Below are 57,110 nucleotides of genomic sequence, written 5' to 3' on the forward strand. Positions count from 1 at the left end.
GGTGTGAGCAAATCCTGCTCGAAATGGACGCCTTGCTTTGATGGTAGTGGCACGGATGTGACAAACGGGCACTTATTGTGCCCGCTTGCTATCCCTGCGCTGACTTCTGCTATGTTACTTCCATAATCGGAAGGAATCTTGAGAGCCGCCTCCAGCCGTAGTAGCGCAGCTCGATATCGCTTCGGTGTTCAGTTCGCTGCCTGTTGATGCAGAATCTTTCTGCCCAGCAAAACGTTGCGGGGAAGCCACTTGGTACCAATCCAGCCGCCGTGTCAGTAACATTACTGCGGCCAGAATAATAAACAGTAAACCCGCGCCTAATAACAGGGCATTGTCTTCTGATTGCAGCAAACCAAACAATACGCCGTACAGCAACAATAACCCTCCAGCAAATAATGCGCCGCGTAGCCACCCACCTAATACGGCACTTAAATATATAGCAATCAATAAGCTACAACTCATACTGGCGATAATATAAGCCCACGTAAAACCAAAGTGTTCCGAGAACGCCAGCAACATTAAGTAGAACAAAACCAATGCCGCACCCACCAGCAGATATTGGATCGGGTGGACTCGCAGTGACGTCAGGCTCTCGAACAGGAAGAAGCTAAAGAATGTTAAGCCAATAAACAGAATGGCATATTTAATGGCCCGCGCGGTGAGTTGATAGTGATCGACCGGCTCAATCAAGCTGGTGGTAAAAGCCGGTAATTCGTCAAAATCAAAGCGCACATTGTCACCGGCAAAATTGATATTCATGTTGTTAGCCAGCCAGTTACTGCTCCAATGCGCGCGGAAACCTTTTTCATCCACCTTGCGTTGTAAGGGCAAAAACTCACCGACAAAATTAGGATGCGGCCAATTGCTTTGTAAAGTCAGTTCGCTGCTGCGCCCGACAGGCACCACCGCCAGACTATTCGTGCCCGCGAGAGTGAGTGTAAAGTTAATATCAAATTTACTCTGGCGAACCTGCTCGATAGTCAGCGGCGCATGTACCCCCTGCGCTTTGCGCCCCAAGAAAGACCCCGGTTCGAAATTAATTTTTGTATCGCCCAGACTTAACGGCGAAATCTGCTGAATACCCCGCGAATCACTCAGCGCCAACACCAGTGACGGTGTGCCGATGGTGATATCTTCACGGTCTAAATCATCTAGCGAGGATGATTCAAATTGCCCATGGAAATTGAGCTTCCCCTGATAGACCTGAGCTTGGTAAATACCCAATTGGCGGACTTCTACATCCGGTGCGCCGGTGACTGTCATCACCTCTGGCAATAAGTAGCGATGACGGCTCACCCGCTGCCCCTGCTTCTTGCCGTCAACTTCAGTTTCAATCCATTCGCTGTAAGGCACCACAATCAGCGGGCCAAGGATCTTTTGTGCGCGGCTGGTGCTGTCACTGACTTTTTCGACCACACTTTGGCGATAGCCACTGCGCTCATTAATAACATTCAAAAGCATTTCTTTCGGAATCATCATCAAAAGAATGAGTCCCAATAACGCGGCTATTTTCCAAAACAGTACAGATTTGAACATGACTTGCGCTCCTTTTAAGGTCAGGAGAGCAGCTTAAGTGAGTGAAGTGAAAGGAAAATGAGGCTATGTGAAGTGAAAGTGAAGTTAGCGGTTTAAGTGATATCTAGCGGCAGGGTCAAACGAGCACAAACCCCGTGCGGCTGGCGGTTTTCAAGGGAGATATTGCCCTGGTGAATGGCTGCCACTTCACGCACAAAATTCAGCCCCAGTCCGGTACTTTTTGGGCTATTGGCCCGCGGTAATGAATAAAAACGGTCAAAAATCTTCTCCTGCGCATAATCTGGGATACCGCTGCCGGTATCTTCAATTGTCATCAGATATTTATCATTTTGCCGGTCACCACTGACTGTCACCTCGCCCCCCGCTGGAGTAAAATCCAGTGCATTATCAATAAGATTAGTCAGCGCCTGACTGAGTAACAAGCTATCGCCGGTTAACATTGCACTATCGGCACGGATGAGCCGCAAGGCAATTCCCCGGCTGGCTGCCTGAGCTTCTTTGGCGCTAATGGCTTGTTTGATAATATGGCTTATTTCTACTGGGGAGAGTTGCAAATCAACCCGACTTTCCAGCCGAGCCTGTACCAGCATTTTGTCCACTAATTGCTGAATACGCGCACTTTGTTGTTCAATATTGAGTAAAAAACGCTGAGCCGTGGCCGGCGGTGGGGATTCCCGTAATAATTCAGCCGCGCCAGTAATCGCCGCCAACGGGCTTTTCAACTCATGAGTCAGCGTATGGACATATTGCTCAATATAGGCTTTGCCATCCAATTTGAGCCGCATACTTTCCAATGCTCGCGCCAAATCATTCAGTTCACTGCTGCCCATCGCGGGTAGTGCAACGCGCTGCCCCTCAGAAACCCGTTCGGCATAATCCACCAACTTGCCAATCGCCCGGTTAATCCACCAGACAAATCCCAAACCAATCAGCAACGCAATCCCCAGCAACACCCCGCCCGCCAGCAAGATTTTGCGCTCACTGCGCTTGATAACCGGGGCCATAGAGATATTGGGTTTGCCTACACTGAGCACGCCAATAATTTTATTATCAACAATAACTGGTGCTGCCACATACATCACCGAACTTTGTTCGTCTGTGGGGTCGCTGCGGGTGCTGCGTGCGCCATAGTCGCCACGCAGAGTCAACCAAACATCATTCCAGCGTGAATAGTCTTGCCCGACAGCTTTACCGGATGAATCAAAAATCACCCGCCCATCAGCATCGGTTAAATAAACCCGATATTCGTTGCGATCCTTGCGGATACCTTCAATATTCGCGCCGATTGGACGCAGATTTAATGAAGCAAAAGCTTGCGCCAACTGACCACCGGCGACTTTATCTTGCAACATATCTTGGCGGGCGAATTGTGCCAGCAAAGTGGCAGTATCAACCAATGTCCCTTCGGTGGCGCGCCGCACGCCAGGTTTTACTTCCTGCACGAAAATACGAATGACAAAGTAACCGGCAATGGCGACTATCAGAAAATAGCCCAGCAACAAACGCACACCTATTTTCATGGGTGATGGCTCATATTCGATACATCAAGCTGTAACCCAGCCCACGGTGGGTGCGGATCGGTGATTCTTCATCACAGGTCATACGCAGCTTTGAGCGCAGGGTTTTAATGTGAGTATCAACGGTGCGGTCTTGGCTCTCTTCCGCCTGCGCCCAGACAATATCCATCAATTGCTGGCGTGAAAATACGCGCTCAGGGGCCAGTAATAATGTTTTCAGCAACAGATATTCATAGCGGGTGAGCCATAAAACCTGCTGATGATAAGTAACTCGCCCCCCTGCTTCGTCCAGAGTGAAAGGGCCGAATTGATGCAGTGTGGCAGAGACAGTTCGTGTTTGTGATTTTTGCAGCCGCCGCAACACGGTGCGAACTCTGGCGCTCACCTCACGCGGTGAAAAAGGTTTGGCAATATAGTCATCAGCGCCGATTTCCAGACCGACAATCCGATCTAATTCTTCGCTACGAGCGGTTAAAAACACCACAGGTAGCTCCGGCACCAGAGCCAATATGCGGCGGCACAGATCAAAACCATTGATATCAGGTAAGCCCACGTCAACTATCGCCAACGCAGGCGGGCCATCAGCAAGGGCGTCAAGAGCGGGTTGCCCCCGGTCAAACCACCGGAGGGTAAAACCTTCGCTTTCCAAGGTATAAATTAAGGTGTCGGCGATACTCGGCTCATCTTCCACCAGCCAGATTAAGGGCTTCACTAATTAATGCCCTCATCCGAGCCAAACGAATGACGCAACAGCAGACATAATTGCCGCCATTCCTCTTCTGGCATACTGTCAGCAGCCAACCATAAACGCTTACGGGTTGAGCGGTTGCTTGTCTGTTGTAAACTCAATAACACGCCATAGCGAGTGATCCAAGGCTGTTTAACGACCACCCATTCATGCCTTTTCCAGAGCACCACATTACCGGGTTTCAGCCTGATCTCGCCCTGACAAGACTTAATGTTTTTCTGGCTGCGGATACACTCAAACACCACCAGCGTCAGTAATACTAACCACAGTGCGGTATAGCCCTGAGGCCAAGGCGCAACCAATGTAAGTATCACCAAAACGCCATGCGCTAATAAGGAGAAGAGTTGAGTGTGCCAGGATACCCGCAGGTCACATCGCCACTGGGCCACGGGCTTTATTTCGTATTTGAATCAGTTTGACCATTTGGCGCAGCTCGCTATCCTGCGGCTCCCCGTGATTCATCAGCCAGTTAAATAAGTCTGGATCATCACATTCAAGTAAACGAATAAAAACCTGCTTTTCGTTGTCACTCAAGCCATCATATTCATGTTCGAAAAATGGCATGATAGAGATATCCAGTTCACGCATACCCCGACGGCATGCCCAGTGAATGCGGGCTTTATTATCGATTTCCATGTCCTGATTGACTCCTCAATGAAGGATGCTGATAGGAAAATGGCGGTTTTTTGCTGTTTTTTTAATCATATTCAGCACTCCGCCATAAAATCTGTGGTTATTGTACCTCAGATATCGTCGAATTTAGATATTGAATAATAATCCTCAATCCGTGGAATTACTGCTTGCAAAGCAACCCGGCTATTTTACCATTGGGGTATCGGTTCACTGTATTTTGCGGGCAGAGGTTATTTATCCGCAGGTACTCTTTCTTTTCAGGTAAACCATGGCTTATAACACTCCATTTACTGCACGACCACCGGTCGCCTCTTCCGAACTGCCACTAACATTGATTTCACTTGATGACTGGGCGCTGGTGACATTAACTGGTGCGGACCGCGTAAAGTATCTGCAAGGGCAAGTCACGGCGGATATTGATGCTTTGCCCACTGACCAACATGTTCTGTGCGCCCATTGTGATGCTAAAGGGAAAATGTGGAGCAACCTGCGGTTATTTTATCGTGGTGAAGGGCTGGCCTTTATCGAACGTCGCAGTGTGCTTGATAACCAGTTAAGAGAATTGAAGAAATATGCGGTGTTCTCCAAAGTGGTGATTGCCGCGCAACCTGATGCCGCTTTATTAGGAGTGGCGGGCGCACAGGCAAAAACCGCGCTGGCGAGTATTTTCGCCGAATTGCCTGATGCTGAACACCCAGTGGTACAGCAAGGTAATAGCACGCTGTTGCATTTTTCACTGCCCGCCGAGCGTTTCTTGCTGGTGACGGATGCCGAGCAAGCGCAGCAGTTAGTCGAAAAGCTGTCTGACCAAGCACAGCTTAATGACAGTAAACAATGGCTGGCATTGGATATAGAAGCGGGCTTTCCTATCATTGATACCGATAACAGTGCGCAATTTATTCCGCAAGCAACAAACATTCAGGCGTTGAATGGCATTAGCTTCAGTAAAGGCTGTTATACCGGGCAGGAAATGGTCGCCAGAGCAAAATACCGGGGTGCCAACAAACGCGCACTTTACTGGTTAGCGGGCAGCGCCAGTCGCGTGCCAACAGCCGGTGAAGATTTAGAATGGCAATTAGGTGATAACTGGCGGCGTACCGGTAGCGTATTGGCCGCCATAGCGCTCAATGATGGCACGGTGTGGGTTCAAGCGGTGCTGAATAATGATTTGGCCGCCGACAGTGTGCTGCGTGTACGTGATGATGTAGAAAGCGTGCTTAGTATTCAGCAGTTACCCTATTCATTGGCTGAAGATAAATAATATTTAATACTGGGAGGCTGGCTTCTCCAGCCTCCTAAAAATCAACGATTAAACGTACAAATAAATCGCCATAAAGTGGCAAACACTGCCGCCCAGCACAAAACCGTGCCAAATAGCATGGCCGAAGCGAATGCGCTTAGAGGCGTAGAAAATCACCCCCAATGTGTATAACAAGCCGCCAATCGCCAATAATGCTAACCCGCCAATCTCAAGCTTTACCGCCAGTTGATAAATCACAATCAATGACAGCCAACCCATCGTCAGGTAAGTCACTAATGACAACACTTCAAACCGATGCGCAAAGGCCAATTTGAAAATGACGCCCACCAGTGCCAGCCCCCATATCACGGCCATCAAACCGCGAGCCAGGGGAGAATCCAGCCCCACCAATAGAAACGGTGTATATGTCCCGGCGATTAATATGTAAATGGCGCAATGGTCAAATTTTTGTAGCCAGAGCTTTGCCCTGCGATGTGGGATGGCGTGATACAAAGTTGAGGCCAAAAACAGCAAAATAATACTGCCGCCATACAGGCTATAGCTGGTCAGCGCCTTGGTATCGGCCCCATTATCTAGCGCCTGCACTAACAGCAAAACCAAACCGATAATCCCGAACACCACGCCAATACCATGGCTGATGCTATTGGCTATTTCTTCCGCCCATGGGTAAGACGGTGTTGTTGCTACCCCTGGAGCGGCTGGGGCCGTGGGTATAACTGATTTATTCTTCAATACTGATTATCCTGAAAATGAATCGTTATCTCATCTGCTGATCACAATGACTGTATGAAATCCGTACGAAATCGGTACAGAAAAACTGCCAACAGATTAACTGAGAATAATTCCAGTGTACACGTGTACGCTTAAATATTCTGTCAATACATGTAACCCGTCATGTCTGTGGTTCAAAGTATTCAGGTGACAAATCTATTGGGAACAGCAATTATTACTCAGCGCCAAAAACAGCCAAAAACGAAGGGTAATTTATGTCATTAGCAACACTAGATTTCGGCCCACTAACCGAAACCATTCAGTTTCTGATGGAAATCGATAAGCTGAAAGATATCCAGCGCCGAACCAAAGTGATTGCCAGTTTGCGTCAGGAAAACTCAGCCGAGCACAGTTGGCATTTCGCGGTGGCGGCTATGAGTTTGGCTCCTTACGCTGGCTCAGATATTGATATTAATCGCGTGATTAAAATGGCGCTGCTGCACGATATTGTCGAAATAGATGCCGGTGATGTCATCGTTTATGATCTGGCGGCCAGAGCGGCTATTCATGAGCAAGAAGTGGCTGCCGCCAAGCGCTTATTTGGCATGCTGCCCCCCGCATTAGGGGCACAATTTATGGCGCTGTGGGATGAGTATGAAGCGGAAGAAACTGCCGAGGCGCGCTTTGCGACGGTGCTGGATCGCATTTTACCCATGCTGATTAATCTGCATACTGAGGGTCAAAGTTGGATAGAAAATGGCATTCGGTTGCAGCAAGTGCTGGATCGCAACCAATTAGTTGCCGAATACTATCCTGAAATTTGGCAGTATTTGCTGCCACAGTTGCAGGTAGCACAGCAAAAAGGCTGGTTGAAGTAACCAAATACCCGCTTATTTCCCACCAGCTAAATCCAGCACACTGCCAGTGACATAAGAGGCATTTTCTGAGAGCAGCCAGACGATGGCTTCTGCCACTTCTTGTGGATGTCCGCCGCGTTTCATTGGCAGTGAATTTTTCACCCGGTCAACTCGGCCCGGCTCACCGCCGCTAGCATGTATATCGGTATAGATTAAACCCGGCCGAACCCCATTAACTCGGATGCCCTCTGCGGCCACTTCCAATGATAAACCGGTCGTCAGCGTATCAATAGCCCCTTTGGAGGCGGCATAATCCAAATACTCCCCCGGTGCGCCCAAGCGGGCTGCGGCAGAAGAGACATTAACAATCGCGCCGCCATTGCCACCATGGCGCAATGCCATGCGCTTGACGGCTTCGCGGCTACATAAAAAATAGCCCGTCACATTGGTGCTCAACACTCGATTAATGCGCTCGGCAGTTAACCCCTCGATGGTGGTTTGCGGGAATAAAATACCGGCATTATTGACCAGCGCGGTGATCGGCCCTAGCTGGGCTTCAAGCTTTTCAAATAGCGCAACCACTTGATATTCATCGGCAATATCTGCCTGTATTGCCACCGCCAGCCCACCCGAGGCGGCAATTTCGGCAACCACTTGCCGAGCGGCTTGTTCATCATTGATATAATTTACTGCGACCCGATAACCATGCTTTGCCAGCAACAATGCCGTAGCACGGCCAATCCCCCGGCTGCCCCCTGTCACTAACACGACTTTTTTATGCATCTCCCTGCCCCTTATTCAGCCGTATGTATTTCTCTTAATTTGAAGAGTAAGCGTAGCCATTAGCCAGGTAAATACCAATAAAACAAAAGGGCCGCTTGCGCGACCCTTTTTCATTTACAACACGTATTATTCATAGTCGGAAATCGGCACACACGAGCAGAACAAATTACGGTCGCCGTACACATCATCCAGACGTTTTACGGTCGGCCAGTATTTATTCTCCATCACACCCGCGACCGGGAACACCGCCAGCTCTCGGCTGTAAGGATGCTGCCAGTCACCTACCAGCTCGCCCTGAGTATGCGGCGCATTCACTAACGGGTTGTCTTCCAGTGGCCATTCACCGCGGGCAACTTTCTCGATTTCCGCGCGGATAGCCAGCATGGCATCAATAAAGCGGTCTAACTCGACTTTACTTTCAGATTCTGTCGGCTCCACCATCAGTGTGCCCGCCACCGGGAAGGACATGGTGGGCGCATGGAAACCGAAGTCAATCAAGCGCTTGGCGATATCCATCTCGCTGATTCCCGTCGCTTCTTTCAGCGGGCGAATATCCAGAATACATTCATGCGCCACCCGGCCATCGTGACCGGTATACAGCACCGGATAAGCTTCTTTCAGACGAGTTGCAATGTAGTTGGCATTCAGAATCGCCACCTGACTGGCTTGCTTCAGCCCATCGGCCCCCATCATGCGGATGTACATCCAACTGATAGGTAAAATTGATGCACTGCCAAAGGGTGCCGCCGAAACCGCACCTTGTTGGGTGGTCATGCCGTCAATTTGCACCACACTATGGCCGGGAACAAACGGCGCTAAGTGTGCTTTAACACCAATTGGCCCCATACCTGGGCCGCCACCGCCGTGTGGAATACAGAAAGTTTTATGCAAGTTTAAGTGGGAAACATCCGCGCCAATATAGCCCGGTGTAGTAATCCCAACCTGCGCATTCATGTTCGCGCCATCAAGATAAACCTGGCCACCAAATTGATGAACAATCTGACAAACTTCGCGGATGGTTTCTTCATATACACCGTGAGTCGACGGGTAAGTCACCATAATACAAGAGAGTTCATCGCCCGCTTCGCCCGCTTTTTGGCGCAAATCGTGCAAATCAATATTGCCTTGCTTATCACAGGCCACCACCACTACGGACATCCCGGCCATTTGTGCCGATGCCGGGTTCGTGCCGTGAGCAGAGCTTGGGATTAAACAGATATGGCGGCTCGCCTGATTGCGGCTTTCGTGATAGCGGCGGATAGCCAACAGACCCGCATATTCGCCCTGCGCACCCGAGTTTGGCTGCATGCAAACTGCATCATAGCCGGTCAATTGCACCAGCCATTGTGACAATTGGCCAATCATTTGCTGATAACCGGCAGCTTGCTCAGGCGGGCAGAATGGGTGCAATTCAGCGAATTCCGGCCAGGTGATCGGGATCATCTCGGCTGCGGCATTCAACTTCATGGTGCAAGATCCCAGCGGGATCATCGCCTGATTCAGTGCCAAATCTTTGCGCTCTAAACGATGCATATAGCGCATCATTTCAGTTTCGCTGTGATAACGGTTAAATACCGGATGAGTCAAAATAGGATCTTGGCGCAACATAGTCGATTGAATTGACTGGCTATTATGACTGATTTGGGCATCAAGTTGATCAATATCCAAACCATGATTATCACCGACTAACAAGGTGAACAAGGTTTGAAGATCTTCGCGAGAAGTGGTTTCATCCAGCGTGATGCCCACAGCGCCGTGAATATCAGTGCGCAGATTGATACCGAAGCTCAATGCACGGGCCAGTACAGTGGCTTTATCTTTGACTTCAATCGTTAATGTGTCGAACCAATGTTGGAAACGCAGAGTCAGACCGGCTTGTTGCAAGCCCGCAGCCAGAATATCGGTCATGCGGTGAATGCGGCCAGCAATACGCTGCAAGCCTTGTGGGCCATGATAAACCGCGTACAAACTGGCGATATTGGCCAGTAACACCTGAGAAGTACAGATATTGGAGTTAGCTTTTTCGCGGCGGATATGTTGCTCACGGGTTTGCATCGCCATACGCAGCGCGGTATTACCGGCAGCATCGCGCGATACGCCAATAATCCGGCCCGGCATTGAGCGTTTAAACTCATCGCGACAAGCAAAGAAAGCAGCATGCGGGCCACCATAACCCATCGGCACACCAAAGCGCTGAGCCGAGCCAAATACCACGTCAGCGCCTTGTTTACCCGGTGCGGTCAACAGAACCAACGCCATAATATCAGCGGCAACACTGGTAATGATTTTGCGTTTTTTCAGCTCAGACAGCAGCGCTGAGTAGTCATGCAGCTCGCCAGTGGTACCGACTTGTTGCAGCAGCACCCCGAATACGCCCTCTAGCTCCAGCACTTTTTCTGCGCGGTCAACAATCACTTCAAACCCAAAGGTTTCAGCACGAGTTCGCACCACATCAAGGGTCTGCGGGTGGACATCATCAGCAACAAAGAAACGATTTGCGTCTTTGAGCTTACTGGCACGTTTTGCCAACGCCATAGATTCTGCGGCTGCGGTGGCTTCATCCAGCAAAGAAGCAGAAGCCAGATCCAGACCGGTCAAGTCCTGAGTCAATTGCTGGAAATTCAGCAATGCTTCAAGACGGCCCTGTGAAACCTCTGGCTGATAAGGAGTATAGGCGGTGTACCAGCCGGGGTTTTCCAGCATATTACGCAAGATAACTGGCGGGGTCAGAACCGGGCTGTAGCCCATGCCAATATAGGATTTATAACGCTGATTCTGGCTGGCAATCCCTTTAAGTTCCGCCAGCGCCTGATGTTCGGTCGCGGCATCGCCCACTGGTGGTGGGCTTGGCAATTGGATATCTGCCGGAACAATCTGCTGGATCAAACTGCTTAACGAGCTGGCACCAACAGCGGCCAACATTTGCTGTTGTTGTTCAGCTGAGGAGCCGATATGGCGCTGAATAAAAGCATCGTTATGTTCAAGCTGGCTGAGATTCTGAGTCATTTGCTACACATTCCTGAATAGGGCATGGGACGGGAGATATTTGAAATTAACCGCGCCTTGGAGAGGTTTTAGAAATACTCACAAAGCCGAACTAAGGGGAAGCACGTCGTTCGGGTCGTAGTGGCGTAAGCCACCGGAGCACCCGTAGACGTGGTCAACCCTTAGCTCATTGCACTTCACTCACCTCAGGCTTTTTTCATTTATTCTTCAATGGTCGCCAGATAAGCCTCGGCATCTAACAAATTCGCCAACTCACCCTCATCAGAAGCTTTGATGCTGAACAGCCAGCCATCAGTATAAGGCGCGCTATTCACCAATTCTGGGGAGCTTTCCAGCTCAGTATTCACGGCGATAATTTCACCACTGATTGGGGCATAAATGTCAGAAGCGGCTTTAACTGACTCGGCAACAGCGCAGTCGCTGCCCGCAGAAACTTCACTGCCCACTTCCGGCAAATCAACAAACACCATGTCGCCCAGTAACTCTTGCGCATGCTCAGTGATCCCGACGCTATACACACCATCGCCATCGGCACGAACCCACTCATGGGATGACGCATATTTTAAATCTGCTGGTACATTGCTCATTGCTGCTCCTTAAAAAGGTAGAGCCAAAAAGTGTGGCTCGTAGAATGCGGAATACTCTAAATAATTACAGCACGACCGGCTTACCCGCCCGCACAAAACCCGGTTTTGTGACGCGCACCGGCATTTCACGGTTACGAATTTGCACCACCGCACTTTCACCTATCCCCGCAGGGACACGAGCCAGAGCAATACTGAAGCCCAGTGTCGGCGAGAATGATCCGCTGGTTATCACACCAACATGCTGGTTACCTAAAGCATCAGAAAAATGCACCGGTAACTCATTACGCAATACGCCTTTTTCAGTCATGATCAAGCCGACCAGTTGCTCAGTGCCGTTCGCACGCTGCTTTTCCAGGGCTTCGCGACCAATAAACTGGCGGTCTTCTGGCAACCAGGCCACTGTCCACCCCATATTGGCGGCGAGTGGCGAAATGCTTTCGTCCATTTCCTGGCCATAGAGATTCATCCCCGCTTCCAGGCGCAAAGTATCACGCGCACCAAGGCCGGCGGGCTTCACGCCAGCGGCTAGCAATTGTTGCCAAAATTCAACCACCTGTTCTTTCGGTAGCGCGATTTCATAGCCTGCTTCGCCGGTATAACCGGTGGTGGCGATAAACAAATCACCAGCTTGAATACCAAAGAATGGTTTCATTCCTGTAATCGCTTGTTGCTGCTCAGGAGTCAGTAAGGTCGCCACTTTCTGTTGCGCTGTCGGGCCTTGCACCGCCACCAGCGCTAAATCGTCACGCACCGTCACGCCCACCTGATAAGGCTCAGCGTGCTGAATGATCCATTCCAGATCTTTCTCTCGGGTGGAGGAGTTCACCACTAAACGGAAATAGTCTTCGCGCAGGAAGTAGACAATTAAATCATCGATAACACCGCCGGAAGCATTCAGCATCGCGGTGTACAGGGCTTTGCCCGGTTGGGTCAGTTTGGCAACATCATTGGCTAACAGATAACGCAAGAATTCACGGGTTTGGGCACCGTGCAGATCGACAATTGTCATGTGCGAGACATCAAACATACCGGCATCTTGGCGCACGATATGATGCTCATCAATTTGAGAGCCATAATGCAATGGCATCATCCAACCATGAAAATCTACCATGCGCGCACCGCACGCCACGTGTTGGTCATACAGCGGGGTCTGCTTAGACATCTACTCTCCCTCAAACAGTTTCATGCAATGAGTGTTAGAGACTCTAACTCACCATAAACAGGCCTATACCCTAGATAGTTCGGGTTGCAGGAAGGCGGCAATTAAGCGAATCCCCAGGAGCTTACTCAAGTAAGTGACTGGGGTGAACGAAAGCAGCCAACACACCTGCAACGTGAAGTATGACGGGTCTACGCAAACGATACCTTTTGCCCAACGTTATCACCGAATTCATCAGGTAACCATAAGGTAAAATAGGCAATAGCACAGATTAAAACGATAAAAGGCAGGGGTATTGTGCAGAATTTTCCACTGCAAAACTGCGCACGAAGGCACATAATTAACAATTAAAGCGTAAAAATTGCGATGTTATATAACGAAAAAACCAAAACCCTGTCAGAATCAACTTATCAGGTTTTGGTTATGTGTGAGAAAAACTAATGTGAAAAACAGATTGAAATTAGATTATTTCAACTGAGAGGAATAACTTGGCTATTCAGCCAACCAATCGGGCAAATCATTTAACCCCATCGCCTGGCGCACTAGCTGCGGTTTTACACCCGGCAAATTATCCGCCAATGTCAAACCAATATCGCGTAACAGTTTTTTAGCCGGATTATCACCCGCAAACAGTGAGCGGAAACCCTGCATGCTGGCAAGCATCATTGCGGCGCTGTGCTTACGGCGGCGTTCATAGCGGCGCAGATAAAGGTGCTGGCCGATATCTTTACCCTGACGCTGCAAGCGCCGGAGTTCAGACACCAGTTCGGCGGCATCCATAAAGCCCAGATTCACGCCCTGCCCGGCCAACGGATGCACGGTATGAGCGGCGTCGCCCACCAGAGCCAGCCGGTGTGCCGCGAAACTACGCGCATAACGCCCCATTAGCGGGAAGGTTTGGCGCTCACTTTCAAGCTGGCACGGCCCCAACCGCATATCAAATGCCATTCCCAGCTCGCGATTAAACTGCTCTGCGGGCAGTGTGGCTAACTCGGCAGCGCGTTCAGGGGGTAATGACCAAACAATCGAGCTAAGGTGCGGGTCACTAAATGGCAGGAATGCCAGAATGCCGTCGCCGTGAAATACCTGCCGTGCCGTGGCCAGATGCGCTTCTTCAGTGCGGATAGTGGCCACCAGCGCGTGATGGGCATAATCCCAAAATGTCAGTGGGATATCAGCATGTTGGCGTAACCAAGAGTTCGCACCATCAGCCCCAATCACCAACCGGGCGCTGAGCATCCGGTCATCCGTCAGAGTGATAAATGCTTCACTTTCGCCCCAAGCCACCTGTTTGATACTGGCGGGCGCCAGCAAAGTCACATCAACCAATTGGCTGGCTCGCTGCCATAGCGCCTGCTGAATCACTTGGTTTTCAATGATATGCCCGAGATGGCTAAAACCATATTCATCGGCGTGGAAAGCAATTTTCCCAAAACTGTCCTGGTCCCACACTTCCATGCCGCTATAAGGGCTGGCGCGCAGCGCTAAGATGTCTTCCCACACACCAATTTTTTGCAGTAATCGCTCACTGGCCGCATTGATCGCCGAAACCCGAAGCGCCAACTCACCGGTCACCGGCGCAGGTAGCGGCTCAGGCGCGGGTTGGTGTTCCAGAACGGCAATGCGCAGGCCACTGCCTTGTAAACCACAGGCCAGTGCCAAGCCGACCATTCCACCACCGGCGATTACTACGTCATATGATTGCATACCGAGATATATCCTATGAAAATATGAACTTTATTTACCCTATGGATTTTTAGCGCTCAACCCATCCCAATGTCCGCCGGGCGAAAGTATCACGGATTGCAGGTATCTGTTCCATCGACATCAAAGCCAGATTACGCCCCACCACCAACGGCCCATAGCGGTTGGCAAACAGGCGGATTAATCCATCGGTGACGCCGATGGTTGCCTGTTGATCATGTTGCCGCCGCTGTTGGTATTGACTGAGTACCGCATAATCGCCGGGATCTCTTCCTGCAAGGGCGGCTTGTGCAACAGTTTCCGCCAGTGACATCACATCGCGCAGCCCTAAATTAAAGCCCTGACCGGCAATCGGATGCAAGGTTTGAGCTGCATTGCCGACTAATGCCAGCCGATGACTGACATGGCGCGAGGCGGTGAGCAATTGCAGGGGGTAACTGTGGCGCTTGCCGGCATGCAGCATTTTCCCTAGCCGCCAGCCGAAAGCCTGCTGTAGCTCGGCCAGAAAACGGATGTCATCCCAGCTATCCACCTGCTGTCTATCTTGTTTGGCATGGCACCAAACTAATGAACTGCGCCCTTGAGACATTGGCAGTAGCGCCAATGGCCCATTGCGGGTAAAGCGCTCAAAAGCACGCCCATTGGGCAGTTCGGAGGTCGTGACATTGGCGATCACCGCGATTTGTTGGTAATCCTGCTGCTGCCACTGAATGTTACAAGCTTGAGCCAGTGCGGAATGGGAGCCATCCGCCGCCACCAATAATTTAGCGCTAAGTTGTTGGCCATTATCCAATGTCACCGTGGCAGATTCTGTCGTGCGCACCACATCAACCACTTTTGCCGGGCAATGTAAGGTCACACCCGGCGCTTTCTGTAACAAGGCGAATAGCCGATTACCGGCATCAAACAGCTCAATGACCTGACCCAGAGCCGGAACACGATAATCTTGCGCCCGAAGATTCACAAAGCCGGAATGTCCACTATCACTGACGTGAACATGTTCAATGGCGGTGGCACAGTCTGCCAATGCTGACCAGAGGCCAATGCTATCCAATTGCTGACAGGTTCCCTGCGCCAATGCAATGGCTCTGGCATCAAAACCTGGATGTTGGCGGCTGTCAGGAAGATGCGCTTCAATCAGCGCCACCGGTGCCGCCCCTTTAGTGAGGGATGAAATAGCCAGCGCCAGTGTCGCGCCAGCCATACCGCCACCAACAATTATCACACTCATCAGTTATCTCGCTGCCGCCATCAGGGCTTCAATGTCATCGGGATCTTTTACCACACTGGCGGTCAGATTTTCATTACCATCCGCAGTAATCACAATGTCATCTTCAATCCGAATACCAATACCGCGATATTGTGGCGGAACATCGGCATCTGGCGCGATATACAAGCCCGGCTCGATGGTCAGCACCATACCCGGCTCAAGAGGGCGCTCGCGGTCACTGTTGCTGTAATCGCCGACATCATGCACATCCAACCCCAGCCAGTGGCTCAAGCCGTGCATAAAGAAGGGACGGTGCGCTTGTTCAATAATCAGTTGCTCGACATCCCCTTTGAGGATGCCCAAACTCACCAAACCGGTAATCATAATCCGCACCACCTTCCCCGTGACCTCACGGATACTGGTTCCTGGCCGGTACAATTCCAAAGATTTGTTGATGGAGGCCAGCACGATGTCATAAATCTCCCGCTGGGCTGGGGTAAATTTACCGTTTACCGGGAAAGTTCGGGTGATATCACCGGCATAGCCCTGATATTCACAACCGGCGTCAATCAGCACTAAATCGCCATCTCGCAGTTCGCACTCATTTTCGGTGTAATGCAAAATGCAGCCATTTTCACCGCCACCAACAATTGTGTTATACGCCGGATAACGCGCACCATGGCGAGTAAATTCATGCAGAATCTCCCCTTCCAATTGGTACTCAAACATCCCTGCACGGCATCTTTCCATCGCGCGGGTATGGGCCAATGCGCTAATTTCACCGGCGCGGCGCATCACAGCAAGTTCTTCTTCTGACTTAAACAGGCGCATTTCATGCAACCATGGCCGCCAGTCAGTTAAGGTCGCGGGTGCACGCAAATTTTTACGAAAACCGTTACGCAATTTTTCCAGCGCGGCAAACACAATCTTATCCGCATAATCATATTGCCCCTGCGCGTGATAAATCACATCAAGGCGATTAAGCAGCAAATAGAGCTGCTCGTCGATTTCATCAAAAGGTAATGCGCGATCGATACCCAACTTCTCAGGCGCGGCCTCTTGCCCTAAACGGCGGCCAAACCAGATTTCAGCGGTTAAATCGCGCACTCGGTTAAACAGCACGCTGTGGTTGTGAGTCTCATCGCTTTTCACCAGAATCAGCACCGCTTCCGGCTCATTAAAGCCGGTCAGATAACTAAAATCGCTATTCTGCCGATAAGGATATTCAGAATCTGCACTGCGCGTAGCCTCTGGTGCGGCAAAAATAATGGCAGCACTGCCCGGGGCCATCTTCGCCAACAGTGCCTGACGGCGATTCTGGTATTCTTGCTGAGTCATTACACCCTCCTGAAATATCCGATTTCCATCATTCAACACACGACACAGGCCAGCTTAGTGTAATGTCGGTTTGCGTACTTCCGGGGCCGTCGGTTTTTCTTGAGTAAATTCAATATGACACAAGATAGCCGCGACACGGACATACTCGATGACTTCTTCCAATGATTGGGCCAGTTCTTCCTGATCTTCATCGTCGTCATATCCTAACTGAGCAATATTACGCAAATCATCAATGGCTTCACCCACTTCATCTTTCACTTGCGCCAACTTTGGTTGCAGCATCCCAAGACCTAGCAGAAAATGATTTACCCAGCCGGATAATGCATCAGCACGATCAAAAACAGTGATCTCTTCCCCTTCAGGAATCAACAACTGGAACATAAAACCTTCGTTTTCCAGCGCTTCTTGTGTTGCTTGATGTAACTGTTGTAACGGCAAACCAAGGGCTTGCGAAAAGGCGACGCCCTCGTTGGTCAAGTCATGCACCAGTGCACGCCAACCATCGTCTTTACTGCCTCCGCACAGCATGCCACTGATCAGACCATGCATTTCAGCAGGGGTTAATGCCACTGCTTGCTGGTTCAATGCCAGGGCAAGTGATTGGTAAGTCGGTAATGTATTCTCTATAGACATGCGTATTGGTCATCGTTGGCAGGATAAGTTCGTGTTATGCTACCACCAAGAAAGGTCGCTATACCAGAAAACGCAACACCCAAAAGGGGTTGAATCTTGGTATCGAGGTATATATAGTGACGCCCGCTTTGCCGCTACGAGCATTTTGCCTCTGGTTTTCAGGGCTGGCGCGAAATTAGTCAGGAAGGTCGCATGTCTGCACAACCGGTAGATATTCAAATTTTTGGTCGATCGTTAAGAGTGAACTGCCCGCCAGAACAACAAGATGCGTTGAACATGGCAGCAGAAGATCTTAACCAACGGTTGCAAGATCTGAAAGTTCGCACTAGAGTCACCAATACTGAGCAGTTAGTTTTCATCGCGGCGTTGAACGTATGTCACGAATTAGCTCAGGAAAGGTTGAAAACCCGTGACTATGCATCCAATATGGAGCAACGTATTCGGATGTTACAACAGACCATTGAACAAGCATTGCTTGAACAGGGTCGCATCTCTGAACGTCAGGATGCACAGTTTGAATAAATCTCTGTTGAATGATAGATTCAGCAGTGAGTAAAGAATTTCTCTGAGATGTTTGCCAGCGGGCCCGTCCCCTGAGCCGATAATTAATACCAACAGAATGTAGCGACTCCGTAACTGGTGCGCATGCTCGGTTCGCCGAGAAGCCTTAAGGTTGCGACGCTGCGTTCACCTTGAACCATGGGTTCAAGGGTTACAGCCTGCGGCGGCATCTCGGAGATCCCTTTCTTATCGTGTAACACGCATTTCGGTTATCACGCTCGTTTTGATACAGACAACTTTCTATTCATTTACCTCAATCGTATGTTTTTTAAGTCAATAATATGCTTTCAAATCAACTGCATGCCATTGAGCGAAAAAAAATCCGCAGTGAAATTCGTGAACGTCGGCGTCTTTTGACTCCCGAACAACAGCAGCAATCCGCCAATCTCGCAGCTCAACAAATCGCTTCCCACGACAAAATCCAACAAGCCCATACTATTGCCCTATTTCTGTCTTTTGATGGCGAGTTAGATACCGCCCCAGTTATCGAACTATTGTGGCAGCAGAAAAAACAAGTTTATCTCCCAGTTCTTCATCCTTTCAGCCCCGGTCATTTACTGTTTCTCCACTATCACCCTGATAGCCAGCTCATTCGTAATCGTTTGAAAATCTTGGAACCCCAATTAGATGTACGCGATGTGCTGCCCTTAAACCAATTAGACGTGGTGATAACCCCGCTGGTGGCATTTGATAGCCACGGGCAGCGTTTAGGTATGGGTGGTGGCTTCTATGACCGAACACTGCAAAACTGGCAGCAGGGTGGCCCCTATCCTATTGGTCTGGCTCATGATTGCCAGCGAGTCGAGCATTTGCCGAATGAACATTGGGATGTGCCGTTGCCAGAGATTGTGACACCGACAAAAATATGGCGCTGGTGAGCCAGGGCGTTCAACATAAAAAAACACCCGATATTATACATAGCGGGTGTTTAGTCATATCAGTACCACATTGACTAGTAAAGCAAACGCGAACGGATAGTCCCTGGAATCGCCTTCATAGCCTGCAATGCATTCTCTGCATTCTCTGCATCATCAGTTTCAACATCAATAACGACATAACCGATATCAGCGCTGGTTTGCAAATACTGCGCCGCAATGTTGACATTCTGCTCAGCAAAAATTTTGTTAATGCTGGTCAGAATACCAGGGCGGTTCTCATGAATATGCAGCAGACGGCGAGTGTTATCACCATGGGCTGGCAGAGAAACCTCTGGGAAGTTAACCGCAGACAGCGTTGAGCCGTTATCGGAATACTTCGCCAGTTTACCGGCCACTTCATCACCAATATTTTCCTGTGCTTCCTGAGTGGAACCACCAATATGCGGAGTCAATAACACATTATCAAACTCGCACAATGGTGAATTGAACGGGTCTTTATTGGTTGCTGGCTCTTCAGGGAAAACGTCGATTGCCGCCCCTGCCAGATGATTGCTCGCCAGCGCATCACAGAGTGCCGGGATATCAACTACCGTCCCACGAGAAGCATTAATCAGCATCGCGCCCGGTTTCATCAGAGCCAACTGCTCAGGGCCAATCATATTTTTGGTGGAGTGATTTTCTGGCACATGCAAACTAATCACATCACTCATATTCAGCAAATCAGACAGATGGCGAACCTGCTGCGCATTTCCCAACGACAGTTTATTTTCAATATCGTAGAAGAACACTTTCATCCCGACACTTTCAGCCAGAATACCGAGCTGAGTCCCGATATGACCATAGCCGATAATCCCCAGTTTTTTGCCACGGGCTTCATAGGAACCGACAGCCAGCTTATTCCACTCGCCACGGTGTGCTTTAGCGTTAGCAGATGGAATACCGCGGAACATTAGCAGTAACTCGCCCAGTACCATTTCAGCGACCGAACGGGTATTGGAGAAAGGCGCATTGAATACCGGCACACCACGTTTAGTCGCCGCTTTTAAATCAACCTGATTAGTACCGATACAGAAACAACCTACTGCAACCAACTTTTCTGCTGCAGCAAAGACTTCTTCGGACAGATGTGTACGCGATCGAATCCCAACGAAGTGAGCATCACGAATAGATTCTTTCAGTGATTCGGTGTCTAAGGCACCTTTATGATATTCAATATTGCTATAACCGGCTGCACGCAGATTATCAACCGTGCTCTGGTGCACCCCTTCCACTAACAGAAACTTAATTCTGTCTTTCTCCAGTGATACTTTTGCCATGTCCCCGACCCTATTTTCAGACTTCAGATGTGGCTGACGATATCGAATGAATCCGGTCAGCACCCCGTCAACATAACAAATATTTCGCGGGCGGCAATACAAACGATTGCCCACCCGTCAGCATAACAAGCAGTGCAAATGTTAATTTATGGAATAAAAAACTGGCAGAGAGTGAGTTAATGGCAGGTTAAGAAAATGAAATGATTAAATGTGATATATATCACCAAATTTAATGATTTTAAGAAAAGATATTTAAAGGCACAATTTATCAGGGTGAAGCCAAAAACCTCACCCTAAATAATATTCATTCAACTACTTGAGCACGACCGTCTTAACACCATCGGCAGTACCAATCAGCGCCACATCAGCACCTCGGTTGGCAAATAACCCCACGGTGACAACACCGGCAATGCCATTAATTTTATTTTCGAGCGCAATGGCATCCAATATAGTCAGGTTGTGCACATCCAAAATAACATTGCCATTATCCGTCAGAACATTTTGGCGATATTCAGGTAACCCGCCCAATTTCACCAGCTCGCGGGCGACATAAGAACGCGCCATCGGGATAACTTCGACCGGCAGTGGAAACTTACCCAAAACATCAACCTGCTTGGAAGCATCTGCAATACAGATGAATTTACGGGAAATGGCCGCAATGATTTTCTCGCGGGTCAGTGCTGCGCCACCGCCTTTAATCATCTGCATTTGGCTGTTAATTTCATCAGCGCCATCAACATAAATATCCAGCACATCGACTTCATTGCAATCAAACACCTGAATGCCATAGCTTTTCAGCTTGGCGGTAGAGGCATCAGAGCTGGAAACCGCTCCTTCAATCTGGCCTTTGATGGAGGCAAGGGCATCAATAAAATGTGCCGCCGTAGAGCCGGTGCCGACCCCAACGATAGTGCCGGGTTTGACATAATCTAATGCTGCCCAGCCCACTGCTTTTTTAAGTTCATCCTGAGTCATGGTAAGTTCACGCCTTGATGTGAAAGAAAACCTGACGTCATTATAGAGCATATATATGATAAAACATCGCAATAAAGCCGGCTCATATAGGCGGTAATTCTAGCTAGATCACAGTTACGTCGGTTTATTTATGGCGAGCCATCCGGTATTCCAACATAGAAAAATGAACAAAATGTGGCATAGTGCGGTATTAACTTAAATATTTGGAGAGATGACTCCGATGAAACGCCCAGACTACCGTACGCTACAAGCGCTGGACGCGGTGATCCGTGAACGCGGTTTTGAACGCGCGGCACAAAAACTCTGCATCACCCAATCGGCGGTATCTCAACGCATTAAGCAGTTGGAAAACCTGTTCGGTCAGCCGCTATTGGTGCGCACCGTGCCCCCGCGTCCAACTGAACAAGGGCAGAAATTGCTTGCCTTACTGCATCAGGTTGAACTGCTGGAAGAAGAGTGGCTCGGCAATGATAACGGCGGCGATACCCCGCTATTGCTGTCATTGGCGGTTAATGCCGACAGTCTGGCAACCTGGCTGCTACCGGCGCTAAAACCGGTGTTGGCGGACTCTCCTATCCGGCTGAATTTACAAGTCGAAGATGAAACCCGCACTCAAGAGCGGTTACGCCGTGGCGAGGTGGTGGGCGCGGTCAGTATCCAGCCTCAACCGCTGCCAAGCTGTCTGGTTGATCAGCTCGGCGCACTGGATTATCTGTTTGTGGCGTCAAAACCCTTTGCCGACCGCTACTTTCCCAATGGCGTGACCCGCTCGGCATTGCTGAAAGCCCCCGCCGTGGCCTTTGACCATTTGGATGATATGCATCAGGCATTTTTACAGCAGAATTTCGATTTGTCACCCGGCAGTGTGCCGTGCCATATCGTTAACTCGTCGGAAGCCTTTGTACAGTTAGCAAGGCAAGGTACTACCTGCTGTATGATCCCGCATTTACAAATCGAAAAAGAGTTGGCATCCGGTGAATTAATTGATCTAACCCCGGGGTTATTGCAACGACGGATGCTGTACTGGCATCGATTTGCACCAGAAAGCCGGACAATGAGAAAGGTAACTGATGCCCTGTTATCTCACGGGCATCAGGTATTACGGCAAGATTAGCTTATTTGGCGGCAGCTGCGGGCGTGTTGGTGCTGGTTTTCAGCTCAAACACGACATCAACTTGATCATCAAAATGGATGGTTTGTTGCTCATAAGTTTGGGCTGCACCATTGGCTGGTGCGGCGTCAGCACTCTTGAACATACGCGCTACCGGCATAGGCTGGTAGTTAGCAGCACGGTAACGAATGCTGTATACCGGCCCTAATTTAACCTTAAATCCGTCAGCCAAAGCGCCAGCTTGACTAATGGCATTCTCGATGGCTTTTTGACGAACCTGTTCACGATAAGTGTCCGGGTTGGCAACACCCAGCTCGACGGAGTGAATTTCATTAAGACCCGACTTGAGTGCGCCATCCAGTAACTCATTCAACTTATCCAACTGGCGCAGTGTCACTTGAACCTGGCGTACCGCACGGTAGCCTTTCAATACCGCTTCACCGGTCTTCTGATAATCATATTCAGCTTGAGTCCGGATATTAGCCGCATTGATATCTTTTTTCTCAATGCCACTCTTACGCAGGAAATCAAAATATTGTGCGACTCGGGTATCTGCCTGTTTCTTAGCATCGGCGGCATCTTTGGCAGAGACACTCACTTCGATGGTAATGGTGGCAATATCCGGAGCCGCATCAACACTGGCGGTGCCCGATGTGACAACATGCGGCCCTTCTGGTAGCTCGGCCGCCTGAACTTGCAGCGCCAAAGGTAACGTCCCTAAACCCATCATTGCGGCCAAAGCCAATGTCTTCAACTTCACGGAGCCTCCTAAGATAATCATAATAAAACTAAGACAACCGTAGCATATCTAACTCAATTAGGGATTCGGATTAATGATAAAAATTCACAGGCTTAATCCCTGCCGCGCTAACTGAAAAGCAATAAACCACATCACGCTCCCCACCAGCAGATTGATGACTCGCTGTGAAGTTGGACGGTTGAGCCACGGTGATAACCACGCAGCCAGCAACGCCAGAGAAAAAAACCAAGCTACAGAGGCGCTTACGGCACCAAAAGCAAACCACGGCCGAACATCCGGTAATAACTGGCCCCCTAAGCTTCCCAGCACCACAAAAGTATCCAGATAAACATGCGGGTTAAGCCAGGTTACCGCCAATAGCGTAACCAGAATGCGCCAGCGCCCTTGCGCACCTGCAGCAACAGTTGATGACGAGCTATCGCCACGCCATGCAGCCGTTAATGCCCCCCAGCCATACCACAACAGAAATGCCACGCCACCCCAAGTCACCAGAGCCAGTAACAATGGAGAACTATTCAGCAGAGCACTGCCACCAAAAATACCTGCACAAATCAATATGATGTCACTGAGGGCGCACAACGCGGCACTCATCAAATGGTGCTGCCGCTTAATGCCCTGATTCATCACAAAGGCATTTTGTGGCCCAAGGGGAAGGATCATGGCCGCACTCAGGGCAAAGCCTTGCAAATAGACAGCTAACATACTGTTACCTTTAAATAATACTCAAAACAAACTGAGAGAATTGTTGAAGAATTAGCAGCATATTACGGGGAGAGAATCATCAGAGGAAATTGATATTTCTTATCTACTATAAGTAAAACTAATAATGAATATATCTGTCATACTTAAAGCTGCATGTGTGTTAGCTGCTTTCCTGCAATTTGAATTATTTAGGGTATAAACAGAAACTCGCGAGTGAGAAAAACGGAAGAAAAACGGAAGAAAAACGGAAGAAAAACGGAAGAAAAACGGAAGAAAAACGGACTAATAATAGCCCGTTTTGACTGAGTTTATTGCTATCAGGTTTTATGCTGTTGGAGCAGATTCTGCTTTATCCACCTGATGCAAATGCACATCCATCTGCGGGTAAGGAATGCCAATTTTGTGGGCATCCAGCGCGCGTTTGAAGTTCTCCATCAGATCCCAATAAACCTCCATGGCATCGCCGTTGGTGGTCCAGACGCGCACGGTAAAGTTTAATGACGAAGCCGCCATCTCATTCAAACGCACGGTAACCCCTTTGTCATGCATAATGCGGGGGTCGGCTGCAATGATGTCACCCAGCACTTTCTTCACCACATCAATATCAGCATCATAGGCCACGCCAATAACCATATCAGTACGGCGATTGGGTTCACGGCTGGTGTTGATGATGTTGTTGGCGATAATTTTACCATTTGGCACAACAATAATTTTGTCGTCGACGGTGCGCAATGTGGTTGAGAAAATCTGCACCTGCACCACGGTACCGGCTATGCCACCCAGATCGACATATTCACCCGCTTTAAATGGTCGGAAGGCCACCAGTAACACGCCAGCGGCAAAGTTGGACAGTGAGCCTTGCAGCGCCAAACCGATCGCTAAACCGGCAGCACCAATAACCGCAATCACCGATGCTGTTTGTACTCCAAGGCGGCCCAACACCGCGACGATAGTAAAAGCCAGAATACTGTAGCGCGCCATTGCCGCCAGAAAATCTGCTACGGTGAGATCAATACCCCGTAACTTCATGACCCGGCTGAGCATGCCGGAAACCACTTTGGCAATAATCGAACCGATAATTAGGGTCAGTAACGCCGCGACAATATTGACCGCGTATTGAATCAGTAGCTCCTGATTATTCACCAACCAAGTGCTCGCTTCATTGATACCATCAACTACGTTTAACTCTTCCATTTAAACCATCCTACAAAAAGCTCCCTGCGGGAGAGATTACGCAAAAAAATCACCTCAAAATGATAGCTGACATAGCAGACAGCTTGTTTAGGGTAACCAACAATGGAGAATGTTGCCAATTTTGATAGTAATGGAGTGAAAAGCAGCGAGCGAGTACCTAATCGCTAGGTTTAAAATAATAGAAATAACTGTTTACTTATAATAGTACGAATTTAATGGCGAGATTTATATTGAGACCATTACAAATATTGATTAAACAATCGCAAGGGAAAAACACAGTTAGAATTGGCAGATATTTTGCCCACCCTCTTACTCTAAAAATAAAAAACTCACCCTTTAACTGAGATTGGTACATTCAAAAAAATGTTCATAAATATCAAGCCATTTTTAAAGATGAAATATAATATTTAGGTAATGAAATAGTAGGAATTGATAAGAAAAACCAAAGATAAAAAATTATACCCATCTTCCTCTAATCATCAACGATGAAGCAGTTAAGACAAACTTCATATTAGAATCAGTAAATAACATTGATATTGGCTGCTATGAGATGAAATTGAAAGTTCCTAAAAGGAATAATAATAAAATATCTATCAATTTCGTCCAATGACTCGCTATACACTCCGTCATTCAAGCGGCTAGTTCAAACCAGTATTTCATAGTCTATTTTTATAAGAACAATCTAAATAATATTAACAGAGTAATGCATAAACATTAAATAACAATTTAATTGCATGTGTTAAATTTATTTAAATTTTAATAATTTTCATTTCATAATAATGTACTTACCGCCAAATGGCACACAATAAAACAAGGTATAAATAATGAAAAAATTATTCTTATTCAGTGTAATAATGTTTACTTCTGCTACCAGCATGGCTGCAAATAATTACGAAGGGGGAGTATCCGGTCAATTGTTGGATAATTCTTCAGTCATTAATTCATTAACAAATAGTAATGATGATTATGAAATACTCGAAAATGGTTGTTTTTTATATAAGAATGCGATTATGCAAGTTTGCTAACTCAATAAATAACGACTAATTATCTGTATTTAATATAAAGAACCAAGAGTCTTAATTGATATCTTGGTTCTTTATGCGCGCCAAATCTTGATAATGCACATTCATTGGCTCTAAATTACATGAGAAAGTGCCGTAAAAAAGGACTCATAAAAAATTATGAGTCCTTCTTATATCCGCCAGAGGATCGTTCAAACGCTCCTTAAACGGTCAGTATCAGCCCTAAGGGCCTTTTAAAACAGTCAGAATGAGACTGAATTATAATACGTCGATTGCGTTCAGTTCTTTGAATGCCAGTTCCAGACGGGCAATCATTGAAACCTGCGCTGAGCGCAGCCATACGCGCGGATCGTAGTATTTTTTGTTAGGTTTATCAGCACCTTCTGGGTTACCCAGTTGGCCTTGCAGATAGCCTTCATTCTTTTTGTAGTAATCCAGAATACCTTCCCATGTTGCCCATTGGGTATCGGTGTCGATATTCATTTTCACTACGCCGTAGCTTACTGCTTCTTTAATTTCAGCTGCAGTAGAACCTGAACCGCCGTGGAACACGAAGTCCAGGCTGTTGTGCGGCAGATTGTGTTTCTTAGAAACATAATTCTGAGAATCACGCAGAATAGTTGGGGTCAGTTTCACGTTACCTGGTTTGTAAACACCGTGCACGTTACCAAAAGAAGCTGCGATGGTGAAACGTGGGCTGATTGCGTTCAGTTTTTCGTAAGCGTAATCAACGTCTTCTGGCTGAGTGTACAGAGAAGATGCATCCATATGGCTGTTGTCCACGCCATCTTCTTCACCACCGGTGCAACCCAGTTCGATTTCCAGCGTCATACCCAGTTTTGACATACGAGTCAGGTACTTGCTACAGATTTCGATGTTTTCTTCCAGGGACTCTTCAGACAGGTCAATCATGTGAGAAGAGAACAGTGGTTTGCCCGTTGCCGCGAAGTGTTTCTCGCCTGCATCCAACAAACCGTCTAACCATGGCAACAACTTCTTAGCACAATGGTCGGTATGCAGAATAACCGGAACACCGTAGTGTTCAGCCATCTGATGCACATGGTGCGCACCAGAGATAGCGCCCAAGATTGCAGCACCTTGTGGCACGTCAGTCTTCACGCCTTTACCTGCGATAAATGCTGCACCACCGTTAGAGAACTGAACGATAACCGGCGCACGCACTTTGGCTGCTGTTTCCAGCACTGCGTTGATAGAGTCGGTGCCGACACAGTTTACTGCTGGCAGAGCAAAGTTGTTTTCTTTTGCTATTGCGAACACTTTCTGAACGTCATCACCTGTGATGACACCTGGTTTTACGAAATCAAAAATTTTAGACATGTACGTTGTCCTGTTTCGTCGACTGAAGATAGCAGCTATCCGGGAGGATAGGCCCTAAATGTAAATCGGTTTTCGCCAGCCCAAAGCCCGCAAGCTTCATTAGCTAAAAGCGAAACGGGCGGCTCTCGCCCCCCGTTATCTAAATTACTGCTTAGCGCGCTCTTCCAACATCACAACCGCTGGCAGTTTTTTCCCTTCTACGAACTCAAGGAAAGCACCGCCGCCAGTGGAGATATAAGAGATTTGGTCAGCAATACCGAACAGATCGATGGCTGCCAGAGTGTCACCGCCGCCCGCGATTGAGAATGCTTCGCTCTCTGCGATGGCGCGAGCCACGATTTCGGTCCCTTTACGGAAGTTAGGGAATTCGAACACACCAACCGGGCCATTCCACAGAATGGTTTTGGCGTTTTTCAAGATCTCCGCCAGACGCTCTGCTGATACGTCGCCCAGATCCAGAATTTGCTCATCATCTTTGATCTGATCAGCTGGCTTCAGTGTTGCAGCCGCAGTTTCAGAGAATTCAGTGGCAACACGAACATCAGTAGGGACTGGGATATCGCAGGTTTCCAGCAGGCGTTTAGCTTCTGGAATCAGATCTGCTTCGTACAGAGATTTACCGACATTGTGACCTTGAGCTGCCACGAAGGTATTCGCGATACCGCCGCCAACAATCAATTGGTCGGCAATTTTAGACAGCGCACCCAGCACGGTCAGTTTGGTTGAAACTTTTGAACCGCCGACGATAGCAACCATTGGACGCGCTGGGTTACCCAGTGCTTTACCCAAGGCTTCCAACTCTGCTGACAACAGCGGGCCAGCACACGCGATAGGTGCAAATTTACCTACACCGTGAGTAGAAGCTTGTGCACGGTGAGCGGTACCAAAAGCATCCATCACATACACATCACACAGTGCGGCATATTTTTTGGACAGAGTTTCGTCGTCTTTTTTCTCGCCTTTGTTAAAGCGAACGTTTTCCAGAACAACCAACTCGCCAGCTGCAATTTCAACGCCGTCCAGATAATCTTTCGCCAAACGTACCGGAGCAGACAACTTGTCTTTCAGGTAGTTAACGACTGGCAGCAAGGAGAACTCTTCATTGTACTCGCCTTCGGTCGGACGACCCAGGTGAGAGGTAACCATTACTTTAGCGCCTTGCTTCAGTGCCGCTTCAATTGTCGGCAGAGATGCACGGATACGCGCATCAGAAGTCACTTTGCCATCTTTTACCGGAACATTGAGGTCCGCACGGATCAGCACGCGTTTGCCAGCTAGATCCAGATCGGTCATCTTAATTACAGACATGGTGAATCCTCTTGTTGATTCTCTTTAAAGTTGCATAAGCTGCACATTACCGTTGATATATCCGCATTAAATCACGGAAAAACAACACGTTAACATGCCATACTAGAAACCGCTTTTGGCCATCGCCAATGTCGTATCCAACATTCTATTGGCGAAACCCCATTCGTTATCACACCATACCAACGTCTTAATCAGGTGTTGCCCACTGACTCGCGTTTGAGTGCAATCGACAATTGCACTGTGCGGATCATGGTTAAAATCGGTCGACACCAATGGTAATTCCGTATAGTCAACTATACCACGAAATGAGCCTCTTGCTGCCTTTTGCAAAAGCTGGTTAACCTCAGTCACACCAACCGGGCTTGTTACGCTGACGCTTAAATCGATAGCCGTTACGTTGATAGTTGGCACCCGCACCGAGATAGCTTCAAACCTGTCACAAAACTTCGGAAAAATGCGGGTAATCCCTGCTGCCAGTTTGGTATCTACCGGGATAATTGACTGACTTGCTGCCCGGGTACGGCGTAAATCTTGATGATAAGCATCAATAACGGGCTGATCATTCATTGATGAATGAATGGTGGTGACAGTGCCGGATTCGATGCCATAAGCAATATCCAACAACTGAATAATAGGAATAATACAGTTCGTGGTACAGGACGCGTTAGAAACAATTCGGTGATCTGCCCGTAAATCTTGATGGTTAACACCATAAACCACCGTAGCATCCAAATCATGTCCACCGGGATGGGCAAACAGCACCTTTTTGGCACCGGAGGTTAAATGCGCCTCGCCATCTGCACGGCTACCATAAACACCGCTACAATCCAGAACTACATCAATTCCTAACTCACCCCAGGGTAACTGCCCAATCTCTGGCTGATGTATCAACCGGATAGTATCGTCCCCGACGTATAATTTGTCACATTCCTGACGAACATCCCAGGCAAACCGGCCATGGCTGGAGTCATACTTCAACAGATGGGCCATCCCCTCTGCATTAGCCAGCTCATTAATTGCAACGACTGAAATCTCTGCCCGGCGACCAGATTCATATAATGCGCGTAAAACGCTACGGCCAATACGGCCAAAGCCATTTATCGCTATACGGATTGTCATGTTACTCCCTGTTTCTGGTTATTATCATGCAACCCCATAGCGTACTGCAGCGCACCCTAAGATGTTAATCGCCTTATCACAATTCAGCCAGAATACTTCCGGCTTTTTCCTCAGCGAAATTGGCTGAAATGGAAAGTGAATTATGACTGAAACGCTTCAGCCAGAATAAACCAAACTAATCATAAAAGGAATATCTGCCTGATAAAGGGCACAATTCATCCATCAATTGGCGAAAAAAAAGACCGCCGAAGCGGTCTTTTAACAGCTGCATTACCGAGCTTCTCATCACCCTTTACAGTGATTTATAGCATTGATAACGTGATGCTGTTTTAAAAAAAATTACTTCAACAACGCCTGAGCTTTCGCCACCACGTTTTCTACGGTGAAACCGAACTCTTTGAACAGCAATTCAGCCGGAGCAGACTCACCAAAGGTGTGCATACCCACTACTGCGCCATTCAGACCGACGTATTTGTACCAGTAATCAGCAATACCGGCTTCAACCGCAACGCGCGCGCTAACAGCAGATGGCAATACAGATTCACGGTAAGCTGCATCTTGTTTGTCGAATGCATCAGTCGATGGCATAGACACAACACGCACTTTGCGGCCAGCGGCAGTCAGTTGATCAGCAGCAGCAACCGCCAATTCAACTTCAGAACCGGTCGCGATAAAGATCAGTTCAGGAAAGCCAGCACAATCTTTCAGCACATAAGCGCCTTTAGAGATATTGGCTAACTGCTCAGCAGTACGCGGCTGTTGTGCCAGGTTTTGGCGTGAGAAGATCAGTGCGCTTGGGCCGTCTTTACGTTCCAATGCATACTGCCATGCCACCGCAGATTCAACCTGGTCACATGGGCGCCAAGTGCTCATATTTGGTGTCACACGCAAGCTGGCCATCTGCTCAACGGGCTGATGGGTTGGGCCATCTTCACCTAAGCCGATAGAGTCATGGGTGTAAACAAAGATGCTGCGAATTTTCATCAGCGCGGCCATGCGCACTGCATTACGGGCATATTCCACAAACATCAGGAAAGTCGCGCCGTAAGGGATGAAACCGCCGTGCAAAGCAATGCCGTTCATGATGGCAGACATACCAAACTCACGTACACCGTAGTGAATATAGTTACCCGCGAGATCTTCGTTCAGAGATTTGGAGCCAGACCAGATAGTCAGGTTACTTGGTGCCAGGTCAGCAGAGCCGCCCAGGAATTCAGGTAACACTTTACCGAAAGCTTCCAGCGAGTTTTGTGAGGCTTTACGGCTGGCAATATTTGCCGGGTTAGCTTGCAGCTGTTCGATGAATTTCTTGGATTCAGTCGCCCAGTTAGCTGGCAGCTCACCACTGATGCGGCGTTTGAATTCAGCAGCCAGTTCCGGATACGCTTTAGCGTATGCAGCAAACTTCTCATTCCAAGCAGCTTCCTTGGCCTGACCGGCTTTTTTAGCATCCCACGCGGCATAGATATCCTGTGGAATTTCGAATGCTGCGTATTTCCAGCCCAATGCTTCACGGGTCGCGGCAACTTCATCAACACCTAATGGTGCGCCGTGTGAGTCATGGGTGCCGGCTTTCTTCGGTGAACCAAAACCGATAATGGTTTTGCACATCAGCAATGATGGTTTGTCGGTCACTTTGTGGGCTTCTTCGATGGCCGCTTTGATGGAATCAGCGTTATGACCATCAACACCACGAACGACATGCCAACCATAAGCTTCGAAACGCGCGGCGGTATCATCAGTAAACCAGCCTTCAACATGACCGTCGATGGAGATGCCGTTGTCATCATAGAAAGCCGTCAATTTGCCCAGCTTCATGGTACCCGCCAGAGAGCAAACTTCGTGAGAAATGCCTTCCATCATGCAACCGTCACCCATAAAGGCGTAGGTGTGGTGATCAACAATCTCATGGTTCGGGCGGTTAAACTGCGCGCCCAGGGTGCGTTCTGCAATCGCAAAACCAACTGCGTTGGCAATGCCCTGACCCAATGGGCCAGTAGTAGTTTCTACGCCAGCGGTGTAGCCATATTCTGGGTGACCTGGCGTTTTAGAGTGCAACTGGCGGAAGTTTTTCAGTTCTTCCAGCGGCAGATCATAGCCAGTGAGGTGCAACAAGCTATAGATCAACATGGAGCCGTGACCATTCGACAAGACGAAACGGTCGCGATCAGCCCAGTGTGGATTAGTTGGATTATGGTTCAGGTAATCACGCCACAGAACTTCGGCAATATCTGCCATACCCATAGGGGCACCGGGGTGGCCGGAATTCGCTTTTTGCACTGCGTCCATGCTTAGTGCGCGGATCGCGTTGGCAAGCTCTTTACGAGAGGACATGTTTTACTCCAGGTCGGATTAAAAAAAGCGTTCAAGTTTGCTATTTTCTCAGATTAAGCATTGAAACGGCAATCACTAAAAACAAATGAGCAATACCCTCATCTTTCAAGTTGCAGATGTGTTGGCTGCTTTCGGTCACCCGAATCACTTACCTATGTAAGCTCATCGGGATTATGAGTCTCAAGAGGCTCACCCTGCGGGCCAGCGTAAGCGCTGTTCAAAATGGTTTACAACCAATTTGTCTCTGGTTTGCCGCCTTCCTGCATCTTGAAATCTATTGGCTATAACTTCCATACTAATGACAAATTGAGTCTGCTGATTTTCAGAATAAAGCTATAGCTCTGACGCCAATAGCGCATTAATCTCCGCTATCCATTGTCAATCAGGCCATACCTTGGGTATCTCACCAGTGCTGCCCAGAGTAGTAGAAGCTGCGCTGATACAATAGCTATTAATGCAATTGATGTAATGTAACAATAAAAGCCCCATAACCACAGGAAGAAAGTGTTATGAAAATGCGTACCTCAATGATTGCCCTGAGCCTGACGGCATTACTTAGCGGCTGCCAGAATATAAATACCGATAGTTTGATGCAATCCGGTGCCCAGGCTTTCCAGGCTGCAACCCTGAGTGATGCTGATGTCAAAAACCTCAGTGAAAAATCTTGTGTGGAAATGGATCAAAAAGCCCAGATAGCTTCTGCTGATAGCGCCTATGGCAAACGCCTGGCAAAAATCTCAGCAGCATTGGGTGATAATATCAATGGCACACCAGCTAACTATAAGGTTTACGTCACAAAAGATGTCAATGCTTGGGCGATGGCCAATGGCTGTATTCGTGTTTACAGCGGCTTGATGGACATGATGAACGACAATGAAGTGGAAGCGGTCGTCGGCCATGAGATGGGCCATGTGGCGTTGGGGCATACGCGTAAAGCGATGCAAGTTGCCTATGGCACCACCGCCCTGCGCACTGCCGCCGCCTCTGCCGGTGGCATTGCCGGGCAACTGTCGCAGTCTCAGTTAGCCGATATTGGCCAGAAATTGGTGAATGCCCAGTTCTCACAAAAACAAGAAAGCGAGGCCGATGATTACTCATTCGACCTGCTGAAAAAGCGCGGTATCGATCCCAAGGGTTTGGTCACCAGCTTCGAAAAACTGGCTACCATGGAAGCCGGCCGCAGTAGCAGCATGTTTGATGATCACCCGTCCTCACAGGCTCGCGCCGATCATATCCGCCAGCGCATCGCCGCCGAGAAATAACAGTTACCGCCACTCTCTTGTCAATGCAAACGCCCCCCACAATAGGGGCGTTATGACTTATTCCACCGCCAGATTAACCTCAAGATGATCACCATTGATCCGCACCGGGTAAGTGTTCAAATCCCGATCCCCTGGTTCACGTAAGCATTGCCCGGTTCGGATATCAAACAGCGCGCCATGCAATGGGCACTCGACCGTCTCGCCATCCATAAAACCTTGGCTTAACAATGCATTGGCGTGAGGGCAAACATCTTCCATTGCGAAATACTCACCATCAATGACATAGACGCCAATCCTTTTATCATTCACCTGAGCTGAGAAAGGAAAGTCCGGTTTGACGTAGTTTATCTTACAAACACTGACCCATCCCATGAAAGCACCTCGCAGATTATCGTCAGAAATCACAATATTAGTGTGGTTGATAATCAGACAATCACCAGTCGTCGCGCAAACAAAAAGGGCAAACCTGAGTTTGCCCTTAAGTGATATTAATCAGTTACTAATGATTACTCATCTTCAAGATATGTATAACCGTACAGACCAGCTTCAAACTCTTCCATAAACTGAGCTTGTAGCTCGGTATCCAGATCCGTTTCTTTCACTTGATCAGAGAACTGTTTTAGCAATTTTTCTGGGTTCAATTGAACATATTCCAGCATATCCGCGACAGTATCGCCTTCATCGGTCTGTTCAAACTCAACCGTACCATCAGGGAAGACAAACACATCTACGGCGGCGGTATCGCCGAACAGATTGTGCATATTGCCCAGAATTTCCTGATAGGCACCGACCATAAAGAAGCCCAGCAACGGCGGATTATCAACATCATAAGGCGGCATTGGCATGGTGGCTGCCACTCCGTCGCCATCAATATAGTGGTCGATGGTGCCATCAGAATCACAAGTGATATCCAGCAACACCGCACGGCGCTCTGGTGGCTTATCTAACCCTTCCAATGGCAAAACAGGGAAGAGCTGATCAATACCCCATGCATCCGGCATTGACTGGAACAGCGAGAAATTCACATACAGCTTGTCGGCCATACGCTCTTGCAGCTCATCAATGATTGGCCGATGCGCACGGTTGCTCGGATCCAACTGCTTTTGGATCTCATTACAAATGCTCAAATACAGTTCTTCAGCCCATGCACGTTGGGTCAGATCCAATATCCCATGGGCATACTGGGAATGGACATCGTGCAAGTCCATCTGGCTATCATGCAGCCATTCGCGCAGGGAACGGCGGTTTTCTGGCTCTTGCATTTCCAACCAAGTATCCCACAGGCTGATCAGCGCACGAGGTGCATCTTCTTCCGGTGGTTGTGGCTCATTGAACTCATTACGTTCCACGCCGATAACATTGGAAACCAGCACGGTATGGTGCGCGGTAACTGCGCGGCCCGATTCCGTAATCACCGTGGGGTGCGGCAAGCCGTGCTCATTACAAGCATCACCGATACCCCAGATAACGTTGTTGGCATATTCATTCAGGCCATAGTTTACTGAGCAATCAGATTGGGAGCGCGTCCCTTCGTAATCCACACCCAGACCACCGCCCACATCGAAACACTGGATATTGACACCCAGTTTGTGTAGCTCCACATAGAAGCGGGCAGATTCACGTACACCGGTGGCGATATCACGGATGTTGGATAACTGAGAACCTAAATGGAAATGCAATAATTGCAGGCTTTCCAAGCTATTGGCTTCACGCAGCATATCAACCAACTGCAATACCTGAGTCGCAGACAAGCCAAATTTGGATTTCTCGCCACCACTAGCCTGCCATTTGCCAGAGCCTTGTGATGCCAAACGCGCGCGGACACCTAAGCGCGGGACGACATTCAGACGCTCGGCTTCTTCCAGTACCATTTTGATTTCTGACATCTTTTCGATGACCAGATACACTTTATGGCCCAGTTTTTCGCCAATCAATGCCAGACGGATATATTCACGGTCTTTATAGCCATTACAAACGATGACCGAGCGAGTCATACCCGCATGCGCCAAAACCGCCATCATTTCAGCTTTAGAACCCGCTTCCAGCCCTAACGGCTCACCGGAATTAACCAGTGATTCAATGACCCGACGATGCTGGTTAACTTTAATCGGATAAACCAGGAAGTAATCGCCTTCATAGCCAAACGACTCACGCGCGCGTTTAAACGCACTATTAATTGAGCGCAGGCGATGCTGTAAAATCTGGGGGAAACAGAATAACGCAGGCAGGCGTTGCCCTTGCTCAAGCTGCATTTTTTTGACCAATTCCGCCAAATCGACACGCGCCTCGCGAACATCCGGATCAGGGCAAACACTGATATGGCCTAGTTCATTGACGTCAAAATAGTTGCCACCCCAGTAGGCGACGTTATACGTGCTCAGCATCTTGCTAGCATTACGATCATTCATGGCAACCTCCTGCATGGAGCGTAAAGAAACATGTGCGCCCGCTGCTGACGGACGGCCAATCAAGTTATCATCAGACATAATTCGCCTCTATTGCGATACTGACGATAAAGTCAGCTACTATCGCAGCTACAACCAGCAAGGACAACCCGCGTGAATGCCAAATTGGCAGAATATTGCGCTATAAAGCGCAATCCACTAGCAGTTTATCTCGGCTATTCATTACCCCAAACAGGGTAAATCACGTTTAAATGTAAAATACGTTTGACTGTAAATAACGTATTGAGATTTTGTGAATCGGATTAGCCGCAAAGTCGCCAAGCTAGCCGGATTCAGTGCTTCAGGGGGTAATTAACCCGCCCGCGAATCCTGAGTTGCACCCATGTGGGTATAACATCGGGTTGATGGTGTACAAGAAAGGGAGGTTGCAAGGGGGGATTGAACGTCAGAACGACGCAGCTGTTGATGTGCAGCAACCAGTAGACAATGGATCATTAATCCAACCACCTCCACGCATGCCGCTCATAATGAACGGACAAGACTTTATTAATAAACAAATTAAGTAACAGTAAAATGACGCTGCCATTTTAGTGCTCATCACGATGATGCGCTCATAAGATTGAGCGCCTCTCACTAAGTGCGAAACACTAAGAATCTAACAATGAGCTAATGTCATCTTCTGCCATCTTCATCATTGCGTATCGAATAAGCTGCGCGCGCAGTTTATACCTATAACGGAAGAAAAATGCAAAATGAAAATGGCTTGCATGCCCTAAATAATTCGAGTTGCAGGAAGGCGGCAAGCGAGATAATCCCGACGAGCTTACTGTAGTAAGTGATTCGGGTTATTGAGTGTAGCCAACGCACATGCAGCTTGAAGTATGACGGGCATAATTGTATCAAGCGGTAAATAAATCAAGTAACAACCAAAGTGAGAAATATCTTGATGCAAAAAGGGCTGGCGTTAATAGCAAAAGCTGACCTAAAATAGACGTCCAGATGTTAATACATCCATCCATTTTAATTGCTAGAATGTCTGTGTCATTATAATTATGACGGACTTCTAAAGGGATAGACTGCTAAAGGCTTTGCCTAAAGAGGCGTTGTAAAGTGCAATACAGCGAAAAGCCCATACAAACCGCGGCTCTAGTTGCTTGACTTCAATGCTATGCAGTGACATTTCACTTGTATTCAAGGTAAAGAAAAACAATGGCTAAACACCTATTTACGTCGGAATCAGTTTCCGAAGGACATCCTGACAAAGTTGCCGACCAGATTTCAGACGCTGTACTTGACGCAATTCTGGAGCAAGACCCAAAAGCACGTGTTGCCTGCGAGACCTATGTCAAAACGGGTATGGTATTAGTTGGCGGGGAAGTGACCACTAACGCGTGGGTAGATATCGAAGAAATTACCCGCCGTACTGTGCGCGAAATCGGTTATGTCAATTCTGAGATGGGTTTTGATGCTAATTCTTGTGCTGTCTTGAGTGCAATCGGTAAACAATCTCCTGATATTAATCAGGGAGTTGACCGTGCTGATCCACTGGAGCAAGGTGCGGGTGACCAAGGTTTGATGTTTGGCTACGCCACCAACGAAACCAGCGTCTTGATGCCAGCACCCATTACTTATGCTCACCGTTTGGTCGAGCGCCAGGCTGCAGTGCGTAAAGATGGTACTTTGCCATGGTTGCGCCCGGATGCGAAAAGCCAGATTACCTTCCAATATGACGATGGAAAAATTATCGGTATTGATGCGGTTGTTCTGTCAACTCAGCATTCAGAAGATATTAGCCTGACGGATTTACAAGAAGCGGTGATGGAAGAAATCATCAAGCCGATTCTGCCGGCCGAGTGGCTCAATGCTGCCACTAAATATCATATTAACCCAACAGGCCGTTTTGTTATCGGTGGCCCAATGGGTGACTGTGGTCTGACTGGCCGTAAAATTATCGTTGATACCTACGGCGGTATGGCACGTCATGGTGGCGGTGCATTTTCGGGTAAAGACCCATCCAAAGTTGACCGTTCTGCCGCTTATGCTGCTCGTTATGTGGCAAAAAATATCGTCGCGGCTGGCTTGGCTGACCGTTGCGAGATTCAGGTTTCTTACGCTATCGGTGTGGCAGAGCCGACTTCCATCATGGTGGAAACATTTGGTACCGGGAAGATCTCTGAAGATAAATTGGTCACTTTGGTACGTGAGTTCTTTGAACTGCGCCCTTATGGCCTGATCCAAATGCTGGATCTACTGCACCCGATCTATCGCAAAACTGCCGCTTATGGTCACTTTGGCCGTGAAGAATTCCCTTGGGAAAAAACTGACAAAGCCGCGTTGTTGCGTGATGCTGCTGGCCTGAAATAAGTTTAGGCCGATCAGTTCTCAATCGCAAAAACCCCGCCGAAGCGCTGAGGGATCCCCACTAATTCAGCGCTAATAAACCAACACCATACTTCGGTAGGTTTTGGCGAGGTGATTAAGAACTGCATCCAGTGCTGTTCGCGTTAAAATTAGCGGAGAGTGTCGCAAGATATTCTCCGCTAATGTCAGATAAGATATAACCCGTCGTGACTTAAGGCTGTTAGCCTGATACCTCAGATGTAACCCTTTATTTTCAGCATGATAGCCACGTAACCATAATACTGCCGTGCTTAACGTTGCCAGAAGACTTAACACCAGTATACGCCCCGCTGTGCGGCTGTGACTGGCGCGAAGCCCAAAGCCAAAACGTTCACTTTTCTCATCGCGAAAATTCTGCTCTATCTGCATCCTGCGACTGTATAACTTCATGACTTCACGTGGTTTAAACTCCTCTGTACTGCTAAAAATAAGCCACGGTTCTTTTGCTGCGGCGCGTCCGTCCCGCTCCTGCGAATAGCGAGATATCCGGCAACGGGCACGTTTATTCTGCCGCCCTTTGGGTTCCTTTTTATGCAGGTAAAAGTGACCATCACAGCGGGCATATTCTGCACGTGCGAGTGTCCCCGGCCCCAGATATTCAGGTTGGCCACTGGCCGATAATTCCTGCCGCCTGAACCAGTGCTCACCTTTTTTATCCAGCCGGAGCTGGATATTGCCTCTGACTCGCCCGATAAAATCCCAACCCAATGATTTAATATGGTGAAACCAGGCATTTTGAAAACCGGCGTCAGTGACGATGAGTACCTTTTTATCAGGCGCAATAGCGGTGGCGATAGAATTCAGGAACTCTTTTTGTATCAATGCATTCTGTTGGTTATGCGAGGGAACAATTTGGCTCATTAACGGGATGGAACGACCATCACAAATCAGGCTGGCGCGTAAGACGTGGAATGCCTGTGAGGGATAACCACTCCAGTCAACAGCAATAACACACCAGGGAAGTCGGCGCGTAAGTAACGAAGTAATATTACGAAATATCAGAGGGATGTCATGGTGAAGAGCCGTATTACCTAACAGCCGGTCAACCCGTTTTATCTTGTGTTTTACCTGAGCGGTTCCCGGCAGATGGCGTCCGATACTGGTCAGGGTCAGAGAAGCGCCACGCGTCAATGCAACGGTTGCATCAATCAGGGCATTTTGACGATATTGATGAAACGGGGCTAAAGCGCCCCGGAAAAAGTTCTGGCATACTTTACGGGCAGGCATAGAGTTGATCTCGCTGAATTGGTTGCACAATCAGTAGATCATATTTTCTCTATGCCTGTCCTTTTTTCTGGGGATTCACCAGCGCACTGGCGGGGTTTTTTTATACTTTATTTTTATGATTGTCGGTAACGCTCAATCAAGCTAAATATCGCCATTCCTGCCACCATCGCGGCGGCAAAAATAACACCTTTGTATATGCCCGCCCCCAATAAAACTAAAGCTGGCCCAGGGCATATCCCCGCCAGCCCCCAGCCAATACCAAATAACACACTACCGCCGATTAAACGGCGATCAATTCGCGTAGATGTTGGCAATTGGAAAGGTTGTCCCAGCAAACTAGTTTTACGTTTTTTAGCCCAACCAAAACCTAATGTCGCGATAGCGACTGCGGCGGCCATCACCAGTGCTAGCGAAGGATCCCATGAGCCAGCAATGTCCAGAAAACCCAGCACCTTAGCTGGATTCGCCATACCTGCAACTATCAGCCCCAGGCCAAAAACCACCCCGGCAAGCAATGAGAAAAGTAAATTCATATTCCCTTCCTATCGACTAAGCGAATAGATGGCGAACAAGCCATACAGTGACAAAACCCGCAAACATGAAACTCAGTGTCGCCAGCAATGAACGCGGTGAAAAACGCGCTAATCCGCAGACACCATGCCCGCTGGTGCAACCTGCACCATAGCGAGTGCCAATCCCGACCAATAATCCGGCCACGATCAGAACCGGCAAGCCCGCATCAATCTGAATCACCGGCAGAGCAGCAAAGAGAGAATAAATCACCGGAGCAGCAATCAAGCCGAGGGTGAAAGCAACGCGCCAGGAAATATCCCCCGCTTTTGGCGGCAATAATCCGCCTAAAATGCCGCTAATACCGGCAATGCGGCCATTGCAAAGCCATAGGATTATTACGGCAATACCTAATAGCGCCCCACCCGCCAGTGCGCTGTAGGGGGTGAAATTAGCCCAATCTATCGTCATGCGCCCTCCTTATCTTGTGGGCAATAAAGCTGATACAGCAGCTCAAGCAGCGCCAATATCTTATTATCAGCGATTGAATAAAATATGCGCTTCCCCTCTCGGCGAGTGTTGACCAACCCATCACTGCGTAATACACCGAGCTGTTGTGAGAGTGTCGGTTGGTGAATACCTAAGGCCTGTTCCAGTTCGCCGACCGCCTTTTCCCCCTGACTCAGTTGGCACAGCAATAGCAGCCGATCCTCATTCGCCAGTATTCGCAGCACGTCACAGGCTTGCCCTGCCGCGTACCTCATCAGATCCATACTGATCGTTTTATAGTTATTCATATGTATCTCTGGCACTTTGGAATCATTATATATTTTTATATTATATGTTTTTACATAATGATCGACTAAAAATAGTCCTATTGACCCGCTTGCATCTGACTATCTGCCGTTTTATTCTTCCGTAATATGAGTTCATTAAGAATCCCCATCGCGCTACAGCAAGCGGTTATGCGCTGTTTGCGCCATAAATTACAGCTGGCGAATCAGCATCTTGGCACCGACTATCCGGAGCCTAAAATCAATTATCATCAACGCGGTACTAGCGCGGGCAGCGCCTATCTACAATCCTTCGAAATCCGTTTAAATCCAGTATTATTGTTGGAAAATCAACAGGTTTTTATTGATGAAGTGGTACCTCACGAACTGGCGCATTTACTGGTTTATCGCCAATTTGGTCGGGTGGCTCCCCATGGTAAAGAATGGCGCTGGATGATGGAGCATGTGTTGCAAGTCCCGGCTAGCCGCACTCATCAGTTTGAAGTGACCTCGGTGCGCAGTCAGACTTTTAATTATCAGTGCAAATGCCAACGACATGCTTTAACCATTCGCCGCCACAATAAAGTACAGCGCGGTGAGAGCGAATACCGCTGCCGAGAGTGTGGTGAAAAACTGCAATTTATTGCGAAAAAAGCTGTTAGCAATTAACGTTAATTGTTATAAAACAGCAAGTTAACTTGCCATATATAGCTATTCTCTATAATCTGCCTGTTTTTATCATTAGGCTGTTTTGAGATATGTTTCGCAAACTTCTATTCCTGTTGGTTTTATCCTCCCCACTGCTTGCGCTCCCCGGCTACAGCCAAAGTATCAATAACTTTTCTCAGGCCAAAGCGGTTGCGGCAAAAATTAACCAGGATGCGCCCGGCAGTTTTTATTGTGGCTGCAAAATTGACTGGCAAGGCAAAAAAGGGGTTCCAGACCTGAAGAGTTGCGGCTATCAACCGCGGAAAAATGCCCAGCGCGCAGCACGGATTGAATGGGAGCATGTCGTCCCAGCTTGGCAATTTGGCCACCAACGCCAGTGCTGGCAGCAAGGCGGGCGCAAAAATTGCGCTAAAGATCCAGTCTATCGCCAGATAGAAACTGATTTGCATAACCTGCAACCCGCTATTGGCGAGGTGAATGGCGACCGCAACAACTTCATGTATTCCCAATGGAATGGCGGCAAAGGTCAATATGGCCAGTGTGACATGAAAGTCGACTTCAAAAATAAGCAGGCTGAACCCCCTGTACGCGCGCGCGGTGCCATTGCGCGGACTTACTTTTATATGCGCGACCACTATCAACTGCGGCTTTCCAGTCAGCAAAGCAAGCTGTTCGAGGTGTGGAATCGCCAATATCCGGTGACAAACTGGGAATGTCTGCGTGACGAGCGGGTGGCAAAAGCACAAGGGAATCATAACCCTTATGTACAACAGGCTTGCCAGCAGCAAAAAGGCTAATCTAGTATACTGGTCAAAGTTTTCGTTTCAGGACTCAAACAACTCATGCGCATACCTCGCATTTATCACCCGCAACCTTTGCAGGCAAATACCGAATTGGCGCTCAGTGATGAAGCCGCCAATCATGTTGGCCGCGTGCTACGGATGACTGAAGGCCAAAGTCTGCAATTATTTGATGGCAGTAATCAGGTTTTTGCAGCTGAAATTATCCGCGCGGATAAAAAAAACCTGGTTGTCCGGTTAGCCGAAGGGCAGTTGGAAGACCGCGAATCCCCCTTAAATCTGCATTTGGGGCAGGTCATTTCCCGTGGGGAAAAGATGGAATTTACTGTCCAGAAATCGATTGAACTGGGTGTCGACGTGATTACTCCGCTGTTTTCCGAGCGCTGCGGCGTTAAGCTGGATGGCGAACGTCTGGCGAAGAAAATTCAGCAGTGGCAGAAAATTGCTATTGCGGCTTGCGAGCAATGCGGGCGCAATAAAATCCCAGAAATCCGTGAGGCAATGCAGCTCACCGACTGGTGCGCGGAACAAGATGACAGTTTAAAACTCAATCTGCACCCGCGAGCTAGCAACAGCATTAATACCCTCCCCTCGTCACTCAACAAAGTGCGTTTATTGATTGGCCCGGAAGGCGGCCTTTCTGCCGATGAAATTGCCATGACCTCGCGCCTTGGATTTACTGATATCCTGCTAGGGCCGCGAGTGCTGCGTACCGAAACTACCGCCCTTACCGCTATCACTGCTTTACAGGTGCGGTTTGGCGACCTGGGATAAAATGAGTTCCCATTAGGAGAGAAGAATGATCAAGCTCGGCATCGTCATGGACCCAATCTCGTCCATTAATATCAAGAAAGACTCCAGCTTCGCCATGCTGTTGGAAGCACAGCGCCGTGGTTGGGAACTGCATTACATGGAAATGGGCGACCTTTACCTGCGTGGTGGTGATGGCCGCGCGCGCACCCGCCTGCTAAGTGTGAAACAGGATAAAGATGACTGGTTCAGTTTTGGTGCTGAGCAAGACTTACCGCTGCATGACCTTGATGTCATTCTGATGCGTAAAGACCCGCCGTTTGATACTGAATTCATCTACGCCACCTATATTTTGGAACGTGCGGAAGATAAAGGCACTCTGGTGGTAAATAAACCGCAGAGTTTACGCGACTGTAACGAAAAGCTGTTTACCGCGTGGTTCCCGGATTTGACCCCCGATACACTGGTTAGCCGCAGCAAAGAGCATATCCGCAAGTTCCATCAGGAACACGGCGATATCATTTTGAAACCCTTGGATGGGATGGGCGGCACTTCAATATTCCGCGTGAAACAAGATGACCCGAACCTGTCGGTTATCATTGAAACTTTGACCGAACTGGGTAGCAGATTCTGTATGGCGCAAAACTTCCTGCCCGCCATTAAAGATGGTGATAAGCGGGTGTTAGTCGTGGACGGCGAACCGGTGCCTTACTGCCTGGCGCGTATCCCAGCACAAGGTGAAACTCGCGGTAATCTGGCGGCCGGTGGCCGTGGCGAAGCCCGCCCACTGAGTGAAAGTGATTGGGCAATTGCCCGTGCTGTAGCACCGACGCTGAAGAAAAAAGGCTTGATTTTTGTCGGGTTAGATATCATCGGCGACCGCCTAACTGAAATTAACGTCACCAGCCCGACCTGCATTCGCGAAATTGAAGCCGCTTTCCCAGATGTTTCGATTACTGGCATGCTGATGGATGCAATCGAAGCTCGGTTAGCGAATAAATAAACCCGATGCCCTCTCCCCAAAGTTATTGGAGGCGGCAAGAGAACAAACCCCGAATCACTTACTCGAGTATGTGATTCGGGTGCGTGAGCGTAGCCAACAACCCTGCGGCTTCAAGGACAAAGGGGGCCCGTGACTTTATCCGCATTTATCCGCATACTGGCGGAGTTTTCCCCTTAACTCAGCGAACTCCCTATATAATATAATGAATTTACAGCATCATTTTCTTATCGCTATGCCGTCACTTCAGGACCCGCAATTTATGCGATCAGTTATCTATATCTGTGAACATAATAAAGAGGGTGCGATGGGCTTGGTCATTAACAAGCCGATTGAACAGTTCACAGTAGAAACTGTGCTGAAAAAACTGAAGATCAACCCAACCCCACGAGATCCCTCCATTCGGCTGGATAAACCAGTATTGGCGGGTGGCCCACTGGCGGAAGATCGCGGTTTTATCCTGCATTCGCCGCAGGAAGGTTTCGGCTCCAGTATTCCTATATCTCCAGATACCATGATAACCACCTCTAAAGATGTGCTGGCGACATTTGGAACACCGGAACAGCCTAAAAATCTGCTGGTAGCACTGGGTTATGCGGGCTGGCAACAGGGGCAGTTGGAGCAAGAGCTGCTGGACAATGCCTGGCTGACCATTGAAGCAGACAGTAATATCCTGTTTAACACTCCGATCTCTGAACGCTGGCAAGCCGCGGCCAATAAACTGGGTATCAATATTTTTAATATTGCCCCGCAAGCAGGACACGCCTGATGGCTAATCGCACAATCGTCGCCTTTGATTTTGGTACTAAAAGTATCGGCGTTGCTATTGGTCAGGAAGTCACTGGCACCGCCAGAGCGCTGACATCTTTTAAAGCTCAGGACGGCACTCCGGACTGGCAAAAAGTCGAAAAACTACTGAAGGAGTGGCAACCTGATTTAGTCGTCGTCGGGCTGCCATTGAATATGGATGGCACCGAACAACCACTCACGGCACGTGCGCGCAGGTTTGCCAACCGCCTACATGGCCGTTTTGGTGTCCAGATTGCCTTACAGGATGAACGCCTTAGCACCGTCGAGGCGCGTGCCAATTTATTTGACAGTGGCGGTTATCGCGCACTGGACAAAGGCAGTGTCGACGCCGCCTCCGCGGTGATCATCCTGGAAAGTTGGTTTGATGAGCAAGCAGGCTGAATACGTTTTTTGACATTATCCCCTGCTGTTTTCCACTATCCATTCCCGCTGCCTACCCCGACAAATCTGGTATAGCGTGGCACCCATCCCCGCACAATTGTATACTGGATGGATGCCAATCAGCGGCTCAAAATATTGCACACCCTCGCGGGTGTTTTTTACATTTATTGAGGTTTTCTCATGACAAAAGTAACTGTTGCTGCGACTCAAATGGCCTGTTCCTGGGACCTGCCTAAGAACATTGAAAATGCCGAGAAACTGGTACGTGATGCGCACGCCAAAGGCGCACAAATCATCCTTATTCAGGAGCTATTTGCCGCTCCTTATTTCTGCATCGACCAAAGCCCTGAGCACTATGCACTAGCCCAAGAGCTGGACAGTAGCCCGCTTATCAAACATTTTTCCAAGCTGGCGGCCGAGCTGGAAGTGGTATTGCCACTGAGTTTCTTTGAGAAAGCCAACAACGCATATTATAACTCGCTGGTCATGATTGATGCTGACGGCTCAGTGCTGGATGTGTACCGCAAAACTCATATTCCTAATGGCCCTGCTTATCAAGAAAAACAATTCTTTATCCCCGGTGATACCGGTTTTAAAGTCTGGCAGACCCGCTACGCCAAAGTCGGTGTAGGTATCTGTTGGGATCAGTGGTTCCCGGAAACTGCCCGCAGTCTGGCATTACTGGGCGCGGAAATCATTTTCTACCCAACGGCCATTGGTTCTGAGCCAGCTTATCCTGACATCGACAGCCAGCCGCACTGGACTCGTGTTCAGCAGGGTCATGCCGCGGCAAACCTGGTGCCAGTGATTGCTTCTAACCGCATTGGTACTGAGAAAAGCAAATATATCGATGGTCTGGAAATGACTTTCTACGGATCCTCATTTATTGCAGACCAAACTGGTGCGCTGGTGGCGCAGGCAAATAAAACCGACGAAGCTGTTTTGGTGCATGAGTTCGATTTGCAAGAAATCGCCGCTCAACGCGCTTCATGGGGCTTGTTCCGCGATCGCCGCCCGGAAATGTATCAGGCACTCGCCACTTCTGACGGCAAAACCCGGAGATAATTTATGTCTGTAAAAGACCCGATTTTACCCGATACGGCATCTCAAGCACTGCCGGGTACTCCGCAGCAAGATGGCTTCTTTATGCCCGCCGAATGGGCACCGCAAGATGCTGTCTGGATGCTGTGGCCGTATCGTCAGGACAACTGGCGTGGCAAAGGTATTCCCGCTCAACAGACGTTTGCCAAAGTGGCGGAAGCCATCAGCCGCACAACACCGGTCTTTATGGGGGTGCCGGCTGAGTTTATGGCGCAGGCAAAAACCACCCTCCCGGCCAATGTCACCCTGATAGAAATGGCCAGCGATGATGCATGGATGCGTGATACCGGCCCGACAATGGTCATCAATGGTGCCGGTGAACGCCGCGCTGTTGACTGGCAATTTAATGCCTGGGGCGGTCTTAATGGCGGTTTGTATGCCAATTGGCAGCAAGATGAGAAAATTGCCGTCCAAGTCAGTGACTTCTTGAATAATGCCCATTACAGCGCACCGTTGGTGCTGGAAGGTGGCTCTATTCATACTGATGGCGAAGGCACTTTACTGACCACCGCTGAATGTTTGCTGAATCCAAACCGCAACCCGCATCTGAATCAGGCGCAGATTGAACAGTTGTTGCATGAATACCTTGGCGTCACGCATTTCATCTGGTTACAGGACGGCGTCTATAACGATGAGACTGATGGTCATATCGACAATATGTGCTGTTTTGTCCGTCCAGGCGAGGTCGCCCTACATTGGACTGATGATCAACAGGACCCGCAATATGCGCGTTCGGTTGCTGCCTTTGACGTTTTATCCAATGCCGTCGATGCCAAAGGCCGTAAGCTGAAAATTTGGAAGCTACCAGCACCTGGCCCACTGTATAATACTGAAGCCGAGACTTTTGATGTGCTGTCCAGTGATGCGGTGCCACGTACCGCTGGTGAGCGGTTAGCGGGGTCTTACGTCAACTTCCTAATCAGCAATCAACAGATTATTTATCCACTGTTGGACAGCCGCACAGATGGGCTGGCGCATGACCTATTGCAGCAGATATTCCCTGACTATACGATTGTCGGCGTCCCTGCCCGCGAGATCCTGTTAGGTGGCGGTAATATTCATTGTATTACCCAGCAGATCCCCGCAGCCTAGTACCCTTTTTAATTGAAGCCGCAGCGGTGTTAGCGGCTCTATCTCAATTGACTCACATGCTGCTCGGCCAATATGCCCTGTTTTTGCCGCTGCGCCATGCTTTGTTCAAAAGTTTGCATCCCCCATTGCCCACCCGTCTGTATCACTGAGGGAAGCTGGTAGGTTTTACCTTCACGAATTAAATGGCTGGCTGCCGTGTTTTGGGTCAGAATTTCAAATACAGCCATGCGCCCACCGCCGACTTTATGACACAATTTTTGTGCAATAACGGCACGTAAACTGGCGGCCAATTGCGCCTGAATCGCCGTTTTCTCTGCTGCGGGGAAAACATCCACCAGCCTATCAATTGCTTGGGTCGCGGTGCGGGTATGTAATGTGGCTAACACCAAATGCCCGGTTTCAGCAGCGGTTAATGCTAAACGAATTGTCTCTTGATCCCGCAGTTCACCCAGCAAAATGATATCTGGATCTTGCCGCAATGCCCCAGTTAAGGCGCTACTGAAAGAATGAGTATGACGGCCCAATTCCCGTTGCTGGATCAAACATGTTTTGCTGCTATGAAGAAATTCGATTGGATCTTCCAGTGTGATGATATGACGCGCTTGTTCTTGATTCATGGCACTTATCATCGCGCTCAATGTGGTTGTTTTGCCACTGCCTGTCGCGCCGGTAATTAGAATTAATCCATTCTCTTGCTCAATGAGTTGATTGATAATGGGTGGAACATCCAATTCATCCAGTGATGGGCTAGTTGCAGAAATGACACGAAAGGCTATCGAGCGCCCCTGCTGTTGCTGGAAAACATTCGCCCGCAACCGTTGCCCGGCACTGGTGGTGTAAGCACAATCCACTTGCCCACTTTGCTGCAATTGCCTTTGTTGCACTTCGCTCAATAAATATCGGCTAAGGCCGCTCAGCCAATTGGCATTGACGCGTGGCCAATGAGTGAAGGTTTTCAATTCACCATCAATACGCAATACCGGATGATCGCCGGTACAAAGGTGCAGATCGGATGCATTATGATTTACACTAGCCGCCACCTTATCGGCAAAATCCTGTTCATTGAAGTCACCATCGGCATGTTCAGGGTTTTCTAAATCAATGTATTCAGTGAAAACACCACTAAATACGGGGTTATCCAAGTCTGTGTTTTTATTATCCAGACGGGTGAAATCCATATCAAACTCCTGGGTCCATATGAGCACAATTGAGCAGAATCTACAGGATGTCAGAGCGCAAATCACAACCGCTGCACGCAATTGCGGGCGCTCTCCAGAAGAAGTGACATTACTTGCAGTCAGTAAAACCAAGCCTGTGAGCGCTATCGAAGAGGCCATCGCCGCAGGGCAATATGCCTTTGGTGAAAACTATGTGCAGGAAGGGGTGGATAAAATCCACTATTTTGCAGATAACGCCCCCACAGCAAATCTTGAATGGCACTTTATCGGCCCGCTGCAATCAAATAAAAGCAGATTAGTGGCAGAAAATTTTGCCTGGTGCCATGCCGTGGATAGGCTCAAGCTTGCACAGCGCTTAAGTGCTCAACGCCCGCCCGACATGCCAGCGCTGAACGTCCTGATTCAGGTCAATATCAGTGATGAGCAGAGTAAATCAGGTATAGCACTGGCGGAATTACCTGCTTTAGCGGCCAGTATCAATGAACTCCCTAACCTACATTTACGCGGGCTAATGGCTATTCCGGCCCCTGAAACTGATTATCAGCGGCAACTGGCGGTATTTGAGCAAATGAATCAGGCGTTCTTGACTTTAAAAACCAGCCACCCTCAGATGGATACGCTTTCCATGGGGATGACGGATGATATGGCTGCCGCTATTGCCGCGGGCAGTACTTTAGTGCGCATTGGTACCGCCATTTTTGGCTCCCGCGCTTAACCCCCGGCGGCTTCAAATACAAAGGGGATCCCCAAAGTAGTTGGAGTCGCGGCAAGGCAGCAAAAGAGCGACAAATTGGTCGGGAACCAATTTGGGCAGCATTTATGCTAGCCCGCAGGGTGAGCCTCAAGGATGAGGCTCATTAATCCCGATGAGCTTACACAAGTAAGTGATTCGGGTGAGTGAGAGATGCTAACACCGCTGTGGCTTCAAATACGCAGTGGATGAGGAGAATTGATTTAATGAAACATCGCAACATTACATTCATTGGCGCGGGCAATATGGCGCGGGCAATTATCGCGGGTTTAGTGGCCGGTGGTTACCCCGCTAAAATGATCAGCGTTTGTGCGCCTTCAGCTAAAAACCGAGATGCTTTGGCCGCTGAATTTGGTGTTATCAGTAGTGACGACAACATTGCCGAAGCGAAAAAAGCCGAGGTGGTAGTTTTAGCCGTTAAGCCCCAATTAATGGCGGCAGTATGTCAGCCGTTGCAGGAAAGTATCAATTTCACCGGCAAGCTGGTGCTGTCTATTGCTGCGGGTGTGCAGGTGGCCCGTTTTTATGCGCTACTGGGCGAGAATCTCAATCTGGTGCGAATTATGCCCAACACACCATCGCTGGTGGGGAAAGGGATGAGCGGCCTTTATGCACCGGAGCAAGTCTCGCAGGATGACCGTGATTTCACGGCTTCACTGATGAGTTCAGTGGGTAAAGTTTGTTGGGTGAATGATGAAAATGGCATCAACAGCATTATTGCTGCCGCAGGCAGTGCGCCCGCTTATTTCTTCTTATTTATGGAAGCAATGCAGCAAGAAGCTGAAAAATTAGGTTTTGATAGTGAAACTGCCCGTATGCTGGTACAGCAAGCGGCGTCCGGGGCGACAGCATTAGTGGAGGCCAACCCGCAATTACCGCTTTCAACACTGCGTGAACAGGTAACGTCGAAAGGGGGCACGACCGCTGAGGCAATTCGAGTATTTAACGAACAGCATTTGCCAGAAATTGTCTCCAATGCCATGCAAGCCGCCATTGTGCGAGCAAAAGAAATGGAAAAGCTGTTCTAACCACGGCAAAATTTACAAAACCCGACACTGGCCCTAATGCTTTCCCGTTAAGATAGGGGCCTATAAAGTAGGTAAATAGACGGTCTATTTACCTGCATACCATATTGAATAAAGGATTAAGGCAACTCATGCTAACGCTGACTTTTCTGGCAAAAACGGTCATTGACCTGTATGTGATGGTACTGCTGTTGCGCATCTGGATGCAGTGGGTTCACAGCGATTTTTATAACCCGTTCTCACAATTTGTGGTGAAAATCACCCAGCCAATTGTTGGTCCGTTGCGCCGGATTATCCCTTCTCTGGGGCCGATCGACAGTGCATCTTTGCTGTTGGCATTTCTGTTGATGACCATCAAGTATCCACTGTTGGTACTGATTCAGAGCGGTTCAATGTCACTCAGCCCGTATAACTTGTTGTTCGGTGTTATTTCATTAGTCAAAGCAGTTGGTTATCTCATTTTCTGGGTGATGATTATTCGGGCGCTGATGAGCTGGGTCAGTCAGGGCCGCAGCCCAATGGATTACCTGCTTTATCAGTTAACTGAACCTCTAATGGCACCGATTCGCCGTATTTTACCTGCCATGGGCGGTATCGATTTCTCGGCGATGGTGGTGATTCTTATTCTGTATCTGTTCAACTATTTAGGTACGGATCTGCTAGGCGAGCTTTGGTTCATACTGTGAGTGCCGTCACCCGGGTGCTGGACGGGCTGGCACTCAAGCTATATATTCAGCCGAAAGCCAGCCGTGATCAGATAGTCGGTTTACATGGCGATGAACTTAAAGTCGCCATTACCGCCCCACCCGTTGATGGTCAAGCGAATGCTCATTTGGTTAAATTTATCGCTAAACAGTTCCGCGTAGCGAAAAGCCAGGTGATTATCGAAAAGGGCGAGTTGGGGCGGCATAAACAGATCAAAATAGTTGCCCCGCAACAGATCCCGCCCGAAGTAGCGACACTGCTCGAATGATAAATACTTCCCGCTAGAATTGGGCGATTGAATGAAATTCAGGACTCTTCCATGCAAAAAATAGTATTAGCCACCGGTAACCCCGGTAAAGTGCGTGAGTTGGCAAACTTGCTGGCCGACTTTGGTTTGGATGTCATCGCGCAAACCGAACTGGGTGTCGAATCTGCCGAAGAGACCGGCTTAACTTTCATTGAAAACGCCATATTAAAAGCACGCCATGCTGCACAAGTCACCGGTTTACCGGCTATCGCAGATGACTCCGGCTTAGCTGTTGATGCTTTAGGTGGCGCGCCGGGGATTTACTCCGCACGCTATGCCGGCACTGAGGCCAGTGATCAAGAAAACCTTGAGAAGCTGTTGATCGCATTGAAAGATATTTCTGATGAACAGCGCGGCGCTCAATTCCATTGTGTGCTGGTTTATATGCGCCATGCGGAAGATCCAACGCCATTGGTATTCCATGGTCAATGGCCGGGTGTGATTGCTCACCAACCTGCTGGTGCTGCTGGATTTGGTTATGACCCCATTTTCTATGTCCCAGAACTGGGTAAAACCGCAGCGGAATTGACGCGCGAAGAAAAACACGCTGTTTCCCATCGTGGTCAAGCACTGAAACTGATGCTGGATGCCTTGCGCAATGCTTAAATTACCCCCGCTCAGTCTCTACATTCACATTCCCTGGTGTGTGCAGAAATGCCCTTACTGTGACTTTAATTCTCATGCACTGAAAGGCGATGTCCCCCATCAGGAATATGTGGAGCACTTGCTAGCGGACCTTGATGCAGATGTACCTCTGGTCAGCGGCCGCGAGATTAGCACCATTTTTATTGGTGGCGGCACACCAAGCTTGCTCAGTGCCGAGGCTATGCAGCAGTTGCTCGATGGCGTTCGTGCCAGATTGCCACTCGCCATTGATGCTGAAATCACCATGGAAGCCAACCCCGGTGCCGTTGAAGCAGAGCGTTTCAGCGGCTATCAACGCGCGGGGATCAATCGTATCTCCATTGGGGTGCAAAGTTTCAGTGCCGAGAAATTAACGCGGTTGGGGCGGATACACGGGCCGGATGAGGCAAAACGGGCCGCAGAACTAGCAACCTCACTGGAGCTGCGCAGTTTTAATCTGGACTTAATGCACGGTTTGCCGGATCAGTCACTGGAAGAAGCACTGGATGATTTGCGCCAGGCCATTGCTTTAAATCCACCACACCTGTCTTGGTATCAGTTGACCATTGAGCCAAACACCGGCTTCAGTTCGCGCCCTCCGACACTGCCAGATGACGATGCGCTATGGGATATTTTCCAGCAAGGCCATCAGTTATTGAGTGCCGCCGGGTATCAGCAATATGAAACCTCGGCCTATGCCAAACCGGGCTATCAATGTCAGCATAATCTCAACTATTGGCGTTTTGGCGATTATCTGGGGATTGGCTGTGGTGCTCACGGCAAAATCACTTTTAGTGATGGGCGGATCTTACGCACTATAAAAACCAAGCATCCCCGTGGCTTTATGCAGGGCAAATATCTGGATAAGCAATATGAAGTCGAAGCCGCTGACCGGCCTTTTGAGTTCTTTATGAACCGCTTCCGTTTGCTAGAGGCTGCACCGCGCGCAGATTTCACCCATTTTACCGGGTTAGCTGAAAGCATCATTCGCCCGCAGTTGGATGAAGCATTAGCGAAAGAATATTTAATCGAAACAGAGGAATACTGGCAGACCACCGAGAAAGGAAAGTTATTCCTTAACTCGCTGTTAGAACTGTTTTTGTAAAGCTAATTGAGATTTTATAAAAATAAGTGAGAAAAACAGGTTCAGACGGCATTCCCAGTCTGAACCTGCCAAACCAGAATCACGTTATACCCAATAGATTTCGAGTTGCAGGTAGGCGGCAATAGAATGAACCCAAGGAGTTGAGATAACTCAATGACTTGGGTAAGTGATAGCGGCCAACAATCCTGCGCCTAGAAAGACGGCGAGTATATACCCAAAATAATTCGAGTTGCAGGAAGACGGCAATTGAGCAAATCCCGATGAACTTACTTAGGTAAGTGATTCGGGTGAGCGAAAGCAGCCAACGCACATGCAGCTTGAAGTATGACGGGTATATTAGTTTAATGCTTTGAGTAAGTCCTTACGCTGCTGCTCCAATGTCGTCACACGCCCACACACCTCGTGCCCAAACTGTTGGAAATCCTGCTCCTGATTATTCCATTCGTTTTGGATAGCCTGCTGTAAACCACCCAGATTGCCCATAATGGCCTGCAATGGATTATTACCGCCACTGCTGCTGGTCGCCTGCTTAACGCCCATCTCATTCAGGCTATCTTGCAACACACCGCCCATGCTTTGTTGTACCAACTGGCGGCCATCTTTTTCGACTTGATCAATAGCTTTATGGTGGAAAGCTAAACCGTCGCTGCGCTTCTCAATAATTCGGCTCATTTGTTGCTTAAGCTGGTCACTCAAGGTTGTCAGCCGGTTACGCACATTGCTGCTGGTTCCCAATTGCTGAACAATCACTTTATCCAGAGAAACCCGTGCTTTTTCCAGGTGTTGCTGCGCGCCATTTTCTATCCACGGCAAATCTTTGCGCAATGCCGTTTGATAGCGGAAAGCCTGTTGGCGTTGTGCATCGGTCACAGTTAATGTCTTGCCATTACGGGTAACATCACCGTCAGGCGAAATATGTAAATTACCGCTAGCTCCCACCACCTGCACAGATTGCGGGCTGATAATCACATCATCCTGCGGCTTTACACTGCACTGATAATCAGCTTGTGCCTGCCAGGCCGTCAGCATCAATACCGCTAGCCCCGCCGTTCGTAATGCTTTCATTTTAACTAACATAAGACTCCTGAGAAACTGTGCCATCCGGTATTTCTATGGCTATTTATAACGTGCTAATCCCCACCCTGCCAGAATTTACTTTAGACATGAAGGGGAGCTGTCCTAAAAAATGGAGCGGCCAATCCGCTGTGCCAGTAGCTCTAAGGCAGCGGTTCCGGCCAGAGAGTTCCCTGCGTGGTCTAATTCGGGTGACCAAACCGCAATACACAACTCATCGGGTACAATGGCAATAATCCCACCGCCAACACCGGACTTACCCGGCATACCCACGCGGAAGGCAAATTCACCGGCTCCATCATACATACCACTGGTAATCATCAGAGCATTAATCTGTCGCGCCTGCATCGGTGTAATCAGCGGGTCTTGCCCACTAGTACTGCGCCCCTGATTTGCCAGATAGACAAAGCAGCGGGCCAGTTCGACACAACTCATGCGCATGGCGCAATAGTGAAAATAGGTCTGAAGCACCGTCAGTACATCATTGTTGAAATTACCGAAAGACTTCATCAAATAGGCGATGGCCGCATTCCGATCGGAGTTTTCAAATTCTGATCGCGCGACGCGAGTATCGTAGCTAATGCTATCGTCATTCACTAGCTGGCGCACCACTTCCAACATTCGTTGTTTCGGTGCGCTAAGGCGGCTTTGCAACATATCGCAGACTACCAGCGCCCCTGGATTAATAAATGGGTTACGCGGTTTACCTTTTTCTAACTCTAACTGCACCAATGAGTTAAATGGCTGACCTGAGGGTTCTTTGCCAACCCGCTGCCAGACTTCCTGTTCCCCGTAACGCGATAATGCCAGAGTCAGACTTAATACTTTTGAAATCGATTGAATAGAGAAGCGCTCATCGGCATCCCCGGCCTGAAATATTGTGCCATCCAACGTACAGACCGCGATACCCAAGTTGTCAGCCGAGACTTCAGCCAAGGCGGGGATATAATCCGCCACTTTCCCCTGACCAATCAGCGGGCGTACCTGCTGCAAGATATCCGCCAACAAGGCATTATCTAAACCTGTTATCACCCCTAAAGCTGCTGCCACAATGATGCTCCCAATCAATCTCCGGTAACCGTTTCCGCTAACTACGCCTGATAAAAACAAAGGCGCCTGCTTAGGCGCCCTTATTGATTATCTACCGTTAAAACGGAAGATCAATCCCACCAGATATCAAACAGTTCACTGGTTTCTACATCTTTCAATTTGCGCGCTTCCAGCCATTTAGTCACTAACGCACGGTGTTCATCCGTGCAATGACCAATTTCTTGCAGGCAAATCAGGCCTTCCCACTGCAAATAGCCGCTGCCATCAAATGCCAGGCCGTTTGCTTCAATAACTTCATCAATGAAAGCATCGACAGTTTCGTCAATAACATCAACACTGGTCCCTTCTGGGAAGGTCCACTTTACAGAAAAACCTAATTCTTGAAACTCATCGATATGCATTTTTTTGCGTAAACGACGACTACGATTATTAGCCATTATTCTTTCCTCTCAAACATCAGATCCCAAACGCCATGTCCCAGGCGCTGGCCACGTAATTCAAATTTTGTCAGCGGACGCGAGTCCGGACGAGGCACATAATCATTCTGCTCTGACAGGTTGTGGTACCCGTTTGCACCTGACATAACCTCCAGCATATGTTCCGCATAATGCTGCCAGTCGGTCGCCATATGGAACACGCCGCCCACTTTTAATTTACTTTTTACCAATTCGACAAAAGGTGCCTGCACGATACGACGTTTATTATGGCGTGCTTTGTGCCATGGATCAGGGAAAAACAACTGAACCATATCCAATGAAGCATCCGGGATCATATTTTCCAGCACTTCGACCGCATCATGGCACATAACCCGCAAGTTACTCAGACCCGCGTCATGAGCTGAGCCCAAGCAAGCACCCACGCCCGGAGAGTGTACTTCTATCCCCAGGAAATTCTGCTGCGGATTACTGGCCGCCATAGTGACCAGCGAGGTTCCCATACCAAAGCCAATTTCCAATACCACGGGCGCTTCACGGCCAAATAAGGCTGTTAAATCAACAGGGGTTGGCTGATATTCTACGCCCATCACCGGCCAGTAGTTATCAAGCGCCAGTTGTTGGCCTTTGGTCAGGCGCCCCTGACGGCGGACAAAACTACGAATACGGCGCATAGCGCGACCGTTTTCATCAAATTCCGGAGATATGACGTCATTTATCATGGTGCTTTCTGTCTGTTGGTTGCGTATACGAACGCGCATTATGCAAAGATACGCCAGTTTATCAACTCTGGCGGTCATAAGTACAAAATTAAGCTGTAAATAATAGATTAATGCCCAAACTGGCTAATTGAATGCCGCTAACGCCGCGGTGGCGCAAGAACGAAAGCATCTCCCCCAAAGTTATTGGTGTTACAGCCAGGCAGCAAGTGAACAAATCCCGATGAGCTTACATCAAGTAAGTGATTCGGGTGAGTGAATGCCGCTAACGCCGCTGTGGCGTCAAGAATGAAGGGGGTTTACAGTCTGGGGAGTCTATGCTGCAATCCAACCCTAATTTATTTCTCTGCCGGATATCGATACCTGCTTATGATGCAAGCGCAACAATTCGCGCACGTGGTACTTGAGTGGTACCAAAGCTTTGGCCGCAAAACATTGCCATGGCAATTGGATAAAACACCTTATCAAGTCTGGCTATCAGAAGTGATGTTGCAACAAACGCAGGTTGCGACCGTCATTCCTTATTTCCAACGTTTTATACTGCGCTTCCCTGATATCCGTGCTTTGGCGGCAGCTCCGCTGGACGAAGTTTTGCATTTGTGGACTGGGTTGGGTTATTACGCCCGCGCCAGAAACCTGCATAAAGCCGCCCAAACT

59 protein-coding genes and 1 other RNA gene (2 of these 60 cut by a window edge) are annotated in these 57,110 nt (G+C 48.8%); 25 read left to right on the forward strand and 35 right to left on the reverse strand.

The features are described from left to right. A protein-coding gene (fldB, locus tag DXZ79_RS16105) for a flavodoxin FldB (protein WP_038631082.1) crosses the window boundary here: on the forward strand, nt 1-41 show its 3' end. 478 nt of this gene lie to the left of the window's left edge; 41 of the gene's 519 nt are visible here — the last part of the coding sequence; its start codon lies beyond the left edge, outside the window; it ends in the stop codon at nt 39-41. Between the two features lie 73 nt (nt 42-114). Here fldB and creD read toward each other — a convergent pair whose 3' ends face one another. The 5 genes from creD to sdhE form a co-directional block, all read right to left on the reverse strand. Beyond that, nucleotides 115-1,536 (reverse strand): cell envelope integrity protein CreD, encoded by a 1,422-nt coding sequence (gene creD / locus DXZ79_RS16110; protein WP_120011451.1) that lies wholly within the window; start codon nt 1,534-1,536, stop codon nt 115-117. A 92-nt stretch (nt 1,537-1,628) separates the two neighbouring features. Next, on the reverse strand, nt 1,629-3,056 hold the full coding sequence (gene creC, locus DXZ79_RS16115) for a two-component system sensor histidine kinase CreC (protein WP_038631078.1): 1,428 nt from the start codon (nt 3,054-3,056) through the stop codon (nt 1,629-1,631). A 10-nt stretch (nt 3,057-3,066) separates the two neighbouring features. Then, nucleotides 3,067-3,765: a two-component system response regulator CreB gene (gene creB, locus DXZ79_RS16120; protein WP_120011452.1), complete on the reverse strand. Its 699-nt coding sequence runs from the start codon at nt 3,763-3,765 to the stop codon at nt 3,067-3,069. Further along, nucleotides 3,765-4,190 carry a protein YgfX gene (locus DXZ79_RS16125; protein WP_038631074.1) on the reverse strand — a complete coding sequence of 142 codons (426 nt, stop codon included), beginning with the start codon at nt 4,188-4,190 and terminating at the stop codon, nt 3,765-3,767. Before DXZ79_RS16125 ends, creB begins: the two co-directional genes overlap by 1 nt. Then, the gene (sdhE, locus tag DXZ79_RS16130) at nt 4,171-4,437 is read right to left on the reverse strand and encodes an FAD assembly factor SdhE (RefSeq protein WP_038631072.1); all 267 of its coding nucleotides are present in this window, start codon (nt 4,435-4,437) and stop codon (nt 4,171-4,173) included. Before sdhE ends, DXZ79_RS16125 begins: the two co-directional genes overlap by 20 nt. Nucleotides 4,438-4,702: 265 nt before the next feature. Between sdhE and ygfZ the strand changes: the two genes are divergently transcribed. Next, entirely contained in the window at nt 4,703-5,695 is a 993-nt protein-coding gene (ygfZ, locus tag DXZ79_RS16135) for a tRNA-modifying protein YgfZ (protein WP_038631070.1), read from the forward strand. Between the two features lie 48 nt (nt 5,696-5,743). Here the strand turns inward: ygfZ and trhA are convergent, their stop codons facing one another. After that, nucleotides 5,744-6,427, reverse strand: coding sequence for a PAQR family membrane homeostasis protein TrhA (gene trhA, locus DXZ79_RS16140; RefSeq protein ID WP_038631068.1), 684 nt, complete (start codon nt 6,425-6,427; stop codon nt 5,744-5,746). A gap of 254 nt (nt 6,428-6,681) precedes the next feature. Here trhA and DXZ79_RS16145 point away from each other — a divergent pair, with 254 nt between their 5' ends. Then, on the forward strand, nt 6,682-7,284 hold the full coding sequence (locus DXZ79_RS16145; RefSeq protein WP_038631066.1) for an HD domain-containing protein: 603 nt from the start codon (nt 6,682-6,684) through the stop codon (nt 7,282-7,284). A 12-nt stretch (nt 7,285-7,296) separates the two neighbouring features. Here the strand turns inward: DXZ79_RS16145 and DXZ79_RS16150 are convergent, their stop codons facing one another. The 8 genes from DXZ79_RS16150 to DXZ79_RS16190 all read right to left on the reverse strand — a co-directional run bounded on the left by DXZ79_RS16150 (nt 7,297) and on the right by DXZ79_RS16190 (nt 17,683). Next, complete coding sequence (locus DXZ79_RS16150) at nt 7,297-8,046, reverse strand: SDR family oxidoreductase (RefSeq protein ID WP_038631064.1); 750 nt, start codon at nt 8,044-8,046, stop codon at nt 7,297-7,299. A gap of 126 nt (nt 8,047-8,172) precedes the next feature. Continuing rightward, nucleotides 8,173-11,052: an aminomethyl-transferring glycine dehydrogenase gene (gcvP, locus tag DXZ79_RS16155; RefSeq protein ID WP_038631062.1), complete on the reverse strand. Its 2,880-nt coding sequence runs from the start codon at nt 11,050-11,052 to the stop codon at nt 8,173-8,175. A 200-nt stretch (nt 11,053-11,252) separates the two neighbouring features. After that, nucleotides 11,253-11,639: a glycine cleavage system protein GcvH gene (gcvH, locus tag DXZ79_RS16160; protein WP_038631060.1), complete on the reverse strand. Its 387-nt coding sequence runs from the start codon at nt 11,637-11,639 to the stop codon at nt 11,253-11,255. Nucleotides 11,640-11,703: 64 nt separating this feature from the next. Further along, nucleotides 11,704-12,801, reverse strand: a complete 1,098-nt coding sequence (gene gcvT, locus DXZ79_RS16165; RefSeq protein ID WP_038631058.1) for a glycine cleavage system aminomethyltransferase GcvT — start codon at nt 12,799-12,801, stop codon at nt 11,704-11,706. A 489-nt stretch (nt 12,802-13,290) separates the two neighbouring features. Continuing rightward, nucleotides 13,291-14,505, reverse strand: a complete 1,215-nt coding sequence (ubiI, locus tag DXZ79_RS16175; RefSeq protein ID WP_120011454.1) for an FAD-dependent 2-octaprenylphenol hydroxylase — start codon at nt 14,503-14,505, stop codon at nt 13,291-13,293. A 49-nt stretch (nt 14,506-14,554) separates the two neighbouring features. After that, entirely contained in the window at nt 14,555-15,733 is a 1,179-nt protein-coding gene (gene ubiH / locus DXZ79_RS16180; protein ID WP_038631054.1) for a 2-octaprenyl-6-methoxyphenyl hydroxylase, read from the reverse strand. Nucleotides 15,734-15,736: 3 nt separating this feature from the next. Then, a complete protein-coding gene (gene pepP, locus DXZ79_RS16185) occupies nt 15,737-17,050 on the reverse strand; it encodes a Xaa-Pro aminopeptidase (RefSeq protein ID WP_038631052.1) in 1,314 nt (437 codons plus the stop codon). A gap of 54 nt (nt 17,051-17,104) precedes the next feature. Beyond that, nucleotides 17,105-17,683, reverse strand: coding sequence for a YecA/YgfB family protein (locus tag DXZ79_RS16190; RefSeq protein ID WP_038631050.1), 579 nt, complete (start codon nt 17,681-17,683; stop codon nt 17,105-17,107). Between the two features lie 192 nt (nt 17,684-17,875). Here DXZ79_RS16190 and zapA point away from each other — a divergent pair, with 192 nt between their 5' ends. The 3 genes from zapA (at nt 17,876) to DXZ79_RS16205 (ending at nt 19,122) form a co-directional block, all read left to right on the forward strand. Then, a complete protein-coding gene (gene zapA, locus DXZ79_RS16195; protein ID WP_004706812.1) occupies nt 17,876-18,205 on the forward strand; it encodes a cell division protein ZapA in 330 nt (109 codons plus the stop codon). A 37-nt stretch (nt 18,206-18,242) separates the two neighbouring features. Further along, nucleotides 18,243-18,426: non-coding RNA, 6S RNA (gene ssrS / locus DXZ79_RS16200), on the forward strand. Between the two features lie 99 nt (nt 18,427-18,525). Beyond that, nucleotides 18,526-19,122 carry a 5-formyltetrahydrofolate cyclo-ligase gene (locus DXZ79_RS16205; RefSeq protein ID WP_120011455.1) on the forward strand — a complete coding sequence of 199 codons (597 nt, stop codon included), beginning with the start codon at nt 18,526-18,528 and terminating at the stop codon, nt 19,120-19,122. A 74-nt stretch (nt 19,123-19,196) separates the two neighbouring features. Here the strand turns inward: DXZ79_RS16205 and serA are convergent, their stop codons facing one another. Continuing rightward, entirely contained in the window at nt 19,197-20,438 is a 1,242-nt protein-coding gene (serA, locus tag DXZ79_RS16210; protein WP_038631045.1) for a phosphoglycerate dehydrogenase, read from the reverse strand. A gap of 312 nt (nt 20,439-20,750) precedes the next feature. Further along, nucleotides 20,751-21,413, reverse strand: a complete 663-nt coding sequence (gene rpiA, locus DXZ79_RS16215; protein ID WP_038631043.1) for a ribose-5-phosphate isomerase RpiA — start codon at nt 21,411-21,413, stop codon at nt 20,751-20,753. A gap of 220 nt (nt 21,414-21,633) precedes the next feature. Here rpiA and DXZ79_RS16220 point away from each other — a divergent pair, with 220 nt between their 5' ends. After that, nucleotides 21,634-22,527: a LysR family transcriptional regulator ArgP gene (locus tag DXZ79_RS16220; RefSeq protein ID WP_038631041.1), complete on the forward strand. Its 894-nt coding sequence runs from the start codon at nt 21,634-21,636 to the stop codon at nt 22,525-22,527. 1 nt (nt 22,528) lies between these two features. Here the strand turns inward: DXZ79_RS16220 and DXZ79_RS16225 are convergent, their stop codons facing one another. The 3 genes from DXZ79_RS16225 to mscS all read right to left on the reverse strand — a co-directional run bounded on the left by DXZ79_RS16225 (nt 22,529) and on the right by mscS (nt 25,180). Then, entirely contained in the window at nt 22,529-23,284 is a 756-nt protein-coding gene (locus DXZ79_RS16225) for an oxidative stress defense protein (protein WP_038631039.1), read from the reverse strand. An 84-nt stretch (nt 23,285-23,368) separates the two neighbouring features. Continuing rightward, nucleotides 23,369-23,986 (reverse strand): arginine exporter ArgO, encoded by a 618-nt coding sequence (argO, locus tag DXZ79_RS16230; protein ID WP_038631037.1) that lies wholly within the window; start codon nt 23,984-23,986, stop codon nt 23,369-23,371. Nucleotides 23,987-24,310: 324 nt separating this feature from the next. After that, nucleotides 24,311-25,180, reverse strand: a complete 870-nt coding sequence (mscS, locus tag DXZ79_RS16235; protein ID WP_038631035.1) for a small-conductance mechanosensitive channel MscS — start codon at nt 25,178-25,180, stop codon at nt 24,311-24,313. A gap of 824 nt (nt 25,181-26,004) precedes the next feature. Here mscS and DXZ79_RS16240 point away from each other — a divergent pair. After that, on the forward strand, nt 26,005-26,205 hold the full coding sequence (locus DXZ79_RS16240) for a hypothetical protein (protein WP_038631033.1): 201 nt from the start codon (nt 26,005-26,007) through the stop codon (nt 26,203-26,205). Nucleotides 26,206-26,460: 255 nt separating this feature from the next. On the opposite strand, the gene fbaA is transcribed toward DXZ79_RS16240, so the two are convergent. The 4 genes from fbaA to tkt all read right to left on the reverse strand — a co-directional run bounded on the left by fbaA (nt 26,461) and on the right by tkt (nt 32,301). Beyond that, complete coding sequence (fbaA, locus tag DXZ79_RS16245) at nt 26,461-27,540, reverse strand: class II fructose-bisphosphate aldolase (RefSeq protein ID WP_038631031.1); 1,080 nt, start codon at nt 27,538-27,540, stop codon at nt 26,461-26,463. 144 nt (nt 27,541-27,684) lie between these two features. Beyond that, nucleotides 27,685-28,848, reverse strand: coding sequence for a phosphoglycerate kinase (pgk, locus tag DXZ79_RS16250; RefSeq protein ID WP_032815224.1), 1,164 nt, complete (start codon nt 28,846-28,848; stop codon nt 27,685-27,687). A 102-nt stretch (nt 28,849-28,950) separates the two neighbouring features. Next, nucleotides 28,951-29,967, reverse strand: a complete 1,017-nt coding sequence (gene epd / locus DXZ79_RS16255; RefSeq protein ID WP_038631029.1) for an erythrose-4-phosphate dehydrogenase — start codon at nt 29,965-29,967, stop codon at nt 28,951-28,953. Nucleotides 29,968-30,306: 339 nt separating this feature from the next. Next, nucleotides 30,307-32,301 carry a transketolase gene (tkt, locus tag DXZ79_RS16260; protein ID WP_038631027.1) on the reverse strand — a complete coding sequence of 665 codons (1,995 nt, stop codon included), beginning with the start codon at nt 32,299-32,301 and terminating at the stop codon, nt 30,307-30,309. A gap of 509 nt (nt 32,302-32,810) precedes the next feature. Between tkt and loiP the strand changes: the two genes are divergently transcribed. After that, the gene (loiP, locus tag DXZ79_RS16265) at nt 32,811-33,563 is read left to right on the forward strand and encodes a metalloprotease LoiP (protein ID WP_038631025.1); all 753 of its coding nucleotides are present in this window, start codon (nt 32,811-32,813) and stop codon (nt 33,561-33,563) included. Between the two features lie 57 nt (nt 33,564-33,620). Here loiP and DXZ79_RS16270 read toward each other — a convergent pair whose 3' ends face one another. From DXZ79_RS16270 to DXZ79_RS21345, 3 genes are all read right to left on the reverse strand, one after another. Beyond that, nucleotides 33,621-33,935, reverse strand: a complete 315-nt coding sequence (locus DXZ79_RS16270) for a non-heme iron oxygenase ferredoxin subunit (protein ID WP_038631023.1) — start codon at nt 33,933-33,935, stop codon at nt 33,621-33,623. A 134-nt stretch (nt 33,936-34,069) separates the two neighbouring features. Then, on the reverse strand, nt 34,070-36,049 hold the full coding sequence (gene speA / locus DXZ79_RS16275; protein WP_038631021.1) for a biosynthetic arginine decarboxylase: 1,980 nt from the start codon (nt 36,047-36,049) through the stop codon (nt 34,070-34,072). 270 nt (nt 36,050-36,319) lie between these two features. After that, entirely contained in the window at nt 36,320-36,463 is a 144-nt protein-coding gene (locus DXZ79_RS21345) for a hypothetical protein (RefSeq protein WP_422645811.1), read from the reverse strand. Between the two features lie 714 nt (nt 36,464-37,177). Between DXZ79_RS21345 and metK the strand changes: the two genes are divergently transcribed. Then, the gene (metK, locus tag DXZ79_RS16280; protein ID WP_038631020.1) at nt 37,178-38,332 is read left to right on the forward strand and encodes a methionine adenosyltransferase; all 1,155 of its coding nucleotides are present in this window, start codon (nt 37,178-37,180) and stop codon (nt 38,330-38,332) included. Between the two features lie 69 nt (nt 38,333-38,401). Here the strand turns inward: metK and DXZ79_RS16285 are convergent, their stop codons facing one another. The 4 genes from DXZ79_RS16285 to DXZ79_RS16300 all read right to left on the reverse strand — a co-directional run bounded on the left by DXZ79_RS16285 (nt 38,402) and on the right by DXZ79_RS16300 (nt 40,902). Then, entirely contained in the window at nt 38,402-39,595 is a 1,194-nt protein-coding gene (locus DXZ79_RS16285) for an IS4 family transposase (protein ID WP_120011456.1), read from the reverse strand. 113 nt (nt 39,596-39,708) lie between these two features. Continuing rightward, nucleotides 39,709-40,128 carry a DUF6691 family protein gene (locus DXZ79_RS16290; RefSeq protein ID WP_038631018.1) on the reverse strand — a complete coding sequence of 140 codons (420 nt, stop codon included), beginning with the start codon at nt 40,126-40,128 and terminating at the stop codon, nt 39,709-39,711. Nucleotides 40,129-40,144: 16 nt separating this feature from the next. Further along, nucleotides 40,145-40,576 (reverse strand): YeeE/YedE family protein, encoded by a 432-nt coding sequence (locus tag DXZ79_RS16295; RefSeq protein WP_038631016.1) that lies wholly within the window; start codon nt 40,574-40,576, stop codon nt 40,145-40,147. Then, the gene (locus DXZ79_RS16300; RefSeq protein ID WP_162928753.1) at nt 40,573-40,902 is read right to left on the reverse strand and encodes an ArsR/SmtB family transcription factor; all 330 of its coding nucleotides are present in this window, start codon (nt 40,900-40,902) and stop codon (nt 40,573-40,575) included. The genes DXZ79_RS16295 and DXZ79_RS16300 overlap by 4 nt, the downstream gene beginning before the upstream one ends. Before the next feature lie 126 nt (nt 40,903-41,028). Between DXZ79_RS16300 and DXZ79_RS16305 the strand changes: the two genes are divergently transcribed. From DXZ79_RS16305 to aguA, 8 genes are all read left to right on the forward strand, one after another. Next, entirely contained in the window at nt 41,029-41,547 is a 519-nt protein-coding gene (locus DXZ79_RS16305; RefSeq protein WP_038631012.1) for a SprT family zinc-dependent metalloprotease, read from the forward strand. Nucleotides 41,548-41,636: 89 nt separating this feature from the next. Then, nucleotides 41,637-42,344, forward strand: a complete 708-nt coding sequence (endA, locus tag DXZ79_RS16310; protein ID WP_038631010.1) for a deoxyribonuclease I — start codon at nt 41,637-41,639, stop codon at nt 42,342-42,344. A gap of 45 nt (nt 42,345-42,389) precedes the next feature. Next, a complete protein-coding gene (gene rsmE, locus DXZ79_RS16315) occupies nt 42,390-43,121 on the forward strand; it encodes a 16S rRNA (uracil(1498)-N(3))-methyltransferase (protein ID WP_038631009.1) in 732 nt (243 codons plus the stop codon). A gap of 25 nt (nt 43,122-43,146) precedes the next feature. Further along, nucleotides 43,147-44,100, forward strand: a complete 954-nt coding sequence (gene gshB / locus DXZ79_RS16320; protein ID WP_038631007.1) for a glutathione synthase — start codon at nt 43,147-43,149, stop codon at nt 44,098-44,100. 202 nt (nt 44,101-44,302) lie between these two features. After that, entirely contained in the window at nt 44,303-44,866 is a 564-nt protein-coding gene (locus tag DXZ79_RS16325; protein ID WP_004391007.1) for a YqgE/AlgH family protein, read from the forward strand. Continuing rightward, nucleotides 44,866-45,288 (forward strand): Holliday junction resolvase RuvX, encoded by a 423-nt coding sequence (gene ruvX, locus DXZ79_RS16330; protein ID WP_005157116.1) that lies wholly within the window; start codon nt 44,866-44,868, stop codon nt 45,286-45,288. Before DXZ79_RS16325 ends, ruvX begins: the two co-directional genes overlap by 1 nt. Before the next feature lie 180 nt (nt 45,289-45,468). After that, nucleotides 45,469-46,353, forward strand: a complete 885-nt coding sequence (gene aguB / locus DXZ79_RS16335; RefSeq protein WP_038631004.1) for an N-carbamoylputrescine amidase — start codon at nt 45,469-45,471, stop codon at nt 46,351-46,353. A 3-nt stretch (nt 46,354-46,356) separates the two neighbouring features. Further along, nucleotides 46,357-47,481 (forward strand): agmatine deiminase, encoded by a 1,125-nt coding sequence (aguA, locus tag DXZ79_RS16340; protein ID WP_038631002.1) that lies wholly within the window; start codon nt 46,357-46,359, stop codon nt 47,479-47,481. Nucleotides 47,482-47,519: 38 nt separating this feature from the next. Here aguA and DXZ79_RS16345 read toward each other — a convergent pair whose 3' ends face one another. Further along, nucleotides 47,520-48,659: a type IV pilus twitching motility protein PilT gene (locus DXZ79_RS16345; protein WP_038631000.1), complete on the reverse strand. Its 1,140-nt coding sequence runs from the start codon at nt 48,657-48,659 to the stop codon at nt 47,520-47,522. A gap of 19 nt (nt 48,660-48,678) precedes the next feature. Between DXZ79_RS16345 and DXZ79_RS16350 the strand changes: the two genes are divergently transcribed. The 6 genes from DXZ79_RS16350 (at nt 48,679) to hemW (ending at nt 53,176) form a co-directional block, all read left to right on the forward strand. Then, nucleotides 48,679-49,374, forward strand: coding sequence for a YggS family pyridoxal phosphate-dependent enzyme (locus tag DXZ79_RS16350; RefSeq protein WP_038630998.1), 696 nt, complete (start codon nt 48,679-48,681; stop codon nt 49,372-49,374). Nucleotides 49,375-49,616: 242 nt separating this feature from the next. Further along, the gene (proC, locus tag DXZ79_RS16355) at nt 49,617-50,438 is read left to right on the forward strand and encodes a pyrroline-5-carboxylate reductase (protein ID WP_038630996.1); all 822 of its coding nucleotides are present in this window, start codon (nt 49,617-49,619) and stop codon (nt 50,436-50,438) included. A gap of 128 nt (nt 50,439-50,566) precedes the next feature. Beyond that, nucleotides 50,567-51,121: a YggT family protein gene (locus DXZ79_RS16360; RefSeq protein WP_004391013.1), complete on the forward strand. Its 555-nt coding sequence runs from the start codon at nt 50,567-50,569 to the stop codon at nt 51,119-51,121. Beyond that, nucleotides 51,118-51,408 carry a DUF167 family protein YggU gene (gene yggU / locus DXZ79_RS16365; RefSeq protein ID WP_038630992.1) on the forward strand — a complete coding sequence of 97 codons (291 nt, stop codon included), beginning with the start codon at nt 51,118-51,120 and terminating at the stop codon, nt 51,406-51,408. The genes DXZ79_RS16360 and yggU overlap by 4 nt, the downstream gene beginning before the upstream one ends. A gap of 51 nt (nt 51,409-51,459) precedes the next feature. After that, complete coding sequence (locus DXZ79_RS16370; RefSeq protein ID WP_038630988.1) at nt 51,460-52,053, forward strand: XTP/dITP diphosphatase; 594 nt, start codon at nt 51,460-51,462, stop codon at nt 52,051-52,053. Continuing rightward, a complete protein-coding gene (gene hemW, locus DXZ79_RS16375) occupies nt 52,046-53,176 on the forward strand; it encodes a radical SAM family heme chaperone HemW (protein ID WP_120011457.1) in 1,131 nt (376 codons plus the stop codon). The genes DXZ79_RS16370 and hemW overlap by 8 nt, the downstream gene beginning before the upstream one ends. Nucleotides 53,177-53,512: 336 nt before the next feature. On the opposite strand, the gene DXZ79_RS16385 is transcribed toward hemW, so the two are convergent. The 4 genes from DXZ79_RS16385 to trmB form a co-directional block, all read right to left on the reverse strand. Then, nucleotides 53,513-54,253 carry a YggN family protein gene (locus DXZ79_RS16385; protein WP_050292362.1) on the reverse strand — a complete coding sequence of 247 codons (741 nt, stop codon included), beginning with the start codon at nt 54,251-54,253 and terminating at the stop codon, nt 53,513-53,515. 102 nt (nt 54,254-54,355) lie between these two features. Next, on the reverse strand, nt 54,356-55,282 hold the full coding sequence (gene glsB / locus DXZ79_RS16390; protein WP_038639332.1) for a glutaminase B: 927 nt from the start codon (nt 55,280-55,282) through the stop codon (nt 54,356-54,358). Between the two features lie 128 nt (nt 55,283-55,410). Beyond that, nucleotides 55,411-55,737 (reverse strand): YggL family protein, encoded by a 327-nt coding sequence (locus DXZ79_RS16395; protein ID WP_038630982.1) that lies wholly within the window; start codon nt 55,735-55,737, stop codon nt 55,411-55,413. Next, nucleotides 55,737-56,456, reverse strand: a complete 720-nt coding sequence (gene trmB / locus DXZ79_RS16400; protein ID WP_032820017.1) for a tRNA (guanosine(46)-N7)-methyltransferase TrmB — start codon at nt 56,454-56,456, stop codon at nt 55,737-55,739. The genes DXZ79_RS16395 and trmB overlap by 1 nt, the downstream gene beginning before the upstream one ends. A gap of 366 nt (nt 56,457-56,822) precedes the next feature. On the opposite strand from trmB, the gene mutY reads away from it, so the two are divergent. Continuing rightward, nucleotides 56,823-57,110 carry the start of an A/G-specific adenine glycosylase gene (gene mutY, locus DXZ79_RS16405; RefSeq protein ID WP_038630980.1) on the forward strand. It continues 789 nt past the right edge of the window, so only the first 288 of its 1,077 coding nucleotides appear in the window; its start codon is at nt 56,823-56,825; the stop codon falls past the right edge of the window.

This window comes from Yersinia rochesterensis (genome assembly GCF_003600645.1).
GTDB classification, from domain to species: Bacteria; Pseudomonadota; Gammaproteobacteria; order Enterobacterales; family Enterobacteriaceae; genus Yersinia; species Yersinia rochesterensis.

Bases quoted from the DNA above. Each gene is read 5' to 3' on its own strand.
- creD (WP_120011451.1), bottom strand. From the start codon at position 1,536: ATGTTCAAATCTGTACTGTTTTGGAAAATAGCCGCGTTATTGGGACTC.
- creC (WP_038631078.1), bottom strand. From the start codon at position 3,056: ATGAAAATAGGTGTGCGTTTGTTGCTGGGCTATTTTCTGATAGTCGCC.
- sdhE (WP_038631072.1), bottom strand. From the start codon at position 4,437: ATGGAAATCGATAATAAAGCCCGCATTCACTGGGCATGCCGTCGGGGT.
- ygfZ (WP_038631070.1), top strand. From the start codon at position 4,703: ATGGCTTATAACACTCCATTTACTGCACGACCACCGGTCGCCTCTTCC.
- DXZ79_RS16145 (WP_038631066.1), top strand. From the start codon at position 6,682: ATGTCATTAGCAACACTAGATTTCGGCCCACTAACCGAAACCATTCAG.
- DXZ79_RS16150 (WP_038631064.1), bottom strand. From the start codon at position 8,046: ATGCATAAAAAAGTCGTGTTAGTGACAGGGGGCAGCCGGGGGATTGGC.
- gcvP (WP_038631062.1), bottom strand. From the start codon at position 11,052: ATGACTCAGAATCTCAGCCAGCTTGAACATAACGATGCTTTTATTCAG.
- gcvH (WP_038631060.1), bottom strand. From the start codon at position 11,639: ATGAGCAATGTACCAGCAGATTTAAAATATGCGTCATCCCATGAGTGG.
- gcvT (WP_038631058.1), bottom strand. From the start codon at position 12,801: ATGTCTAAGCAGACCCCGCTGTATGACCAACACGTGGCGTGCGGTGCG.
- ubiI (WP_120011454.1), bottom strand. From the start codon at position 14,505: ATGCAATCATATGACGTAGTAATCGCCGGTGGTGGAATGGTCGGCTTG.
- ubiH (WP_038631054.1), bottom strand. From the start codon at position 15,733: ATGAGTGTGATAATTGTTGGTGGCGGTATGGCTGGCGCGACACTGGCG.
- pepP (WP_038631052.1), bottom strand. From the start codon at position 17,050: ATGACTCAGCAAGAATACCAGAATCGCCGTCAGGCACTGTTGGCGAAG.
- DXZ79_RS16190 (WP_038631050.1), bottom strand. From the start codon at position 17,683: ATGTCTATAGAGAATACATTACCGACTTACCAATCACTTGCCCTGGCA.
- zapA (WP_004706812.1), top strand. From the start codon at position 17,876: ATGTCTGCACAACCGGTAGATATTCAAATTTTTGGTCGATCGTTAAGA.
- DXZ79_RS16205 (WP_120011455.1), top strand. From the start codon at position 18,526: ATGCTTTCAAATCAACTGCATGCCATTGAGCGAAAAAAAATCCGCAGT.
- serA (WP_038631045.1), bottom strand. From the start codon at position 20,438: ATGGCAAAAGTATCACTGGAGAAAGACAGAATTAAGTTTCTGTTAGTG.
- rpiA (WP_038631043.1), bottom strand. From the start codon at position 21,413: ATGACTCAGGATGAACTTAAAAAAGCAGTGGGCTGGGCAGCATTAGAT.
- DXZ79_RS16220 (WP_038631041.1), top strand. From the start codon at position 21,634: ATGAAACGCCCAGACTACCGTACGCTACAAGCGCTGGACGCGGTGATC.
- argO (WP_038631037.1), bottom strand. From the start codon at position 23,986: ATGTTAGCTGTCTATTTGCAAGGCTTTGCCCTGAGTGCGGCCATGATC.
- mscS (WP_038631035.1), bottom strand. From the start codon at position 25,180: ATGGAAGAGTTAAACGTAGTTGATGGTATCAATGAAGCGAGCACTTGG.
- DXZ79_RS16240 (WP_038631033.1), top strand. From the start codon at position 26,005: ATGAAAAAATTATTCTTATTCAGTGTAATAATGTTTACTTCTGCTACC.
- fbaA (WP_038631031.1), bottom strand. From the start codon at position 27,540: ATGTCTAAAATTTTTGATTTCGTAAAACCAGGTGTCATCACAGGTGAT.
- pgk (WP_032815224.1), bottom strand. From the start codon at position 28,848: ATGTCTGTAATTAAGATGACCGATCTGGATCTAGCTGGCAAACGCGTG.
- epd (WP_038631029.1), bottom strand. From the start codon at position 29,967: ATGACAATCCGTATAGCGATAAATGGCTTTGGCCGTATTGGCCGTAGC.
- tkt (WP_038631027.1), bottom strand. From the start codon at position 32,301: ATGTCCTCTCGTAAAGAGCTTGCCAACGCGATCCGCGCACTAAGCATG.
- loiP (WP_038631025.1), top strand. From the start codon at position 32,811: ATGAAAATGCGTACCTCAATGATTGCCCTGAGCCTGACGGCATTACTT.
- DXZ79_RS16270 (WP_038631023.1), bottom strand. From the start codon at position 33,935: ATGGGATGGGTCAGTGTTTGTAAGATAAACTACGTCAAACCGGACTTT.
- speA (WP_038631021.1), bottom strand. From the start codon at position 36,049: ATGTCTGATGATAACTTGATTGGCCGTCCGTCAGCAGCGGGCGCACAT.
- DXZ79_RS21345 (WP_422645811.1), bottom strand. From the start codon at position 36,463: ATGATCCATTGTCTACTGGTTGCTGCACATCAACAGCTGCGTCGTTCT.
- metK (WP_038631020.1), top strand. From the start codon at position 37,178: ATGGCTAAACACCTATTTACGTCGGAATCAGTTTCCGAAGGACATCCT.
- DXZ79_RS16285 (WP_120011456.1), bottom strand. From the start codon at position 39,595: ATGCCTGCCCGTAAAGTATGCCAGAACTTTTTCCGGGGCGCTTTAGCC.
- DXZ79_RS16290 (WP_038631018.1), bottom strand. From the start codon at position 40,128: ATGAATTTACTTTTCTCATTGCTTGCCGGGGTGGTTTTTGGCCTGGGG.
- DXZ79_RS16295 (WP_038631016.1), bottom strand. From the start codon at position 40,576: ATGACGATAGATTGGGCTAATTTCACCCCCTACAGCGCACTGGCGGGT.
- DXZ79_RS16300 (WP_162928753.1), bottom strand. From the start codon at position 40,902: ATGAATAACTATAAAACGATCAGTATGGATCTGATGAGGTACGCGGCA.
- DXZ79_RS16305 (WP_038631012.1), top strand. From the start codon at position 41,029: ATGAGTTCATTAAGAATCCCCATCGCGCTACAGCAAGCGGTTATGCGC.
- endA (WP_038631010.1), top strand. From the start codon at position 41,637: ATGTTTCGCAAACTTCTATTCCTGTTGGTTTTATCCTCCCCACTGCTT.
- rsmE (WP_038631009.1), top strand. From the start codon at position 42,390: ATGCGCATACCTCGCATTTATCACCCGCAACCTTTGCAGGCAAATACC.
- gshB (WP_038631007.1), top strand. From the start codon at position 43,147: ATGATCAAGCTCGGCATCGTCATGGACCCAATCTCGTCCATTAATATC.
- DXZ79_RS16325 (WP_004391007.1), top strand. From the start codon at position 44,303: ATGAATTTACAGCATCATTTTCTTATCGCTATGCCGTCACTTCAGGAC.
- ruvX (WP_005157116.1), top strand. From the start codon at position 44,866: ATGGCTAATCGCACAATCGTCGCCTTTGATTTTGGTACTAAAAGTATC.
- aguB (WP_038631004.1), top strand. From the start codon at position 45,469: ATGACAAAAGTAACTGTTGCTGCGACTCAAATGGCCTGTTCCTGGGAC.
- aguA (WP_038631002.1), top strand. From the start codon at position 46,357: ATGTCTGTAAAAGACCCGATTTTACCCGATACGGCATCTCAAGCACTG.
- DXZ79_RS16345 (WP_038631000.1), bottom strand. From the start codon at position 48,659: ATGGATTTCACCCGTCTGGATAATAAAAACACAGACTTGGATAACCCC.
- DXZ79_RS16350 (WP_038630998.1), top strand. From the start codon at position 48,679: ATGAGCACAATTGAGCAGAATCTACAGGATGTCAGAGCGCAAATCACA.
- proC (WP_038630996.1), top strand. From the start codon at position 49,617: ATGAAACATCGCAACATTACATTCATTGGCGCGGGCAATATGGCGCGG.
- DXZ79_RS16360 (WP_004391013.1), top strand. From the start codon at position 50,567: ATGCTAACGCTGACTTTTCTGGCAAAAACGGTCATTGACCTGTATGTG.
- DXZ79_RS16370 (WP_038630988.1), top strand. From the start codon at position 51,460: ATGCAAAAAATAGTATTAGCCACCGGTAACCCCGGTAAAGTGCGTGAG.
- hemW (WP_120011457.1), top strand. From the start codon at position 52,046: ATGCTTAAATTACCCCCGCTCAGTCTCTACATTCACATTCCCTGGTGT.
- DXZ79_RS16385 (WP_050292362.1), bottom strand. From the start codon at position 54,253: ATGTTAGTTAAAATGAAAGCATTACGAACGGCGGGGCTAGCGGTATTG.
- DXZ79_RS16395 (WP_038630982.1), bottom strand. From the start codon at position 55,737: ATGGCTAATAATCGTAGTCGTCGTTTACGCAAAAAAATGCATATCGAT.
- trmB (WP_032820017.1), bottom strand. From the start codon at position 56,456: ATGATAAATGACGTCATATCTCCGGAATTTGATGAAAACGGTCGCGCT.